Source organism: Kushneria marisflavi (genome assembly GCF_002157205.1).
In the GTDB taxonomy this organism is placed as follows: domain Bacteria; phylum Pseudomonadota; class Gammaproteobacteria; order Pseudomonadales; family Halomonadaceae; genus Kushneria; species Kushneria marisflavi.
Genome location: NZ_CP021358.1, coordinates 2,246,425 through 2,304,095, shown reverse-complemented (window position 1 = coordinate 2,304,095; position 57,671 = coordinate 2,246,425). Strand labels below are relative to the sequence as shown.

The following is a 57,671-nucleotide window of genomic DNA, read 5'->3' as shown; positions in this document are numbered from 1 at the left end:
CGAAAGACGCGGGGTGCGGCCATGCCGCACCCCGCGTTTTTTTGGTCCTGATCTGCCCTGCGCCTGCTTTTTTGGCGTTACTCTCCGCGCAGCCTGCCGCCCATCTCCTGGGCGAGATCAACCGCGAAGTTGTCCGTCATGCCGCCGATGAAATCGAGCATACGGCGATAGCTGTCATACAGCGGCCATTGAGTCTGCGGCGTATTTTCTCCGATCAGTGCCAGCACGCGCTGATGCTTGAAGCTGGACTGCCCGGTGAAATGCAGTTCGTGCGCCGCGCCGATAAAGGCTTCGAGCAGAATCCCCAGCGTGGTGTAGGCGCCGATTTCAAGCTTGGCCTTGCGCGCATTGCGAAAGATGCGGTCACGGGCAATTTTCTTGGCCTCGCTCACGCCCCAGCCCAGGTCCGGATGGCACAGATCCAGCAGATCATCCTCAAGGCTGCCTTCCAGCAGCGCCTGCTCGTGGGTCACAAAGGTCGCCGCCACTTCATTGACCGCCCGCTCCATGGCCGCCCCGCGCAGGGCCGCCACCCGCCGACGCTGGGAGACATTCTCGCGCGACATGCGGGTGTAGTCCTCGGGCTCGCCGCCGGCAATATGGGTCAACACGCCAGCGACTTCCTCATAGCGCAGAATCCCCATTTCGAGACCGTCCTCGAGATCAAGCAGCGCATAGCAGATGTCATCGGCCGCCTCGACCAGCCAGGCAAAGGGATGGCGACACCAGGCGTGATCACTCACTCGCTTGAGTCCAAGCAGACCGGCCACACGCTCAAGCTGGTGCCTTTCCGATTGATAGGCCCCGAACTTGCCGGCAAGCCCCGCCCGCTCCACCGTCCAGGGATACTTGAGCATCGCCCCGAGTGTCGGCGCAGTCAGACGCATGCCACCACGAAACTGGTTGTATTCGATCTGGGTGACGACCCGAAACCCCTGAGCGTTGCCTTCATAGGTCAGAAGGTCGGCCCGCTGGGTCGGAGTCAACGCTTCGAGAAAACCGGTGCCGTCGGCTTCGGCGCGCTTGAACCAGTCACGAATGGCATACTCGCCGGCGTGACCAAAGGGCGGGTTGCCAATGTCATGACTCAAACAGGCCGCCTGCACGATGACGCCCATATCGGCCGGCGTAATCCAGTCCGGCAGCCGGTCACTCAAGCGCTCGCCCACGATCATTCCCAGACTTCGCCCAACACAGCCGACTTCCAGCGAGTGGGTCAACCGGGTGTGGATATGATCGTTTTCGGTCAGCGGATGCACCTGCGTCTTGCGCCCCAGCCGGCGAAAGGAGCCTGAAAAGACGATACGATCAAAGTCCTTGTGGAAAGGACTGCGCCCGATTTCGCGCTCGCGCTCGGTGGTCTTGTCATCCAGACGCACGGGGGCCAGCAACTGCTCCCACTGCATTTGACTCATCTCGCCTCGCCCCCTGAGACCCGCGCAGGTTGCGCTGGCCGTTGGTTGATCATGCTGGACGCCTGTCGGCGCTTATTCGCTGACATCCATATAGCGACGCGCCCATTCGCGGTTCTCTTCAAGCGTTGAGTAACGCGTGGAGAGCTCGGAGGCGTTCAGCTGACCGTCGGCGATCTGGCGCTGCTCGCGCAGGCAGTCATAGGTGGCCTTGATGGCGGCAAAATAGGCGCCATGGCCGTTGACCACTACACGAACACCGGCACGGGCCAAACGCTCACGGTCGCGCAGTTCGGGGTTGTCGTAGGTCACCAGCATCAAGGGAATGTTCAGATGCTCGGCAATGCTTTCCAGATGATCGAAATCGCGAATGCCGACCATGCAGATACCATCAGCACCGGCACGCTCATAGGCCATGGCACGCGTGGTAGCGTCCTCCACGCTGAGCACGCCGGCGTTGGTACGGGCAAAGATCGACATGGCCGGATCGATTCTGGCCTCCAGGGCCGCACGAATCTTGCCCACGCCCTCTTCCAGCGGCACCAGGTCGGTGGACTTGCGCCCGTACTTGGCCGGCAGCAGCGTGTCTTCGATGGTCAGCGCCGCAACACCGGCACGTTCGAGCTCAACGATGGTGCGCATCACATTGAGCGCGTTGCCATAGCCATGATCGGCATCGGCAATGATCGGCAGACGCGCTACCCGACCGATACGAGTGGCCTGTTCCACGAACTCGCTCAATGTGATCAGGGCAAAATCTGGGGCGGCCAGTACCTGCAGCGAGGCGACCGAGCCGCCCAGAATGCCGACTTCAAAGCCGAGATCCGCCGCGATGCGGGCGGACATGGGATCAAAGGTCGAGGCGGTAAAGAAGCAGTCTTCGCGGGCAAGCAGGTCGCGAAACTGGTGGCGCAGATCGTGCTGGGAGGGGGTAGCCATGACAACTCCTGGACATCATAAAGCGGCGATGGGCCTGAACGACCCATCCCTGATGGCGACCTACTTTATACGTTTGTCCCATAACGCACCAACATGGCACCCCCTGAAACGTGGCGAAACAGGTCCGGGCTAGTCGGCGCTGTCGGCCAGCGCCGGCAGCAGGACCTTGAGCTTGCGGGTCAGGGTATTGCGTCCCCAGCCCAGCAGTTCAGCGGCCTCGCCCTTGCGCCCGCCGGTGTGCTTGAGGGCGGTTTCGATCAGGATGCGTTCGAAATCCGGCACGGCTTCTTCCAGCAGGTGTGTATGGCCGGCCGCCAGTGCGCGGTCGGCCCATTCGCGAAAGGCACTGCGCCAGTCGCCGGCCCCCTCACCGGGGCTTTCCAGGTCGCGCAGCTCCGGCGGCAGATCATCGATGAGCACTTCACGGCTGGAGGCCATGACGGTCAGCCAGCGGCAGGTGTTTTCCAGCTGACGGACGTTCCCCGGCCAGGGCAGATGCGAGAGATGCTGTTCGGCCGCCTCGGTGAGCACCTTGGGCTCGGCGGAAAGTTCGCGGGCCGCCTCGGCCAGAAAGTGGCGAGCCAGCCGCGGGATGTCTTCGCGCCGCTCGGAAAGCCGGGGCAGATGCACGCGTATCACATTGAGGCGGTGAAAGAGGTCTTCGCGAAAGCGCCCGTCCTCGACCAGCTTTTCCAGATGCTGGTGAGTCGCGGCGATAATGCGCACATCCACGCGCACCGGCACATGCCCGCCGACCCGGTAAAACTCGCCATCGGCCAGCACGCGCAACAGCCGCGTCTGGGTTTCGGCCGGCATGTCGCCGATCTCGTCGAGAAAGAGCGTGCCACCATCGGCCTGCTCGAAGCGTCCGCGCCTTTGGGCAGTGGCCCCGGTAAAGGCGCCCTTTTCGTGACCGAAAAGCTCCGACTCCATGAGATCGCGCGGAATGGCGGCCATGTTCAAGGCAATAAAGGGCTGATGCCCACGCGGGCTGTGCTGGTGCAGGGCGCGGGCCACCCGCTCCTTGCCGGTTCCGGATTCGCCGTTGATCATCACGGTGATGTGGGAATGCGACAGCCGTCCGATGGCGCGAAACACCTCCTGCATGGCGGGTGCTTCACCGATGATCTCGGCCTGAATGCCTTCGGGCACACGAGCCGGCGCCTGACGCTCGCGGGCGTGAGCCACGGCGCGGCGCACCAGTGAGAGCGCATCGTCGACATCAAAGGGCTTGGGCAGATACTCGAACGCACCGCCCTGATAGGAGGCCACGGCACTGTCGAGATCCGAGTGCGCGGTCATGATGATCACCGGCATGTCGGCGTGACGCTCGCGTACGCGCGCCATCAGATCGAGGCCATCGACGCCCGGCATGCGAATGTCGGTGAGCAGCACGTCAGGCGCCTGGCGATTGATGGCCTCCTCGGCCTGATCGGCCCGCTCAAAGCTTGAGACTTCGATATCGGGCTGAGCGAGCGTGCGCTCGAGTACCCAGCGGATGGCGCGATCATCATCCACGATATAGACGCGGGCCGTATCACTCATGGGTGTCTCCCTTCTCTTGTCGGTCTTGTTCGGGTTCGCTGAATCCTTCCAGCGGAATCAGAAGACGAAATTCGGTATGGCCGGGGCGGCTGTCACATTCGATCAGCCCCTGATGCTGGTGCAGGATCGACTGGGCGATGGACAGCCCCAGCCCGCTGCCTTCGGCACGGCCGGAGATCATCGGGTAGAACAGCGACTCTGCCAGTGTCTCGGGCACGCCCGGGCCGTTATCGATCACGCAGACCTCACACACCAGCCGGTGGCGCTCGGCGCCCAGGGTAAACTGCCGCCTTGCCCGGGTCCGCAGCGTGACCGTCGGCTGCTCGATGGCGTTTTCGTTGAGCGCCTGTACGGCGTTGCGCGTAACGTTGAGCACCGCCTGAATCAGCTGGCCGGCATCTCCCATGATCAATGGCAGGCTGGGGTCGTAATCGCGCACCAGCGCGATGGTGTCCGTCTCGGCCTGCAGCAGGGCACGCACCCGCTCGACCACCTCGTGCACATTGATGGGCTTTTGCTCGACTGGCCGATTGGGCCCCAGCATGCGATCGACCAGATCGCGAAGGCGGTCGGCCTCCTCGATGATGATGCGGGTGAACTCGGTCAGGCTTTCATCGGGCAGGTCACGTTCGAGCAGTTGCGCCGCCCCTCGGATACCGCCCAGCGGGTTCTTGACCTCATGGGCCAGACCCCGCGTCAGGACCTTGACCATCTCCTGGCGGGCAATCAGCGACTCCTCGCGAGAGATGCGCATCAGGCGGTCACGCGGCTCGAACTCCAGCAGCAGCTCGGTTTTCGACAGCGGCGTTGCGGTGTAGTCCACCGTAATGCGCTCCCCGCTTGCCATGACCAGCTGCGTTTCACGCTGGGTATAGGGGTGTTGAAGCCGCAACGCCTCGAGCAGCATGGCGGCGATACGGCCGTCTTCACCTTCCAGACATTCAAGAGAGGTGCCCTGCACCCGTGAAAGGCTCAGTCCCATCAGGGCTTCCGCAGCCGGATTAAGCCAGCGAACGCTCAATTGCGCGTCCAGCAGCACCACAGCCGTGGTGAGATGTTCCAGCAGGCGTTGATACATGAAGCCCTCGTTAACGTCGTTTCCCTTTGATAGTGCAAAAAGCGCGCCACATATGACGGATGCAGCATATATCGCACCACAAGGGAAAGCTCTGTTGCCGCGCAGGCACGAAAGTGGCACAGGGGCGATGAAGCTCGGAACATGATGCACCCTTATGGTGCATAAAGACCAGCTGTGGCTACCGTGGGGAAGCGGGATCGGACTCGGACGTTGAGGCGGCCAATATCTCGAGGGTCATGACCCCTGATCGCTGTCGAACGGCGCCGGCACTGTCGAGCACCTCGGCCACCAGCGCATGGCGACCAGCCTTGAGCCCCATGGCCATCAGTACATGGCTGAACAGCGGCGACTGGTGACGCCGGCCATCAATGGTCAGCTGCACCCGATCACCGGCGCGCAGCCGCGGAACGATGTCAAGGCGCAGGGGGATACCTCGACGAGCCTGTTCGACCGTTACGGGGGCCGAACGCGGCTTGAAAGCCACACGCTGATAGGGTGCAAAGCGGGCAGGTGTGGCAGGCGTTATCTGATGAGTGCTGGAGTCACTGGAAGGCGACAGCACGCGCGGTGCGCGTATTTCGGCCCGCGTACCGCCAGGACGGTCGCTCCAGACAACGTTGCCCTGGGCGTCCGTATGGCGATAGACCGCGGCACGCGCCTGCGACGCAACGTCTGCAAGCAGCGAACAAACCACTAGTGTCCACAGCAACAGGTAACAGGAACGACCCGGCACGGCAGTGATTCCACAGGATGGGAAGCCGTCATTATGGATGGGAAAACTCGATCTCGAGACGATAAAAAGCCCCGTTAAAACGGGGCTTTTCCTTTCAGATGCCTTAAAGGAGCATCTTTTCTCAAGCCATGAAGGCTGAACCTTAGAGGCTGTAGTACAGGTCGTATTCCATGGGGCTTGGCACCATGCGGACAGCCGTCACATCTTCCATCTTGAGTTCGATGTAGGCTTCGATCATCTCTTCGGTGAACACGCCACCTTCGGTCAGGAAGGCGTGGTCATCCTTGAGCGCTTGCAGGGCTTCTTCCAGGCTCGAGGCAACCGTAGGCACGTTGAGCGCTTCTTCAGCCGGCAGGTCATACAGGTTCTTGTCCAGCGCTTCACCCGGATGAATCTTGTTGCGTATACCGTCAATACCGGCCATCAGCAGCGCGGAGAAGGCCAGGTACGGGTTGGCCATCGGATCAGGGAAGCGAGTCTCGACACGCTTGCCCTTCGGGCTTGCCGTGTAGGGAATACGGATCGAAGCAGAGCGGTTGCGAGCACTGTAGGCCAGCATGACCGGCGCTTCAAAACCCGGAACCAGACGCTTGTAGGAGTTGGTCGACGGGTTGGTGAAGGCGTTCAGGGCACGGGCGTGCTTGATGACACCTCCGATGTAATACAGCGCAGTCTCGGACAGACCGGCGTATTCATCGCCTGCGAACATGTTTTCGCCGTCCTTCCAGAAGGACTGGTGAACGTGCATGCCGGAGCCGTTATCGCCAGCCATCGGCTTGGGCATGAAGGTCGCCGTCTTGCCATAGGCATGTGCCACGTTGTGGATCACATACTTCATGGTCTGAACTTCGTCGCACTTCTGCACCAGCGTGTTGAACTTCACACCGATTTCGTTCTGACCGGCGTTGGCCACTTCGTGGTGATGCACTTCAACGGTCTGGCCTACGGCTTCCAGCGTCGAGCACATGGCACTGCGGATGTCATGGAAGGAATCGACCGGGGGAACCGGGAAATAGCCGCCCTTGACGCGCGGACGGTGGCCCATGTTGCCACCTTCGAACTTGCCGTCAGTCTCCCATGCACCCTCTTCGGAAGAGATGCGGAAAAAGGAGTGATGCATGTCGTTCTTGAAGTGCACTTCATCAAAGATGAAGAACTCGGGCTCGGGGCCGAAAAAGGCGGTGTCGCCCAGACCGGTGCTGCTCAGGTAGGCTTCGGCGCGCTTGGCAATCGAGCGCGGATCACGCTCGTAGCCCTGCATGGTGGCCGGCTCGATGATGTCGCAGCGCAGCACGATCGTGGGGTCTTCGGTGAAGGGATCGATATAGCCCGTGCCGTCCTGGGGCATCAGGATCATGTCGGACTCGTTGATGCCCTTCCAGCCGCCGATGGAGGAGCCATCGAACATCTGTCCGGTTTCAAAGAACTCTTCATCGACCATACGCGCAGGAATGGTGACGTGCTGCTCCTTGCCCTTGGTATCGGTAAAGCGCAGATCGGCCCACTTGATGTCGTTCTCTTCAATCAGGGCAAGCGTTTTCTCTGACATGTGACTCCTCCAATAAAAGGGATACTGCTTGAAAACCGTTAACAGGACGCCATCACTTCGCCACCGTTGTATCACGCGCAAGCACAGTGCATGCAAGTCCCGATGTGTACCCAAATAATGCATGCAGCGTGCCAAAATGGCGCATACCAATCGATCTCGATTTAAAAATGCTTTCGATACAGCAACTTAAAATCATCATCGAATGGCATGAACTCCTACAGGAGAATAAGATTACGCTCAGAACCACCATGTCGTCGCTTTAAAGCGCACCATTAACGCTCAAGGCATGCTCTTTGTGCACCAAAAAAGCGCACAGCCTGAAAGCGATCTGTCGTCCACTTGTCATGACAAACCTGTTTCATTGCACTTCACAGCGCCTGCGCCACGATTCCAGCTATTCGACTGACGACTTAGCCTATACAATGCGGGGCCAAATTTATTGCACGCTGCTGACATGACCGTTGAAACAATGCACGGTCATGCTCCTACCCTGAACAGGCGCGTGTACACAAAGGTGAAAACGCGTTATGTCCGATACGCTTACTTCCGGCAATATCGAGAAGCTGAGAAATATTGCCATCATTGCTCACGTTGACCACGGCAAGACCACACTGGTCGACAAGCTGCTGGCACAATCCGGCACCCTGGACCGCAAGGCGGAAAACCAGGAACGCATCATGGACTCCAACGACCAGGAAAAGGAACGCGGGATTACCATCCTGGCCAAGAACACGGCCATTACTTGGCACGACTACCACATCAACATCGTCGACACCCCCGGGCACGCCGACTTTGGTGGTGAAGTCGAGCGCGTGATGTCGATGGTGGATTCCGTGCTGCTGCTGGTCGATGCCGTTGATGGCCCGATGCCGCAGACTCGCTTCGTGACCCAGAAGGCATTTGCCCAGGGCCTCAAGCCGATCGTCGTGGTCAACAAGATCGACCGTCCGGGCGCACGCCCTGACTGGGTCATCGATCAGATCTTCGATCTTTTCGACAACCTGGGCGCCACCGACGAGCAGCTCGACTTCCCGATCATCTACTGCTCGGCGCTCAACGGTATCGCCGGCATGGACCCGGAAGATCTGTCCGAAAACATGGACCCGATGTTCCAGGCCATCGTCGACATCGTTGAGCCGCCGACCGTTGAACTCGACGGTCCGTTCCAGATGCAGATTTCGGCACTGGACTACAACAGCTACGTGGGTGTTATCGGTCTGGGTCGCGTCAAGCGCGGCCGTGTCCGTCCCAACCAGCAGGTCAGCGTCATTTCCCGTCACGGCGTCACCCGCAAGGGCAAGATCGGTCAGGTCATGACCCACCTGGGTCTTGAACGTGTTCAGGCCGATGAAGTCAGCGCCGGTGACATCGTCTGCATTACCGGTATCGATGATCTGTCCATCTCTGACACGATCTGTGATCCGTCCAATGTCGAAGCGCTGCCGGCACTGACCGTTGATGAGCCGACCGTTTCGATGACCTTCCAGGTCAACGATTCACCGTTCGCCGGTCGTGACGGCAAGTACGTCACCAGCCGTAACATCAAGGACCGCCTGGATCAGGAACTGATCCACAACGTGGCCCTGCGTGTTGAACAGGGGGAGTCGGCCGAGAAGTTCAAGGTCTCCGGTCGTGGCGAACTTCACCTGTCAGTGCTGATCGAATCCATGCGTCGTGAAGGCTACGAACTGGCCGTAGGCCGTCCGGAAGTCATCATCCGCGAGATCGATGGCGTGAAGCAGGAACCCTACGAAGAGGTCATCATCGACTGTGAAGAGCAGCATCAGGGCTCTGTCATGGAAGAGCTGGGCTATCGCAAGGGCGAGCTGACCAACATGAACCCGGATGGCAAGGGTCGTGTGCGTCTGGACTTCATGATTCCCTCGCGTGGTCTGATCGGCTTCCGTTCGCAGTTTTTGACCATGACTTCCGGCACCGGCATCCTGACCAGCCGCTTTGATCACTACGGTCCGCTCAAGGAAGGCGCAGGCGTTGAGCGTCGTAACGGTGTACTGGTCTCGATGGTTGATGGCAAGGCACTGGCTTATGCCCTCTACACCCTCCAGGACCGCGGTAAGCTGATCATCGACCACGGCACCGAAGTCTATGAAGGCATGCTGATCGGTATCAATAACCGTTCCGACGACATGGTGGTCAACCCGACCAAGGGCAAGAAGCTCGATAACATGCGTGCCTCGGGTAACGATGAAAACATCGTGCTGACGCCGCCGATCCGCTTCACGCTGGAGCAGGCCATCGAGTTTCTGGACAGCGATGAACTGGTGGAAGTGACCCCCGGCTTCATCCGCATCCGCAAGAAGTACCTCAAGGAAACCGATCGCAAGCGCAACAAGAAGTAAGCCCTTGCGTTAACGTTGTAACGTTTCCTGACACAAAAACGGCCTGCATGTTCTGCAGGCCGTTTTTTATCTTCAGGATATTGTCGAGATGCCGGCATCATGTCAGATACGGTATAACAAAAGCAGAAACACAAAGGCCGCTGCCCTTGCGGGCAGCGGCATTTCGTCGTCTGTCTGCCTCCCGGGGGAAATCAGGCAGCGTTACGACCGGGCATGGACGAGAAGTCGGTAGACGGCTGTGTGTTGCTGCGAGCGGCAGACTTTGAAGTGCTGATCTGTACCGGTTGCAGGCGACGCGCTTCGCGATCCGAAGCCCGACCAGAAAGCATCATCGTGCCCAGTATGAACATGACCAGCAGGGCGTAACCCATTGCGCCAATGATTAACAGTGCCATGGTCCTATCTCCTTTCAACGCGGCGTTATATGCGACGCGTTTTTACAATGGAAGCCAATTGCACAGCCATGTTCCTGATGGTGATCGCCTGCTCTGGGGCGCTGTGCTCCAACAAACCGCTGATATCTATTACCTGATCGGTGCCCCCTGTCCTGAGGGTAGGTACCGCATAAGGCGTTTAATCAGTAACCCTGTAATGCTTAATGTATCAGAAGGTAACGCAAATTACACTGAGTAATTAGTATCAAGGAAATTGAAAAGAACTATCACTCTACGACTTTTCAATATCAATGATGATGACAACTCTCACCCTCACGAACCCTCCGCATCATCCTCCCGTGTCCAGGGCACTGTTTTATCGAACCATTTATCAAGCAGCGCCTCTACTGTCTCGTCGTGCCAGAAGGCCATCAGTGTGGCAGCGTCGGCGCTGTTCAATCCCGGCATCGCCTGCCAGTCAGCACTTTTCAATGAGCGCATGAATACAATGTGGTTCAAACTATCGGCTGACCGAAAGACGACTTTAGGTTGAGAGTCGTAAAAACGGGCATGAGCGGGCTCCAGTGCCATGAGCAATCGTTGCAGTGATTGCTGTGCAGCCTGATCGAAAGCGCTACGCCATCGAGCGGCGCGAATCTCGCCGACACCTCTCAACGAGCGCAATGTAGCGCGCGATACATCCCGCCAATCGAGCAAGGACGTCACCATTTCGGCATCAATTAATCGTTTCCAGGTGCCCTCACCGATTCCGTGCATATCGAGCCCGTTACGGCTGCTCAGATACGTCAGGCGAGCCAGAAACTGGGTGTGGCACCCCTCGGTCAACTCCAGACAGCTCAGCGCGTTGAACCTTTCGGGATCGGGTACCTTCAGCGGCACCCGCTGATCGTTACGTACCACGACCTCATCAAGCCGCGGAATGGTCAGCCCGGCCAGCGAAATCATGACCTGATCGCCCGGGCGGATATCGGCCTGTTGCCAGCGCCCCAGAGACCCGGCGCTGACCCGCCGAATCGTTCGGTCTCCAAGCATCACCGGTTCAAGCTCCAGCACCGGCGTAATGCGTCCGGTGCGCCCGATGCTGAAATCAACGTTGCGGACCTCGGCAAGCGTAGCGACCGCAGGGTATTTCCACGCCGCGCTCTCCTCGGGCGGGGTATTGCGCCAGACGTTGCCGGGTCTCTGGACATCACGCTTGATCACCACACCATCGCTGGCAAAGGGCAATGTGTTTCGATACCAGTAGTCTCGCCAGTGCGCCACGTCTTCAATGGTGCTGACCGGTTTACTCCAGCGCTGCGGGTCCATGAAGCCCCAGTCGGAAAGCAGCAGGTGTCGCTCGGCAAGCGTTGCCGGGCCGTTGGGTAGCGCCCAGGCAAAGAATCCAATCTGATTGCGCGTCTGCTCGTCCGGATTGTGACGCTGCATCAAACCGGCGACACGTGAGCGCGCCCCGGCCGTACCATCACGACGCTGCACATGATCGATACGCTTGAGATAGAGCTCTCCCTGAACGACCACCCGCTCGGGTGATACGCCTTCAAGATGTTCTGGAATGCCATCAATGCCGATAACACCGTCCAGCCAGTCCTGACCGGTCAGGCCGTTACCGCGACTGGTTGCCTCAACCAGCACACCGTGGTCATACAAAAGCGTCACCGCCACGCCGTCTACCTTGGGCTGAACCCATAGAGGCCCTGGCGGTAATGTCTTCATCCAGCGATGGACTGCCGCCCGATCCGGCAGCTTGTTCAACCCGGTCTGTGGGATGGCATGACGCTGCTCGCCGCCGTTCAGGGTAACCGTGGGTGAAGGCTGTCCCAGACAAAGGCGCCAGCGTGTCAGCCGTGTCTGAGCCTGATCATGAACACCGTCAGGCACCAGCCGCTCGCCACGCTGATAATAGGCTTCATCCCAGCGGGCAATCTGAGCGGCCAGCGTCTCAAGACGCCCCTCGATCTCCTCGGCCGATGGACACGTTCCTTCCTGCGCCAATACAGGCATTGCCAACCCCGCCAGGGTAAATATGCCTATCATCCATTGCTGCCATCTCATACGCCCTCACCATCAACATTCGACATCACTGATATGCCTATCGACAGGAAAGCGTCTTTCTGAAGACGAATGCATTCAGCGTAACGGGCGCAAACTGCTAAACTTTTTTCACCAACGAGGAGACATGCCATGAGCAACGCACGCGAAGTGACATGGGATCAGGACGGGGTCGATCATGTCGCTGATCATGAGGAACTGACCCAGTTCCTGCACAAAAAGCCCAGGGCCGGTGACATCATCACGGCGCGTTATATGGGTGCCAACGTACGCCTGAAAGTACTGGATCGTCAGGGGGAAGATACCTCGATTGCCGAAGTTCTGGGGCTGAGTACCGAAGACGAAACGCGCGTCGACAAGCATGAAGGCCTGCACAAGGGAGAATCGGTGCTGGTCCCCGACAAGGATCGCGCCTTCATCCGTTATAGCAATTAATGCTTTTACACGTTCTTTTTATGCCTTTATGGAACCAGGTTAGGACAACTCGTTGTTTGGTTCTGCGGCCTGAAGTCGTCATTATCTGATCATGACCTCATGTCGGGTCGGACCCGGGCCGCAGGCCCTTCTGCTGACACCGTTTTCATTAATGCCAAAGGAGTGACAAATGGCGCTGCAACTTGGCGATACTGCACCGGATTTCTCTCAGGACAGCACAGAGGGAGTCATCAATTTTCACGAGTGGCTGGGTGATAGCTGGGCGATTCTGTTTTCTCACCCCAAGGACTTCACACCGGTGTGCACCACCGAGCTGGGTGAGGTAGCGCGCCTGAAGTCCGAGTTCGACAAGCGCAATACCAAGGCCATTGGCCTATCGGTCGATCCGATTGAAGACCACCACGCCTGGAAGGGTGACATCGAAGAAACCCAGGGTTGCGGGCTCAACTTCCCGCTGCTGGCCGATGCCGATCGCAGTGTCAGCGAAAAGTACGGCATGATTCACCCCAATGCCAACGATACCCTGACGGTCCGTTCGGTCTTTGTCATCGACCCCAAAAAGAAGGTGCGTCTGACCCTGACCTATCCGGCCAGCGCCGGGCGTAACTTCCAGGAAATCCTGCGTGTGCTCGACAGCCTGCAGCTGACCGACAACGAAAAGGTCGCAACGCCGGTCAACTGGCGTCAGGGTGACGACGTCATCATCGTGCCGTCGCTGAGCAATGAAGAAGCCGCCAAGCTCTTCCCGCAGGGCTGGGACGAGAAAAAGCCCTACCTGCGCATGACAAAGCTCAACAAGTAAGACATGCCGGGGGCGGCCACCATGGCTCGCTCCCCGTCACGAAAAACGCCCGGCTATATGGCCGGGCGTTTTTTTGATCGCGGCGCGGAATTTACCCGCAACGGCGACAAACATGGGCGCCAGGGCATCTACGCCGTCAGCTTTTTGGCAAAGCCTGCCACATACTCGCCCTGGAAACGGGCAATTTTCAGCTCGCGCGCGGTCGGCTGGCGCGAACCGTCACCGCCGGCCAGCGTCGAGGCACCATAGGGCGTACCGCCACTGACCTCGGAAATATCAAACTGCTCCTCGACCCCGTAACCGATCGGCACGATCACCATCCCGTGATGGGCCAGCGTCGTCCAGCTCGAGGTGATGGTCATCTCCTCCCCGCCGCCGGTACCGGTGGAGGTAAAGACGCTCGCCAGCTTGCCGCGCAGGGCCCCCTTCGCCCACAGCCCGCCGGTCTGGTCCAGAAAGGTACGCATCTGGCCGGCCATGTTGCCATAGCGGGTCGGCGTGCCCAGGATGATCGCGTCATAGTCGGGAAGCTCCGACGGCTCGGCAATCGCTGCAGACTGATCCACCTTGCCGCCGGCCTGTCTGAAGGCTTCCTCATCCATGGTTTCAGGCACGCGCTTGATGGTCACCTCGGTGCCCGATATCGAGCGTGCACCTTCTGCCACCGCGTCGGCCATGGTTTCGATATGGCCATACATCGAGTAATACAGCACCAGTATCCGGGACATCGTTTCTGTCTCCTTGAGCAGGTCTCAGCATTTATCCACGTTGATGTAACCCCTGTCAGCCTGGTGCATCGAAGCGTCAACCGCTCGACTTTTTCCGGCATGGCAGTGGTCATCATGTCCATAGGCGCTTCCTGCGGCTCTGCCTTAAGCGCGCTTGAACGAACGACGTTGCGACCCGGACGTATCCTCGTATGCTGTTAGAAGGCAGCACGCTTCGGCTGCCCTGAACGCCCTTGCCTGCGGAAACCTGCCCATGTCCGAGTCCCACGATGCCCGACGCCCGCTGATCTGGCTGGTGGCGCTGATCCCGATAGCGCTGGCCCTGATCTTCTGGTGGTGGCTATCGCGCGAGCAGGCGCCCGAGCGAGTCGGCACGCCCTCCCCGGTGGCCGTTGGTCTTGCCGAGGTCATCGAACGCCCTCTGAGCGCCACTCTGAGTGCTGTGGGGGATGTCGAGGCCACGGACTCGATCGAGATTGCGTCTCTGGTCACCGAACGCATTACCGGACTGCACTTTGACAGCGGCGAGCGGGTCAAGCGCGGAGACCTTTTGATCCAGCTCGATGACCGCGCCGAACAGCAGGGCCTGCGGGCGGCACGGGTCATCGTCGAGCAGGAGCAGCGGGAGCTCGACCGCCTCGAGCCGCTGGTGCGTCAGGGCTCGATCGCCACCCAGCAGAGGGATGCCCAGCGTAACCGGCTGGAAAGTGCCCGAATCGAGGCGGCCCGCCTGACCGCCGCGCTGGAGGACCGCACCATTACCGCACCGGTCAGCGGCCTCATGGGGCTGAGTCACTTAAGCGTCGGTGAGCAGATCAGCGCCGACACGCCGCTGGTGACGCTGGACAGCATCGATCGGGTTCAGGTCGATTTCTCACTGCCCGAGCGCGAACTGCAGCGTGTCAGTGAGGGCATGGCGGTGATGGCACGATCGGTGGCCTGGCCCGGTCGAGTCTTTCACGGCGAAGTCATCACCATCGATCCGCGTCTGGATCGGGACACCCGAACGGTCATGGTCCGCGCGCGCTTTAACAATCCCGATCTCGCCCTGCGCCCGGGCATGCTGCTTGATATCGCCCTGCTTCTACCGCCTCAACGCCGCCTGGTCGTGCCGGAAAGCGCCATCATGGGCGAGCGTGATCGCCAATGGGTGTTTGTGGTCACCTCAGAAGCGGACCACTATCGCGCCCACCGGGTCGACATCAACGTGCTCGAACGCGGGCCCGGCTGGGCCGCCATAGAGACCATCACTGACCGGCGCACGCTGAAGCCGGGCGCTTCGGTGGCCATCAGCGGCCTGCGCGATATCGGCGAAGATCGTGATCTCACCCTCGATGAGACCGCCGCACGCGACACGCCCGCCCTGTTTGAACAGCCCGGGCAGGCCTCCGACGAGACCGTACCCGCCTCGGAGACATCCACCCCATGACCCTGACCGATCTGGCCGTCACGCGACCGGTAGGCACCGTGGTGGTCTCGATGCTGCTGGTACTCTTTGGCACGCTGGCCTTTCTGGAGCTGCCCATTCGGGAGTACCCCTCCATCGAGGAGCCGGAAGTCTCGGTCGAGATTGCCTGGCCTGGCGCCTCGGCGGCGGTAGTGGAATCCCGCGTCACCCAGACGATCGAAAACGTGGTGGCCGGCATTGAAGGCGTGGTCAGCGTCGAATCCGAAAGCAATGACGGGGAATCCGAGGTCACGCTGACCTTTGCAAGCAGCATCGATCTCGACACCGCCGCCAATGACGTGCGCGATCAGGTTTCCAGGGTGGCGGACAATCTACCGGAAGGAGCCGAAGCCCCTGAAATCAGCAAGGATCAGGGCGGCAGCGACACGCTCATGATCCTGTCAGTCAAGACTGACCGAATGAGCGCCATGGCACTGTCGGACTATGCCGACCGTCAGCTTCTGGATCGCTTCTCGACCATCGGCGGCGTCTCACGGGTGCGACTGTGGGGCTCGCAGCTGCCGGCCATGCGCGTGGACCTGGATCGCCACGCCATGACCGCCCATGACATCACCGTCGATGACATTACCAGTGCCCTGGCCCGGGAAAATGTCGAATATCCGGGGGGACGGGTCGAGTCCACCACCCGGGAGTTCACCGTGCGGCTGCTGCCGGGCTATGAAACGGCCGAATCATTCCAGGCGCTGCCACTGCGCCGTGGCGAGGGTACGCGCACCGTCACGCTGGGTGATGTGGCCACGGTCGCGCTGGGCCCGGATACACGGCGCGAAAGCTTTCAGGTCGACGGCGCGCCCACCGTCTCGATCGCCATCAGCCGCCAGAGCACCGCCAATACGCTGTCCATCTCGCGCGATGTGCGTGCCACGCTCGAGGCGCTTCGCAACGAGCTGCCCGAGGGTATGCACATCGACATCGTCTCCGATGACACCCTCTACATCTCGGCAGCACTCAAGGAGGTGCTGCTGACCCTGGTCATTGCGGTGTTGATGGTGGTCGGCGTGATCATTGTCTTTCTGGGGTCGTGGCGCGCGGCGCTGGTGGCCGCCACGGTCATCCCCATCTCGCTGCTGGCCTGCGGCATGCTTCTGCTGGGGCTGGGGTTCAGTCTCAACATGCTGACCCTGCTGGCGCTGGTACTCTCGGTCGGACTGGTGGTGGATGACGCCATCGTCATGATCGAAAACATTCAGCGCCATCTGGAAGAAGGCGATACAGCACTGGTGGCTGCCTTTCGCGGTGCCCGTCAGGTCGCCTTTGCCATCATCGCCACCAGTCTGGTGCTGATGGCGGTGTTTCTGCCCATCACGCTGATGAGCGGCCAGACCGGGCGCCTCTTTACCGAATTTGCCGTCACCATTGCCGCCGCCATTGCCTTTTCCACCCTGGTATCGCTGTCACTGACACCGGTCATGGCCTCATGGCTGCTGGCCGGGCGTCAGGGATCGTCCTCGGGGCGATTCATGGCCGGTGTGGCGGCACGATATCAGCGTCATCTCTCCCGGATGCTGCACCGCCCGGTACTGGTTGGCAGTGGTTTTGTGGGTATGGTGATCATCACCTGCGCCGTCATCACCACGCTACCCACCGAGTACGAGCCCTATGACGACCGCGGCGCGCTGCGTATCAACGTCCAGGCCGAGGAAGGGGTCAACTTCGAGGAGATGCATCGACGCATGCAGGTCATGGAGCAGCGGCTGGCCCCCATTCTCGAGGACACGTCGCTGGTCGATAACGCCTCGCTGCGCGTGCCGTCGCCCGGTAACAGCGAAGGCGCCGTCAACAACGGCCGCTGGATCATCAGCTTTACCCCCTGGCAGACACGCGATCAGAGTACCCGGGAGGTAGCTGCGCGCATCAATGAGACGCTCAAGGGCTTTTCCGAAGTCAGCGCGACAACGCTGCTGCCGCGCGGGCTGAGCTCGGGCAACGCCACACCGGTACAGTTCGTGGTCGGCGGGCCGGATTACGCCACTCTGGGCGCCTGGCGCGACCAGCTGATGGCCGCCTGGCAGGACTACCCCGGTCTCGAGGCGCTCGACAGCGACCTGATCGAGACCACCCCCCAGCTTCAGATTCGACTGGATCGCGAACGCGCCGCCCAGCTCGGCGTCAGCGCCGAGACGGTCGGTCAGACGCTTGAATCCTTTTTTGGCGAGCGCAGCCTGACCACGTTCGAGCGCGACGGCCAGTCCTATGACGTGATTTTGCAGGGCATGCGTGAACAGCGCCTGACGCCACAGGCGCTGGAAGAGATTCGAGTGCGTAGCGCCAGTGGCGCACTGGTGAGTCTTGCCAATCTTGTCCATCTGGAAGAGGTGGCCGTCTCACCGACGCTGAACCGTTATAATCGGATTCGCGCCGTCACCTTTTCGGCCAACGTCGCCGAGGGCTACAGCCTGTCGCAGGTGCTTGATCACATGAATGCCACGGTTGACCGGACCCTGCCGGAGCAGGCACGCATCGACTACAAGGGCGCCACTCAGGATTTCCTCGAGGCCGGACGCGATCTGCTGCTGGTGTTCACCGTGGCGATCGCGGTCACCTGGCTGGTACTGGCCGCACAGTTCGAGAACTTCATCAGCCCGCTGGTGGTGATGCTGACCGTACCGCTGGGGATGCTGGGCGCCGGTCTTGCGCTGTGGCTGCTGGGCGAAAGCCTCAACCTGTATGCCCAGATCGGGCTTTTGATGCTGATTGGCCTGTCGGCCAAGAACGGCATTTTGATCGTCGAGTTCGCCAATCAACTGCGTGATGAGGGTATGGCGCTGCGCGAGGCCATATTGCAGGCCTCACAGACGCGACTGCGCCCGATTCTGATGACATCACTGTCCACCATGGCCGGCGCCCTGCCGCTGGTGATGGCCGCCGGTGCCGGGGCGGCCAGTCGCTTTGGCCTGGGTATCACGCTGCTGGCCGGCTGCGCCAGCGCCACCCTTCTGACCCTGGGCGTGGTGCCCATCGCCTACTACTGGCTGGCCGGCCACCAGAAGCCGCCGGGGCATCGCCGCCGCCAGCTCAAGGCATCCCTTGAAGATCACATCCCGGAGACGCCGCCGGAGAGATGATCCGGCGGCCGGCGCTTGAAGGTCAGCACCAGCAGGTCCCGCGTGCCGACGCGCGAGGCGTCCTCGGCCACGATGGGGGTGACGCCGTGCAGCACCCGGGTGTCGTCGACCAGCGCCATGTCCAGGCCGTCCGCCAGCGTAAACGCGGCCAGCTCGCGACGGTCGAGGTCGTGAATGTGGGAGACCCCCTCGCGAACGTTGTTTCGGTGGATCATCACCATCGCCACGAAGTCCACGCCGTCACGGTGCAGCCCCTCCGGCGTGGGCAGGCCGGCATCGATGCCTCCCCCCACCTCGATTCGAAACTGGTGCATCTCGACATGCCAGTCGACGTCGGGCGCACAGTGTCCGAACACGCCAAGACAGAGTTCACAGAGGAAGGTAAAGGCGTGCGTCGCCAGTGCCCCATCTTCCACCGGCTCAAAATGGCGCTCGATACCGCCATTGAGTCGATTGAAATCGGTGGTCTGAAAGTGCGCCTGATGAGGCCTGCGACACAGTTCATGCCCCCCGGCAGCGGCACTGAAGACAGCGTGACGGCGGCGGCGGTAGCGCCCGCCATCGCCCATGAAGCGGTCCGGGGCCAGGTGGTTCCAGTAGCGCCCCAGCACGTCATGATCCGGCGTGCGGTGCTCGCTCATCGCGCACCAGTCGTGAAAGACCGGCACGATCTCGGCGGCTGGCGCCAACAGGTAGCCATCGCGCTCGAGCCGCTCGGCCAGCGACGTGAGAAGCGTTTCAAGGGGGGCATCATGCGTTGGCACATCACACATCAGGGTAACCACCGAGAATAAAACAGGAAGGTGGAGCCATCGCGTATCCCGTCAGACCCACCCTGACGGTACGCGAAACAGAGCGCTATTATGGCATCGTCGATCACTGCCGCCCATGACGTTGTGCTCACGGCGGCTGTCTGCCAACAAAAGGGCCTCCCCATGTCTGCATCTCCCCGCGCTCCCATCGCCATCACCATGGGCGACCCGGCCGGCGTCGGCCCGGAAATCATCGTCCGTTTGGCCTGCATGCCGCGCGAAGGCACCACGCCGCTACTGGTCATCGGCGATATCGAGCGCCTGCGCGCCACGACGGCGCGACTGGGCCTGGCCCTGACCCTTGTGCCCATCCAGCACCCGGGCGAACTGGACATGGATAAAACCACACCGGGACGGCTGGCCGTGCTACCGGCAGGTCCGCCGCTGCCGTCTGATCTGCCCCATGGACAGGTCGATGCCCGCGCCGGGGCCGCCGCCTATGCTTACGTCAGTCGCGCCATCGATTTCGCGCTCGACGGTTCGATCAGCGCCATCGTCACTGCCCCGCTCAACAAGGCCGCCATGGCCGCGGCCGGCATCCCCTACCCCGGACACACCGAGATTCTCGCCGACCGCGCCGGCACGCAGGACTTCGGCATGATGCTGGCCAACGACGAGCTGCGCGTGATGCTGGTATCGATCCATCTCTCCCTTCGTCAGGCCATCGACGCCGTCACTCCCGAGCGCGAACTGCGTGCCATCCGCCTTGCCGCCCGGGCGTGCCATGCCTACGGCATCGATCATCCTCGCATCGCCGTCGCCGGGCTTAACCCGCATGCCGGCGAAGGGGGTCTGTTCGGCGGGGAGGATGACGCCATCATTGCCCCGGCCATCGCCCGGGCCCGGGAAGAGGGCATCGACGCTTCCGGCCCCTGGCCGGGCGATACGGTCTTCATGAACGCCCGTCGCGGCCACTTTGATGCCGTCGTGGCGCAGTATCACGATCAGGGTCTGATCCCGGTGAAGTATTTAGGGGTCGATAACGGCGTGAACATCACGGTAGGGCTGCCCTTCGTGCGTACCAGCGTCGACCACGGCACCGCCTTCGATATTGCAGGCCAGGGCATTGCCGATCCATCGAGCCTTCTGTACGCCCTCAAACAGGCCGAGGCGATGGTGAGCGCGGGGGCCACAAATCGACCGGTCGGATGCAACATTGGCCAGCGGTAGTACACTGAAGGCATGACAACGCCGCTGCGAGTTTATCCGCGACGGCGCGCCACTCCTTCATGACGCGGAGCAGGACGATGCAACTCAGGCAAAGCAATATCGAAAGGCTGGCCGACGGCGAAACCTACGACACGCTGATCATTGGCGGCGGCATCAACGGTGCGGTCTGCGCCGCGGCACTGGCCGGGCGCGGCGTCAAGGTCGGTCTGGTGGAACAGGGCGACTTCGCCGGCATGACCAGCATGTGGTCGTCCAACCTTATCTGGGGCGGCATCAAATACATGGAGTCGCGGGACTTCAAGCTGGTGCGCGAACTGTGTGTCTCGCGTAACCATCTGATCAAGCACTATCCGTCGACCGTGCAGGAAATCCGCTTTCTCACCACGATCACCAGGGGCTTTCGCTGGCACCCCCTGATGCTGTGGGCGGGCACCTGGATCTATTGGCTGTTCGGCAACTGCTTTACCCGAGTGCCACGCCTGCCGGGCCTTGGCACCATTAACCGCGAAGAGCCGGTCATCAACACGACATCGGCCACCGGCTGTTTCGAGTACTCGGATGCCTTTTTGCACGACAACGATGCCCGCTTCGTGTGGAACTTCGTGCGCACCGCCATGAACAGCGGCTGTGTGGCGGCCAACTATGTCGAGGCCACCGGCTTCGAGCGTCAGGGCAAACTCTGGCACGTGGGCCTGAAAGACGTCATGAGTGGCCGTGAATGGACGGTCAAAACGAAGACGCTGGTCAACGCCTGCGGCCCGCTGGCCGATCGCACCAATGCCCTGGCACACAAAAAGACCGAACACAGTCATGTGCTGTCCAAGGGCATCCATCTCATCGTCGATCAAATCACGCCCAACAAGCGCGTGCTGGCGTTTTTCGATGAGGACGGACGACTGTTCTTTGCCATCCCCATGGGCACCCGGACCTGTATCGGCACGACCGACACCCGCACCGAAGATCCGCACGCGGCCATCACCGACGACGACATCAGGTTCGTGCTCGATAACATCAATGCGCGTTTGTCGCTCGAAAAGCCGCTGGACCGGGATGACATCATCGCCACCCGCTGCGGCGTGCGACCGCTGGCCGTACAGAACACCAGCGGAGGCGACCGCGACTTCCTGCAGCTCTCGCGCAAGCACGAGATCGATTCCGACATCGATCAGGGCTTTATCAGCATCTTTGGCGGCAAGCTCACCGACTGCATCAATGTCGGCGAAGAGATCGTTGACCTGGTCAGGACCATGGGCATCGACATCCGCTTTCCCGATTACCGCTGGTACGGCGAGCCGGTGGATGCGGTACGCGACGAGTTCTTCCACCAGGCGCGCCTGATGAAGCTCGACGATTACACCGATGCCAGCGCCTCCGAGCCGCTCTCGACCCGGTTGTGGCGGCGCTACGCGGCGCATGCGATCGGTATACTTGAGTACATTCGTGAGGACCCGCGCCAGGCAGAGATCCTCATCGAGGGCACCGAATATATCCGCGCCGAGGTGCGTCAGGCGGCGCGTCGCGAGATGATCACCAAACTCGAGGACTTCCTGCGACGGCGCTCCAAGATCAGCCTCGTCTCGCGTCAGGAGACCATTCGTCAGTCGGAAGGGCTGATGGAGGCGTGTGAGATCCTGTTTGGTGAAGACGCCCGGATGCGCTTTGATGAATACTTCCGTGATCACCCCGTGACCGACGGCATTTCCCGCGATCCGGGCGCCGGACCTCTGCCGGCCGATGGCGCCACCAACGATCCCGCCACCGAACGTGAAGCGGCTTCAACGCCCCAAAAGGAAGGCGATTTCGAAACGCTGAACTGGTAGTGCCCTCATGAAAACGCCGTCGGGGGAAACCCCGACGGCGTCATGCCTTCTTCTTCATGGGCAGACGTGACTAGAAGACAAACGCCAGCGCCAGATTGAAGACCAGGGCCACCACAAAGCCCAGCGGTGCAGCACGAAAGAGCAGTTTCGGAAAGAGCGCCGTACGGCTTTCTTCGCTGGGGCAGGAGCCCAGAATCAGGCTGCCGCCCGAGGAGAAGGGTGAAATGGAGGTCGCCTGTGCCCCTACCACAATGCTGATGAAAATGATCATCGGATCGATCGACAAAGTCTGCGCGATCGGCATCACGACCGGGAAAAGGGCCGGCGTGACGACGCCCAGGGTGCTGGCAAACAGCGACATCATGGCGGCAATCACCCCAAAGACCACCGGTACCAGTACGGGAGGAATGCTGCCGCTGATCCAGGAGGCCAGCAGATCGATCGTTCCGGCCTTCATGGCAATCGCAATCAGCATGCCGACCCCGCAAATCATGATCAGCGTGCCCCAGGGAATGCTGGCAATGGCCTTGCGCTCATCTCCAAGCTTGAGCAGCAGCGCGATCACGGCAAAGACACTCGCGACCAGACCGATGTCAATACGGGCATTGACGTAGTTGATCAGCGCATTATCCGGGGCGATCAGTGCCGCGATGGGCGGTGCGAGCACCACGGCCATCATGATCAGCGTCAGTAACAGCGTAATGCGCTGATCGCGATTGAGCGGCGCGGGCGCCTCCACGTGCGACATGGCATCGGCCATGGCCCGCTTGTTGCCGGCCAGAAACACGAACCCTGAAATCACGATCAGCGGAATCACGGCCGTGGAGAGGAAAATGCCGATCCCGTTGATGAAGGCCGTACTTTCCGGCACGCCCGAGGCGGTCATCAGGCCACGAAAGATGATGCCGCTCTGACTGGAAACGAAGTTGGCACCGGCCAGTGCCCCGTAGTTCACCGACATGCCGCCAATGATCAGGCTCAATCCGGTACGAGCACACAGCAGGATCGTGATCGGGGCCATGAAGGCCAGCACCGTGTAGTATCCCGCGCCCAGCGCCGAAATCAGGGTCGCCGCCCCAAAGATGGCATAGGGCAGCAGGTGAGGCACATTGCGACAGCGATACATCATGTGCTCGGCCAGCTTTTCAAGCGTGCCGTTGACGATGGCAAAGCTGTAGAACAGACAGACCGAGAAGATGATGAAAAAGAGTTTCAGCGGCCAGAGGTTGATCACTTCGGAGGGCTTCATGCCCATCACGAAGCTTCCAATCACATAGGCCATCGCAATGGCGAAAAGCCCGATATTGATACGCGTCAGATAGCCCAGCGCGATGGCGGCAACGATCGCCCCCACGATCAGCAGACTCAGCATTGGTGATTCTCCCGGACATCAATCATGAAAAGACGCGCCGGGTTATCGATCATGACCTTCCGACGCAGCGCAGGGTCAGGCATCAGCGTTTCCCCAAGGGCAAACTGGGACGCATAATCGGTCTGATGCTCAAAGCGGGTATGCGGCCAGTCACTGCCCCAGACCAGGCGCTCGGCATGACCTGCGCCATGACAGAGCGCATCGATGCTGGTACGGGCCTGATCGACGCTCAGCCCGCTGCGATAGGTGGCCGAAAGCTTGACCCATAGATTGCTTTCGCCCAGCAGGTCCAGAAACCAGCGATGCTCGCGGCGCGTGACATCAAGGGCTCCACCTTCCGGCAGGCCGAAATGATCAATCACGACGGCCACGTTCGAGGCCAGAATGGCTGGAACCACGGCGTCCAGATCCGCCAGCGTTCGCTGAATCTCGACAGACCAGCCCCGATGGGCCAGCCGGGTAAACAGGTGCTGCCAGTGGGCCGCGCTGTAGTCGTCCAGCGTTTTCCCGACCAGATTAAGTCGTATCCCCACAACGCCGGCTTCGCCCAGCACGTCGAGCGAGGCGTCATCGATGTCGGGCGCTACCACGGCCGTGCCACGCAGACGCTCGCCATGTTGGCGCAGCGCCGAGAGCATGTAACTATTGTCGGTTCCCAGAAAGCTTGGCTGTACCAGCACCCCATGAGAGAGCCCGCAGCGGTCCAGATGCGCCAGATACTGGCTGACATCGGCATCGTAGTCAGGGCTATAACGTCGCTGACTGGCCATGGGAAGATGCTGACTGAAGATATGGGCGTGCGTATCCACCCCGGTGATGGAAACGTCATGCTGATCGGTCATCTGAGCTCCCTGCATATCGGCATTCTGGGTACCTTGTCATGAAAAAATTGTTATCGTCGTATAGTCATATATATGAATCGAGACCTTATAGCGGCCCGATATCGCGGTCAATCGCGTCACGATGCGACATTGGTTCTATACATTTACCCACGCTTATTGATGACAGGTATTCATGAGTGACTGGAAAGAGGGATCGGACGCGCGTTTGCCGCTCTATCAGCGACTGCGCGAGGAAATCATGGACAGGATCGCCAGCGGTGAATGGCCCCCGGGCGGCACCATCCCCACCGAAGCGGAGCTGACACGCCGCTATGGCATTGCGGTAGGCACGGTCCGCCGGGCCATCGATACACTGGTCAATGAAGGCCTGCTGGAGCGCAGCCAGGGACGTGGCACCTTCGTCCGCCGACCGGACTTTGACGCCTCCTTCTTTCGCTTTTTTCGCCAGGTCAACGCCGAAGGTGAATCACGGGTGCCGAGCAGCCGGATTCTTTCCGCCACCCTCTCGACGCCGCCAGTCGAAGCCTCCAGAGCGCTGGGGCTTGCCGACAACGAGCCGTGTCTCTGTCTTGACCGGCTGCGTACCCTGGAAGATGACAGCCTGCTGACCGAGAAGATATGGCTGCCTGCCTCACGCTTTTCCGGGCTGCTTGAGGTGCCTCTTGAAGAGTTCGGCACGCTTTTATATCCCTTTTATGAGGCCCGCTTTGGCCAGCGGATCGGATCGGCACGCGAGACGCTGACCATCGCCTCAGCCGATGCATCCACGGCCGGTCGACTGGGCATCGCCCCCCGCGACCCCGTAGTGGTCATCGAACGCATCGCACTGGGTTATGATCGGACGCCGCTGGAATATCGCTGCTCGATGGGGGCAGCGGCCACTTTCCGCTATCAGATCGAGATCTCCTGAGTCATCCTCTACGGCGCCCATGGTCGGGGAACGCAACCCCGCCTGCGGGGTCGATTGAGAATGCGCAGCCCCTCGGGGCCTGTTTGAACGTTGTCGCTACCGCAGGATATCTATCGTGTTACGGTCGTTTTTTCCCAATCCGCCTGTTTTTTTCTCAAGCGTTCTGGTCTGGGCGCTGCTGTGTATCACGCTGTGGCAGCTGGGCGCCAGCGACTGGGGCGCCGTCATCGGGCTGCCGCCATTGAACGAGGGCGAGGATCTGCCCGTCAGCGTCGCGCGCTTCTGGGCGCCGTCAATGCTCTGGTTTTATCTCTACTACGCCTTGGGGGTGGGTATATTTGCCGCGGCATGGGCCATGTTCAGCCGTCACCGCTGGCAGCACTGGTCGATTCTGGTCAGTGCCCTGATCATCTTCATGACCTGGTTTTCGGTACAGACGAGCGTAGCCGTCAACGCCTGGTACGGGCCGTTCTGGGACATGATCCAGAACGCGCTGGGGGGTGACAGCGGCGTGACGGTGAGCGATATCTATACCGGCATGCTCAGCTTTGCCGGCATCGCCTTTGTGGCCGTTACGGTCGGGGTGCTCAACTATTTTGTGGTCAGCCACTACATCTTTCGATGGCGCTGGGCCATGAATGATTTCTACATGAAACACTGGTCAAAACTGCGCCATATCGAAGGCGCGGCCCAGCGTGTGCAGGAAGACACCATGCGCTTTTCCACCACGCTTGAGGGACTGGGAGTGAATCTGCTCAAGGCGGTAATGACCCTGATTGCCTTCATGCCGCTGCTGGTCACGATGTCGCAAAACATCACCGAGCTGCCGCTTATCGGCCACATTCCCAATGCGCTGGTATGGGCAGCGATCGCCTGGTCACTCTTTGGCACCGTGCTGCTGGCCGTGGTCGGCATTCGACTGCCGGGGCTCGAGTTTCGCAATCAGCGTGTCGAGGCGGCCTACCGAAAGGAGCTGGTCTACGGCGAGGATGACCCGGAGCGCGCAGAACCGGCCAGTGTGGCCACGCTGTTTGATCGGGTCAGACAGAACTATTTTCGTCTTTACTGGCACTACGCCTACTTCAACATTGCCCGCATCTTCTATCTGCAGGCCGACGTGGTATTCGGCTTTATTGTACTGGCCCCCTCGATCGTGGCCGGCAAGCTGACGCTGGGCCTGTTGCAGCAGATCCTCAACGTCTTTGGGCAGGTGCGCGACTCCTTCCAGTATCTGGTCAACTCCTGGTCAACCATCATCGAGCTGCTATCGATCATCAAGCGCCTGCGCACCTTTGAATCGGTCATTGATGACAACACCCCGCACAAAGAGGTGCTGCCCTCGGGCGAATAACACTCCGGTGAGAGAATGCCTTCCGGCCGCGTCTCTCCTGGATGCCTGCCGGGGCCCTGCCTGCCCCGGCGGGCCCTAGTCTCCTACGGCAAGGGGTTGAGCCTTTCATCCGGGCCACTATCGGGCACGTGCAGCGTGATCACGGTGCAGTGCGCCACATGAGACACCTTGTGCGACACGCTGCCGACCATCAGCCCCTTCATGTCGCTGAGACCGCGACTGCCCATCACGATGGCCTCCACCTCCAGCGTTTGAGCCATCTCCACAATGGTGCGATCCGGCCGCCCCTGCGGGTTATCCTCGACGTGAAAGTGCACGTCGGCGGATGGGTCGCCCACGGCCGCCCAGGTCTCTTTCAGCAGGGCCATGCCGTGCTCATGTCCCTTTTCCGGGGTGTAATCCACCGGCGTCGATCCCGTGGTCGCGCCCAGTTGATCAGTGGCCAGTGGCGGTTCGACGATATGCAAAAGATGCAGGGCGCCGCCTCTGGCCTGCTGCATCAGACAGGCGTGTTCAAGCGCCCGACGGGCACTGCGCGAACCATCCAGGGGTACCAGAATGCTCTGTGTCATGATCTATCTCCCTGCGCTGGCGGCTAACGCCCCCGCTCAGGGAGACAGCACCGTCAGACAGCACAACGAGTGATACGGCGGCGTCTGCTGCCGCAACGATACCGCCGCGCCCTTACCCTATAACATTAGCACCCCGCCACAGGGCGCTACACTTCGATCATGGTGCATACCGCTTCCCTGGTGGCGTCCATGATTCGCCGGGCTACCCCTTGCCGGCCTCAACGTGCCAGAGTGTCCGGATCACAATGACAATCCCGCCTTGAGAGACGTTTGCCATGTCGATTCATCTGCTGGTCGTGACGCGCCTGTCACGCCATCATCAGGCCCGCATCGAAGCCGCCGGTGTCCACCTTCATATGGCGGAAGACGCCGACACCCGCCGCGAAGTTCTCACCCATCATCGTGACGACATTCGCGCAGTCCTGACCATCGGCACCATCGGCTTCACTGCCGAGGAGATGGACGAACTGCCGAACCTGGGCCTGATCTGTGCCCAGGGGGTCGGTTTTGAAGGGATCGACGTATCGGCCGCCCGCGAGCGCGGCATTGCGGTAACGCACGGCCCCGGCACCAATGCCGAGACCGTCGCCGACCACACGCTCGGGCTGATACTGGCCTGTCTGCGCCGTATTCCCCAGGGCGATGCCGGCCTGCGCCAGGGCCAATGGCAGGAGATTCGCCGCAGCGCACCGGTCCTGCATGGCAAGACTCTGGGACTTCTGGGCATGGGCAACGTGGCTCGTGCCATCGCTCGGCGCGCCCATTACGGCTTTGACATGCCGATCATCTACTTCTCCCGCCAGCCGAAGGCCGATCTCGACTGGCCGCACACCTCGGACCCGCAGCATGTGGCAGCGCAGGCCGACGTGCTGGTCAGCGCCCTGCCCGGCGGTCCGGATACCCGCCATCTCATTGATGAGACCCTGCTTGAGGCCATGAAACCCGAGAGCATCGTGATCAACATTGGCCGCGGCAGTGTGGTGAACAGCGATGCCCTGGCCCGGGCCGTCATGGAGAAGCGTATTGCCGGCGCCGCTCTTGATGTCTTCGAGCACGAACCCGACGTGCCGCAGGCGCTGAAGGATGACTCTCGCATCATCATGACGCCGCACACTGCAGGCCTCTCCCCGGAAGCCCTCGATGCCACCGTGGAGCTGGTCATTCAGAACCTTCAGGCCTTTCACGAGGGCCGCACGCTGGTGACACCGGTGCCCGGCGCCTGATTTGTTTCACACATGAACCGACAGGAGCCCATCATGTGCGCTGATCATTCAGAAGATGTTCGTTCACAGAAACAGAAGATGCTCGCCGGCGAGCCCTATCTCGCCGATGACCCCGAACTGGCGCATGACTCAGCCGTTGCAAAGGCCGCCATGGCCGAGTTCACCAGAGGCTACGAGCACGATGTCGCCGCCGCCCACGCCGTGTTGAAGGGGCTTTTCAAGGTATTGGGCAACACAGCGCACATTCGCCCGCCGCTGTTTGTGGATTACGGCTTTAACATCAGCTTTGGCGAGGGCTCATTTGCCAACTTCGGGCTGGTGGCACTGGATGTGGCGCCCATTACCATCGGCCAGGACGTCCAGATCGGCCCCAACGTACAGCTGCTGGCGCCAACCCACCCACTCGATGCCGCCTCGAGACGCGCAAAGCTCGAAGCCGGTGCCCCGATCGTCATCGAAGACAACGTCTGGCTGGGTGGCGGTGCGATCGTGCTCGCAGGTATTACCATCGGCGAGAACAGCGTTATCGGTGCCGGTGCGGTGGTCACCCGGGACATTCCGGCCAACGTCGTGGCGGTTGGCAACCCGGCCCGCGTGATTCGGCAGCTGACGTAACGATGGCAGCCGTTCCGGCTGATCGTATCAGGCGCTTTTCGGAGTCGGGCCGTTTTCACCCTGACACCAGCCTGCCCGGATTGCCAGCATCGCAATCGCAGCCACAATGCCCAGCGTCACCAGCGCATACAGCCATGAATAACCGGCAATCAGTACCAGCGGTGAAAACGTCACCAGCATGATTTCGATGGGTGCACCGAAAATGTAGGCTAGTGCGAAATCATCCAGCGTTTTGCTTTTAAGCCTCGGGTCCACAATCTTGAGCAGCGCAATGCCCATCGCCACCGTGCCGGTAAACCAGCCCCAGCCAAACAGCCCCTTCTCGAACCAGTAATCGCGAAACAGCATGGGGGCCACGTAGCGAAAAAAGACATAGCTGAACACCAGCCCGAAAATCATCAACAGCAACAAAGGCAGAAAGTAAGCGGCCACAACGGCCAGATTGATCGAGGCGATCCCGAAGGCCACCAGCACATCGGTGGCCCCACTGCCGATACGATTGATTAACGGCGCACTCATGTACTGTCGAATGCCGAGCTTTCCCATGGCTGCATTGACGCCCAGCCCGACCAGAAAGGCCAGTGCAAAGGCCGGAGCCGAAAAATCAAACCAGGCAGCGATTTGTCCCTTGAGCCAGAAACTGACGCCGGCAACGCCTGCCACCAGCAGCAAATGAAACAGCAGCGGATCAATGGTCATGGAAGAGACGGTTTCGACCGTTTCACTTTCCTGACGTTCGCGTGGCACCAGCCCCGTGCGAAGCTCACCGGGCAGGGATTCGAAATCGCTGATAAAACTGGTGCGTCCCTTGCGTGCGCTGCGACGAATAATGGCAATACCGCCGAGAATCGAGCAGAGCACCCCGATGGTGGCCGATGTCATCGCAAGCGATGTGGCCTCCGACCAGCCATGTGCGGCAAACACTTCACCAATGGCCGCTGCAGTACCATGCCCGCCGACAAAACCAGCCGCCAGCAGCAGGCCAAACCCCTCCGGCATCGCCGACCAGAACGGCGCCAGAAATAGCAGGGCAAACAGGACACCTGCACCGTACATGCCAATCAGTGCCATGTTGCCAAACGACCACATGCTGCCTACACGCCCGGCCATGTTCTTGAGCGGCACCCGCTCGGCCGATAGCGCCAGCGAGCCAAAGATAAAGGCAATCAGTATGCCTGGATAGCTGCCAATGGCGTCAGAAAAACCCAGCCATCCCAGTCCATTCGGCCCCAGTAGCAATCCCAGCAGTCCGGCGGTGATACTGGCCGGTAGAAACAGCTTCTGTATCCACACTATCCTGGCCCGCAGCACCACCCCGGCCAGCAGCAGCAGTGACATCAGACCCACATCGCTCATGAACGTTTGTATCGAAAACGTCATATCGGACTCCTTTTGAGCATTGTTATTATCTTGGGTACTACCATATTGACGGAAACCGTCAGCTCGCCTTCTGCCAGCGCCCGAAGCGATAAGGGCTCGGGTCTACCAGCGGCGTGGCACCGGTCACCAGATCGGCCATCAGCTGCCCGGCACCCGGGCCGGTGCCGAAACCATGCCCGGAAAAGCCAGTGGCCAGATAAAGCCCGGGCATCGCATCAACCTGATCCATGACCGGCACGGCATCAGGGGTCACATCGATCATGCCGCCCCAGTGCTGCTGTATCTCGATGTGCTTGAAAAAGGGCAGGGCCTCGCCAATCTGTTGTCGTGCCTGTTGCAGTACTCGCTGTGAGGGAGTGGGGTCGAGGACCCGCTCGCGCTCGAAGGGAGATACATGGTCATCACGCCACCCTCGGCAATGGCGCGCCTCCTGCCACAGCCGGCGATCCAGTCGTAGCCGGAACTCCTCACGGCTGTCGCGCAACATGCCCCGAAAGTCCTTTAGAAACCGGAAGCTGTCCGGCACGACGGGGGCCAGAATGCCGCCCCGATTGGAGATGGTGTAACCACCATCGGCGCGCTTTCGAAAGGAGAATCCGCTGGTACCCAATGCCAGTTCCGGCCCGCCGGCCATGGGCCGGGTACGCATGACCGACCCAAGTACCTTGAGCTGCGGGAGTCGAATGCCCAGATGCCGACACATCAACGACGACCATGCCCCTCCGGCCAGAACAATCGTCTGGGTCTGCAGCGTACCCTTTTCGGTAATCACGCCATGTACTCGGCCAGCGCGGGTTTCGACACCCCGTACAGCGCAGCGCTGTATCACGTTGGCACCAGCGCGGATAGCATCGCGAGCGATGGCTGAGGTGGCAACATGAGGCTCGGCACGCCCGTCATCGGCGGTATAGAGCGCGCCGACAAAAGCCTCTGGACTGGCCTGGGGCATCAGCTGTGCAAGCTCTTTGCGCTCAATCATTCGAGAGCTGACACCGTAGTTTCGGGCACGCTCAAGCCATTGCTGCTGCTGAGCCATTTCAGCATCGTTGCGACAGGCATAAACGATGCCGGTACGCTTGAAGCCGATATCCTCTGACAGCCGGGCAGCCATCTCGGGCCAGCGCGCAAGGCTCGCCATGGCCAGCGGGATCTCGGCCTCAGCGCGCCCCATGGTGCGACACCAGCCCCAGTTGCGGGAGGATTGCTCACCGGCAATAACCCCCTTTTCCAACAGGGTCACACGCACTCCGGCCCGTGCCAGCGACCAGGCCGTACAGACACCGATGATACCGCCCCCGATAACGGCCACATCGGTGGCCTCGGGCAGGATATCGGTCGTCTCTACCGGCAGGATGTTGGGATACATGGCAGCCTTCCTGTTGTTGCTTTGACTGTCATGACATCTATCACTCCGGCTTACCGGACAACAACCAGAGCGTGAGAGATGGCTTTTGACGGGGGTGGTTTGCTCATATAGTGAGACAACAACATCCTTGTTCGGGAGGCATCATGTCGGGTCCAGCACACCTGCCCCCTGTCGAAGAACGTCCCGAGATCGCAGGCACCCAGACACTGGGACGCGCCATGCAGATTCTTCGCACGGTGGCCGCCCGGGGTGATGAGGGCGCCACCTTTGAAACGCTACAGGCAAGCACAGAACTGTCGCGCGCCACCCTTTACCGTTTGCTGGCCGGGCTTCGTCAGCAGGGGATGTTGCGCCAGCCATCGGGGCGCGGCGCCTGGTTTCTGGGCTATGAGCTCTTGTCGCTGGGCGCACAGGCCGGCAACGATAGCGGGCTGCGCGAGCTGGCCAGGCCTGCGCTTTTGCAGCTGGCCGCCGAATTCGGTGACAGTTTCTTTCTTCTGGTACCGGACGGGTATTTTGCGCTGTGTCTGGAGATGCAGGATGGCGAACGTCCGGTTCGCTGTTTCTCACAGGCGGTAGGCGGGCGCATTCTGATGGGCGTGGGTCAGGCCAGTATCGCCTTGCTGGCTGCCATGAAACGCGAACAGCGCGAACACATCCTGCAGCACAATGCGCCTCGCCTGAAACGTGAATATCACCTTGAACTCTCAAGGATTCGACGGCGCATCCACCAGGCGGCTCGCCAGGGACATGCCGTTAGTGCTGGCGGTATCGGCCTTGAGGGCTATACCGGCGTTGCCGTCGCGATCACGACACAGGCAGGTGAGTCTCCTGGAGCTCTGAGCTGCGCCACCGCCACCTCGAGCATGACCTGCCATTATCGCAAGTCACTGATCAAGGCGCTGCAGCAGCATGCCATCAACATCGGCACGCGTACCGGGCACCTGCGACGGCTGGAATGACCTGCCCTACACCGGCGGCATCAGCTCGTTCAGCCCCTTATAGGTCAGGGCGTCCAGGTGTTGCGTCGAGAGTCTGCCGGTGATCATGAAGTCAGCCGCCAGCGCGGCATTGGCGCCATACAGAAACTCGGCAATGGCCGAACCGGCGCTCAGGCGTCTGACGCCGAGTTCGCAAAGCGCCTCGATCTCCGGCAGATCAGGGCGATAGAGCAGGTTGACCGACAGCGGGGTCGAGCGACACAGCTCGCCGATGTCATCAGCATCAACCATGCCGGCGGCAAAGAGGCCGTCGGCCCCGGCACTGCTGTAAAAACCCGCCCGGGTCAGGGTCTCGGCGAGCTGCTGCTCGGGCGCGACCAGCCCCTTGAGATACACGTCAGTACGCGCGTTGATGAACAGATCCACGCCTTTGGCCTCTGCCACACGCCTTGCCGCCTCGATCTTGCGACAGAGTATTTCCGGGCTGGCATGACCGTCTTCCAGATTGATGCCGACGGCGCCGGCCGTCAGAACCGCTTCGACGACCGTTGCCACCTTGTCGGGATCGTCCGAGAAGCCGCCTTCGATGTCCACGCTCAGCGGTACGGTCAGCACCCGAGCCATGGCCTCAACGCTGGCGCTTAAAAGCTTGAGCGGCAGCTGGTTACCGTCTCGATAGCCCCATGACCAGGCCAGTGCCGCGCTGCTGGTGGCCACGGCTTTGGCGCCTCTGGCTTCCACGAGGCGGGCGCTACCGGCATCGGTCACATTGGCCAGCAGTAACAGTCCTTCATCATGCAGTGCCCGCAAGGTTTGATCGGTTTTTGCCACGCTGCTTCCTCGCTATTTTCAGTGTGAAGTGCTTACCAACAGAATACCGTCTTGATGCTGGCGACGTTGGCCTTCAGTCATTCTGACCCTTGTCAGTATCCATTCACGAGGATCTCGCCAAACCCCTCGGCCCTGACCTGCGCTTCAAACCCGGCCTCTACCGGCAGTGCGCCAGTTACATGGAAACGGCCAGCAGAGCTGTCACCCTGCGTCAGTGAGCCGTCCCCCAGCACAACCTCCAGCCGTCGGGCGACCGCGTCACCCGAATCGATCAGTTGAACGTGGCCGCCCAGCTGCGCCTGAATCGGATCTCGAAGCAGCGGATAGTGAGTGCAGCCCAGTACCAGCCGATCGAGTGAGCGCCATTCGGGGTCACGCAGGGCAGAGAGCTCAAGGGCCAGAGCCTTTTCATGGAGTGTGCCCTCAAGCCAGTACTGCTCGGCCAGTGCGGCCAGATTCGAAGCGCCGACCGTCAACACCCGGCAATGTCCGGCAAAGCGCTCGATCAGGGTCGCGACGTGGGCGCTTTTCACCGTGCCCGGGGTGGCCAGCACGCCGATGACACCGCTGCGGCTGGCCGTCGCGGCCGGTCGAATCGCCGGCACCACGCCGACCACCGGCACAGACAACTGCGCTCTTAATGAAGGCAAAACGACGGTCGAGGCGGTATTACAGGCGATCACTACCGCATCGACCGGACACACCGCCACAAAACGGGTGGCCAGCTCACACACCCGCGCAATCAGCGCGTCGGTCGCAAGATGGCCATAAGGGAAGGCCGCATAATCGGCGATATAGTGCTGTTTGAGACCCGGCAGGCGATGACGTATGGCACGCGCAATGGTCAGCCCACCAATGCCGGAATCCAGCAACAGCACGGCCCCGTTGACTCGCTGATTCACGGTTTTCGAATCCTCGAAGAAGTACACGAGCTGACGCCAGATATTTTGAACGAGCGCCTTGTCACGCCAGCCGTTTCGTGATGTTTGTCCTGCCATGATGCCGCAAGCGATGTCGATGAGCCGCATGACTCGAAGATGGCATATATAAGTCAAACCTGTTCGTCAAACGTCCCGGGCCGATCCATACTATATCCAACGATCTGCCCGGATTCGCGTCAACCGCGTGTCTTGCCCCACCGCCCTTGTTGACGGCCCACGCGCCCTTCCCTGATGCGCCTCCCCTCACCTCGTTCATGACACCGTGGATTGACGCCCTGCCTATCGCAATGCGCTCGCCCCGCGGTATGAAGTGATCATGCCTGATTCGGCTGGAAGCGCATCTCCGCGCCTGTCCGGCCGCTCTCTCGTCTCGTGACGAGAAGGAGAACGACGATGGAACGATGTTTTCCTGCTCTATGCTTCCTTGATGTGTGGTTCACGGCCTGCTCCGGCCCGGCAGGACAACGATGAGGCCCTGGCAGCGCTGGGCCCGACACTTTCAGGGCCACTCGCCGTGGCAGGACACCGCCCCGGTGCGGGAAGAACTCTTTGGTCCCGAGCGGCTTGAACAGCACGCCGAGAGTCTGGCTCGGGCACAGGCGATTACCGCGCACCCGCCCCGAGTGGTGGCCCTTCATCATCGTCTCGCCGACAACATCGCGGCACTCAAGATTATCCATCACCGCCTGAGCGTTGATGCCGCTCACCGCCACGATACCGTGCCCGCTGCTGAATGGCTGCTCGATCACTATAACCATGTCGAAAAACACGTCGGGGATATCCGGCGCGACCTGCCACCGGGCTATTACCGCCAGCTGCCCAAGCTTGAAGGCGGTCCCTTTGCCGGCTACCCGCGGGTGTTCGGGCTGGCCTGGGCCTATGTCGCGCACACCGACAGTCGCTTCGATTCACCGACCCTGATCCGCTTTCTCGATGCCTACCAGCGCGTCGAACCGCTGACCCTGGGCGAGCTCTGGGCGGTAGCGATCTCGTTGCGCCTGGTGCTGGTGGAAAACATCCGGCGTCTGGCCGACCAGATCATGGGGGCCCGCGATGCCCGCAACGCTGCCGATGCGCTGTGCGAACAGCTGATTCAGCTCGAGGTCGACAGCGCCCGCGCGCTGGCCGAGGCGCAGTCTTCAATCGACGATGCCTTCGCCGATCATTTTTATGCACAGCTGGCCAAACGTCTGCGCGATCAGGACCCGGAGCGCTCGCCGGCGCTTCACTGGCTGGAACGGCAGATGACCCGGCTGGGCACCAATACGCAAACGGTCGTGCACCAGGCACATCACCGTCAGGGCGCCGCCAACATCAGCGTGCGCAACGCGATCACCAGCCTGCGCCACATCGCCGATTTTGACTGGGCTACTCTGGTCGAGAACGTCAGCCTGGTGGATCGCTGCCTGCGCGAGCGCAGCCGTTTCGGCGAGATGGATTTCGCCACGCGCGACCGCTATCGCGATGCGATCGAGCAGCTCGCCCGGGGCGCCCACGTTGATGAGCTCACGGTCACACGTCATGCGCTCGAGGCCGCCAACGCGATCCCGATGGACGCAGTGGCCGATCCGCTCGACGTTCAGCGCACAGACCCCGGCTACTATCTGATCGACAAGGGCCGCCCCGAACTCGAAGGACGGCTGGGCTTTCGCGCCCCGACCGGCCTGCGTATTCGACGAATGGTCCTCGGGCTGGGGCTGAGGGGCTATTCCGGGGCCTGCTGGCTGCTGACCGCGGCCTTTTTGCTGCTGGCCTGGTGGGGGTTCGAATCGGCCGGACGGGTATCGGCCTGGACATGGGTATGGCTGGCGCTGATGGTGCTGCCGGCCAACGACATTGCGCTGTCACTGGTCAATCGCATGCTGGGCATGGGCGTGGGCGGCGAGGCCCTGCCAGGGCTGGCGCTGGAAAGCGGCGTGCCGGGCTCGATGAGAACGCTGGTGGTGATTCCGGCGATGCTCGGCGATGACGATGAACTTCATGAGCTCGTCGAGCGGCTGGAAGTGCACTATCTCTCCGGCAGGGCAGGCGATGTCACGTTTGCCCTGCTGCTTGATGGGCTCGATGCCGATCGCGAAACGCTGCCGGATGACGCCCGACGCCTGCACCTCACCGGTGACGCCATCGCCGTGCTCAACCAGCGCCACGGCCCCGGCCCGGCCGGCCCGCGCTTTGTACTGCTCTATCGGCGACGTCAGTACAATGCCCAGGAAGAACGCTACATGGGCTGGGAGCGCAAGCGCGGCAAGCTGACCGAGCTCAACCGGTTGCTGTGCGGCGCGCAGGACACCTCCTGGATGAGCGTTAACGATCAACCGCTGTGGGTACCGAAAGACGTTCGCTATGTGGTCACGCTCGACAGCGATACGCGTCTGCCCCGCGATACCGTCTCCCGGCTGGTGGGCAAGATGGCCCACCCGCTCAATCAGCCGGTGTTCGACATCGACGGCCGCGTGACCCACGGCCACGCCATTTTACAGCCGCGCATCACGCCGTCGCTGCCGGTGGGCCGGCAGGGCTCGCGCTATCAGCGGCTCTTTTCGGCCCCGGGCGGGCTCGATGTCTATAGTGCGGCGGTGTCGGATCTCTATCAGGACCTCTTTGGCGAGGGGTCGTTTGCCGGCAAGGGCATTTACGCCGTGGACGCCTTCGAGCGGGCGCTTGCCGGGCGCATTCCGGACAACAGCCTGCTCAGTCACGATCTGCTCGAGGGCATTCTGGCGCGCGCGGGGCTGGCCACGGATGTCGAAGTGGTCGAGGCAGAGCCCGAGCGCTACGACGTGGCCGCTCGCCGCCAGCACCGCTGGGTACGCGGCGACTGGCAGCTGCTGCCCTGGGTCGTCGGACGCCGTGCCGACCGGCGCGCCCTGGGCGCCGTTGGCTGCTGGAAGATCGTCGATAACCTGCGCCGCTCGCTGCTGGCACCGTGCCTGTTTGCGGCTTTCGCGGTGTGCGCCGCCTTCCGGGTACCAGTAGCCCTGATCGCCATCACGCTGACGCTGGGCGCGCTGATCATTCCGGCGCTGCTGCCGATCACCTTTGCCCTCAAGCCGCGCCACTACGACGGCGACTGGCGTCATCACCGGCGTACGCTGGCCCGGGATCTGACGCTGGAAAGCGGACGCTGTGCGCTGAACATCGTGCTGCTGGCCGATCAGGCCTGGCAGATGATGGATGCCATCGCCCGAACGCTCTATCGCGTCTACGTCTCGCGACGCCACCTGCTCGAATGGACCACTGCGGCCGCACTGGTAAAAGATCGCCATCCGGGTGCGGCCAGCTTCGCCCGCGCAATGTCCGGCGGCGCGCTGCTGGCGCTGGTCGTGGTGCTGGCACTGGCCCTGTTTGAAACGCCCGGCTGGGCGTTGCTGCTGCCGCTGCTGGCCGCGTGGCTTGCTGCCCCGCTGATGGCGCTGTGGACCAGCCGCGCCCCGCGCGACACCACCGACAATCTACAGCTCGACACGACGCAGGCCCGCACGCTGCGCCATATCGCCCGGCGCACCTGGCACTTCTTCGAGACCTTCGTCACACCAGCTTCTCACGCACTGCCGCCGGACAACTTCCAGTTCGACCCTCATCCGATCATCGCCGAGCGCACCTCGCCGACCAATATCGGACTCTACCTGCTCGCCTGTGTCGCGGCGCGCGACTTTGGCTGGATCGGTACCCGCGCGGCCGTGGCGCGTCTGGAGGCGACGCTGGCCACCCTCGATTCGATGGAACGCTGCCGGGGACATCTCTACAACTGGTATGACACGGCCACGACCCGACCGCTGGAGCCGCGCTATGTCTCGGCCGTCGACAGCGGCAACCTGGCCGGCCACCTGATCGCGCTGGCCAATGTCTGTGAGGCGTGGATCGATACTCCGCGTATCGCCGACCCGCACAGCGGCCTGATCGACACGCTCCACCTGCTGCATGAAGACACCGGGCTTAACGAGACCCTGTCGGCGGCGGCCAGGGCCACGCTTTGCAAGGAGATTGAGGCGCTGATCGAGCGGCTGGCGCGCGAATCAGAAAGCGACCGCGACGACGCCACGCTGGGGGATGGCGATCTCCGACACTGGCTGACCCGATGGCGCGTACAGATGGCAGGCATGGCTACTCGTGCCGAATACGCCCCTGACGTTCGCGATGACGAGGCCGGTGGCGTGAGCCTTGTCTCGGAAAATGACGATGAAGCCCAGGAGGCGCTGAGTCAGCGCACCCCGATGGCCGAGTGGCTGATGCGACTGGAGCGCTGTCTCGACGAGCACACCGAGGACCACGCCAATACCTCGGATGACGAGCTGCTGGCCCAGCGGCTGCTGACACTGGCCCAGCAAGCGCGCACCCTGACCCACGAGATGGATTTCACCTTTTTGCTGGTGCCCGAGCGCCGGCTCATGTCGATCGGCTATAACCCGCGCGAAGACCGTCTCGATGAAGGCTGCTATGACCTGCTGGCTTCTGAAGCGCGGCTGGCAAGTCTGGTGGGCATCGCCAAGGGCGATCTGCCTACTCGCCACTGGTTCCGACTGGGTCGCGCCGTCAGCCCCCAGCCCGACGGCGTGGTGCTGATGTCCTGGTCGGGGTCGATGTTCGAGTACCTGATGCCCTCACTGGTCATGCGCGCCCCGCGCGACAGCCTGCTTGAGCAGACCAACCGGTTGGTCGTGGCCTGTCAGCAGGATTACGCGCGCCAGCGCGGCGAGCCCTGGGGGATTTCCGAATCCGCCTATAACGCCCGCGATGCGAGTTTCAACTATCAATATTCCAACTTCGGCGTGCCCTCGCTCGGCCTCAAGCGCGGGCTGGCCGACAGCTTTGTGCTCGCCCCCTATGCCACGGCGCTGGCCGCCATGGTCGCGCCCAAAGCGGCGATCGAGAACTTTGAGCGGCTGCGCGAACTGGGCGCCGAAGGGCGCTATGGCTTTTTCGACGCCATCGATTTCACCCCCACCCGCCTGCCGCTGGACCGGCGCTTTGTGGTAGTGCGCAACGCCATGGCCCACCATCAGGGCATGACGATCGTGGCGATCGCCAACGTCCTGCTTGATGGCCGGCTTCGCACCCACTTTCGCGCCGAACCGATGATTCAGGCCAGCGAGCTGCTGCTGCACGAGCGCCTGCCCCGCGAGGTCTCGACGCTGCCCTCCCCCAACGACACCGACCATGTCATCGTGGTCGAGCAGCCCTCAGGCGACGACGCCGTACGCCGATTGACCGGCCGGCCGCCGTCACCCCCGGTCACGCATCTGCTCTCCAACGGCCACTATACGGTCATGCTCACTGCCGCCGGCGCCGGCTTCAGCCGCTGGGGAAAACTGGCCATCACGCGCTGGCGTGAGGACTCTACCCTGGATGACTGGGGCAGCTTCATCGCCCTGCGCGATCGGGACAGCGGCCGGTGCTGGCTGGCTGGCGGCGTCGGTGACCTCACCACCGCTTCCGAACCGGCAGACAGCTCGCGCGAGGTCGAATTCGCCGAGGATCACGCCCGTTTCATGCGCCATGACGGCACACTGACCACCACCCTCGAGGTGCTGGTGTCCGGTGAGGACAACGGCGAGGTTCGCCGGGTCACCGTCACCAACAATGGCGAGCGCGAGGTCACGATCGAGCTGATCTCCTATGCCGAGCTGGTACTGACCACGCCCAATCATGACGACGCTCACCCGGCCTTTGCGAAGATGTTCGTGGAAACCGACCTGATTTCCGAATATCAGGCGCTGACCGCCACCCGGCGCCATCGCGATCCCCATGAGGCGCCAATCTGGGCCGCCCACTTCATTCGAACCGACGATGCCGACAGCGACAGGCCAGCGCGCGGGCATCATGACGAGGCCCTCACCCGGCGATGCCCCGGGTTTGAGACCGATCGCGCGCAATTCATGGGACGCGGCCGCACGCTGGCCACCGCGGCAGCGCTGATGGATGCCCCGTTCGATGAAACGGACGCGATACCGAAGGGCCGAACCGGCGCCGTGCTTGACCCGATCTTCTCGCTGCGCCACACCGTGACCATCGCCCCGGGGCACGCCGCTCACGTCGATTTCTGGACCGTGGTGGCCGACAGCCGTGACAGCCTGGTCGCCCTGATTGACCGCCATCACGACGCTGGCGCCCTTGAGCGGGTCAAAACCCTTGCCTGGACGCAGGCTCAGGTGCAGCTGCGCCATCTGGACATCACGCTGGACGAGGCCGCCGACTTCCAGCGTCTGGCCGCACCGATTCTTTATCACGATGCCCGGTTCCGCGCCCCGGAGCCCACGCTGATTCGCGGGCTCTCGCGGCAGTCCGACCTGTGGGCCATGGGCATCTCGGGCGATCTGCCCATCGTGGTGCTGCACTTGGCCGATACCGAAGAAATCGCCTGGGTGGATACCCTGTTGCGCGCCCGCGAGTACTGGCGCGCCAGGGGGCTCGGTGTCGATCTGGTGATTCTCAACGAGCACGCCTACTCCTACCTGCAGGAGCTACAGGACGCCATCGACACCGCCATACGCACGCACGCCTCCCCGCAGGACAGCCATGAACCCTGGCTGGGCTCGGTCATCTCGCTGCGGGGCACGCAGCTGAGCCAGGCGGCGCGGGATCTGGTACTGGCCACGGCGCGCGTGGTGCTCCGGGCCCACAAGGGGCCGCTGCACCGACAGCTGACGGCACTGCTGGCCGGCGATGACGATCACCTGTTACCGCTCACCCTTGAGCTTTCGCAGACAGGCGTCACGCCCATCCAGCGTGAACCGGTGCCGCGCGATCTGGCCCATCCCGAAGAAGAGAGGCTCGACAGGTTTGATAAAGAGACGCTGGAATTTTTCAACGGCACCGGCGGCTTTGCCAGTGACGGGCGCGAGTACGTCTGCGTGCTCGATGACGGCGCCACCACGCCGCAACCCTGGATTAACGTGGTCGCCAACGAGGGCTTTGGCTTTCAGGTCTCCGCCGAGGGTGCGGGCTATGTGTGGGCAGACAATAGCCGCGACAACCAGCTCACGCCCTGGTCCAACGATGCAGTGGGAGATCCGCCCGGCGACGTGCTCTACATTCAGGATGCCGATACCGGTGCCATCGACACCGTCACCGCCGCGCCCTGGCGCCCCGGTCGGTCAGACACGCGATATGTGGCTCGTCATGGTTTCGGCGTCAGCCGCTTCGAACACGACACCCGCGCGCTTTCGATGACGCTGGTACAGTTCGTGCCGCTGGAAGACCCGGTCAGGATCTCGCAGCTCACCCTCACCAACCGCACCTCGAGCCCCAGGCGGCTGATCATCACCGGCTATGCCAGCTGGATCATGGGCAACCTGCGCGCCAAAAGTGCGCCCTGTCTGATCACCGAGCACGATCTCGCCACCGGCGCGCTGCTGGTCAAAAATCCCTGGAACATGGCCTTCCCCGACCGGGTCGGCTTCGTGGATCTCGATGCCCGCCAGAGCGGCTGGACAGCTGATCGACGCGAGTTTCTGGGCACGGGAACGCTGGCCGAGCCCGAGGCACTGCGCCGTCAAAAATCCTTGAGCGGCCGGGTCGGTGCCGGATGTGATCCCTGCACGGTGTTGCAGTGCACGCTCACATTAGCGCCGCACGAGACCGTCACGCTGGCCACCCTGCTGGGCCAGGCCAGTGATATCGAGACCGCTCGAACGCTGATCACGCGCTATCGACAGGCCGATCTGGTGGCAGAGCTGGCGTCTGTCGAGGCGTACTGGCGCACCTTCCATGACACGCTGCAGGTCAAAACACCCGATCGGGCGATGGATGTGATGCTCAACGGCTGGCTGACCTATCAGACGCTGGCGTGTCGTGTGGTGGCACGCTCGGCGTTTTATCAGGCCAGCGGCGCCTACGGCTTTCGTGATCAGCTGCAGGACGGCATGGCGCTCACCTTCGCTCTGCCCGAGCTTGCCCGCCATCACCTGCTGCGCGCCGCCGGACGACAGTTTCTGGAAGGCGACGTGCAGCACTGGTGGCTACCGCACTCGGGGCAAGGCGTACGTACCCGCATCGCCGATGACCGGGTGTGGCTGGCGTTTGCCACTGCCACCTACATACAGCGCACCGGTGACGAGGCCGTACTCGACGAGCCGGTAGGCTTTCTGGAGGCCCCGAAACTCGCCCCCGGTGCCCACGACGAGTTTACCCAGCCCTCAGACGCCGAAGAACAGGCCCCTCTGCTTGAGCACTGCGTACGAGCACTGGAGCAGACGCTGGAGCAGTTCGGCGAACACGGCCTGCCGCTGATCGGCACCGGCGACTGGAACGACGGCTTCAACCGGGTCGGTGAGGAAGGCCGCGGTGAAAGTGTCTGGCTGGGCTGGCTGCTGCTACGCACGCTGGCCCTGTTTGACCCGCTGATCACGCCCCGCGACCCGGCGCGCGCCGAGCGCTGGCGACACCGGGCCGAAGCACTGCGCGAGGCGCTGGAAACCCAGGCCTGGGACGGCGCCTGGTATCGCCGCGCCACCTTTGATAGCGGCGAGTGGATGGGCTCAAGTGCCAATGAAGAGTGCCGGATCGATGCCATTGCCCAGTCCTGGTCGGTGCTGTCCGGCGGTGCCGACCCGGCACGGCAACAACAGGCGATGGACAGCGTCTTCAAGCATCTGATTCGTGAAGACGACGGCCTGGCGCTACTGTTCACCCCGCCGTTTGATCAAAGCGATCAGGAGCCCGGCTACATCAAGGGCTACCCGCCGGGACTTCGCGAAAACGGCGGCCAGTACACCCACGCCGCCACCTGGTCGATTCTTGCCTTTTCAAGGCTTGGCCAGGCCGACCGCGCGCATCAGCTCTTTTCGATGCTCAATCCGATCAACCACGCGCTGACCGATGAGGCCGTCCAGCGCTACCGCGTCGAGCCCTACGTGATCGCCGCAGATGTCTACTCACAACCGCCGCATACTGGCCGCGGCGGTTGGACCTGGTACACCGGATCCAGCGGCTGGCTCTATCAGGCCGGCGTGCAGGGCATTCTCGGCATTCGCCGTGAAGGGCGCGAACTGATCGTGAACCCATGCATCCCCGATGACTGGCCCGGGTATTCAGCCACCGTGGAGCTTGAGGGCAACCACGTGACGATTCGCGTTGAACGGGTTGAGGATGGAGAGGCGGTGGGGATCACGCTGGATGGGGGGCGGCTGGAGATCATTGGTGAAGCAAGGGTGGCGCTGGATGGGCGGACGCATGAGGTGGTGGTAAGCCTGAGTGGAGAGTGAGTCCTTCTAAAGGGAGACATGTTCCGTTGAAGGATGCCATCTTTCCATCGCTGAACCCGTGTGGGCGAAGGACGCGATCCGATGACTTCGATCATGTCCCCGGTTCAGCGACACATCGCCGCGCTTCCCCATTTCCCCCAGGTCATTGATACTGTAGGCCTCGTGATGAACACGAGGCCCATACAATAGGCGCCGGCCGGTCATGACCTGCCGTACGCCAGACAACACAATGGGAACATTGCCATGACCTCTGTCACCCGAGCGTCTCCGCTCGATCTTCTGCGCCTGCATTTCCTGGTCGTCGTCCTCTCGCTGATTGCCGAGTGGATCGGCATCATCAAGATTCCGCTGGGCGTTGGTACGCTGTTATTGCTGCCGCTGTTTTATGCCTTTTTGCTGGCCATTGCCCTTAACCCGCATCTTTCCAGCCGGTTTCATGCGCTGGTGCCGCCACGCCTGAGCGATGCGGCTTCACCTCTGATCCTGATTGCGATCATGCCGTTCATTGCCCGCTTTGGGTCTACCATCGGGCCATCGATCGATCAGATCATCAGTGCCGGGCCAGCGCTGATCCTTCAGGAGCTGGGCAATCTGGGGACCATGCTGATCGCCCTGCCGTTTGCCGTGCTGGTGCTGAAAATGGGCCGTGAGTCGATCGGGGCGACCTATTCGATTGCGCGGGAACCCAACATCGCGATCATCTCGGACCGCTACGGGCTCAAGGGGCCGGAAGGCATCGGCGTGATGGGGGTCTATGTGGTCGGGACCATGTTCGGCACCCTCTGGTTTGCGCTGATGGCCGGTTTTCTCGGCTCCAACGGCTGGTTTGATCCGCGGGCGCTGGCCATGGCCTGTGGGGTGGGCAGCGGCAGCATGGTGGCCGCCTGTTCGGGCGCGCTGGCCGAAGCCGTGCCCGCGATGCGCGAGGAACTGCTGGCCTTTGCCGGTGCCAGCAACCTGCTGACCTATGCCACCGGGCTTTACGTCTCGCTATTTATTGCCCTGCCGGTCGCGGAGTGGCTCTATAAACGCCTGAGCCCCAAACGCCGCGCCGCTGCCGGCGTTGATGCCCGGACGTTTGATGCCGACAGTGCCACGGAGACCGCGGCAGAAACGCGTCCCGAGCAGCAGATCAAACAGACCGCGATCGCCCTTGCGGCCGTGTGCGCGGTGGGCTGGATCACCAACGTGGTCAACGCCGGGACCCTCTGGGGTGCCCTGCCCGGGATGATCATCCTTTATGTCATGAGCCTGCTCGGGCTGGTGATTACTCGAGTCGTACCCTTCTACCTGCCGGCGATCGCCTGGATTTCACTGGTCAGCATCCTCATGACCCTGCCGTTTTTCCCCGGTAATGCCTGGCTGGTGGCACAGCTGTCGCAGGTCAACTTTTTGGCCATCGTCACCCCGGTACTTGCCTACGCCGGGTTTGCGCTGTCGAAGCAGGAGTTCAGCATGTTCCGCCGTACCGGCTGGAAACTGGTGATCGTGTCACTGCTGGTGTTTACCGGCACCTATCTCGGCTCGGCCGTGGTCGCCCAGCTGCTGCTCTGACCCGCAACGGTGTGGCGGCCCCCCTGGCGGGGCGCCACATTGACGCTTATACCTGTCATCACACGGAGAAAGGCATGTCCATGAAGATCGTCGTCATTGGCCTGGGGCAAATGGGGGGCAACATGGCGCTCACGCTCAAGCGTGCCGGCTTTGAGGTGACCGGTATTGATCCCAATGATCAGACACGACAGCTCCTGAGCGATCAGGGCCTGATCGTTTCCAGTGATACCGCCTTGCCGGCAGCCGATATCTATCTGCTGTCACTGCCCACCGCCGATCATGTGCGCACGGTGATCGAAACCAATTCCGGGCTTCTCGAGCACGCCGCCCGCGGCAGCGTAGTGATGGATACCTCGACCAGTGATCCGGTGGTCAGCCGTGAGCTGGCGCAGAAGATCGTAAACGCCGGCCTTGAATGGCTGGACGCCCCGGTCAGCGGCGGTCCGAAAGGCGCCGCCACCGGTCAGATGGGCATGCTGCTGGGCGGTGAGTCAGCCACCATTGAGCGGGTCACCCCCGTACTCGAGGCCCTCTCGGCACGCTATACCCATGTTGGCCCGGCCGGCAGCGGTCATGTGGTGAAACTGGCCAACAACTACCTGTGTGCGACCCACCTGATCGCCACCGGCGAGGCTGTCGCCATGGCCGCCCGAGCCGGCGTTGACCCGGCGGCCTGCCTGGCCGGGCTCAACAGCGGCTCGGGGCGCAGCGCCGTCAGTGAGGTCAACTTCCCCGAGTGGATTTTGTCCGAGCGTTTCGATTCGGGCTTTACCACCGGGCTGATGCGCAAGGACCTGCGTCTGGCCCGTGACGCCGCCGAGCAGCTGGAGACCCCGAGGGCGCTGCTGAATCACGTGGTCGAGCGCTGGCACGAAGCGCGCGACATCGAGGATCAGGACGACTTCAACCGCATCGCCGATGCCCTTCTCGCCACCGCCCGCAAGTAACAGGAACGCTGTCATGTCGACCATGTCTGAACTGGATCAACGCGCCCGAACACGTCTTGAGACCCTGCTCGATCACTTTGGGCTGGGCCACATCGGCGCGCCGGCCACCAACTGGATCGATGGCGAGGCCGTCATCGGCCAGGGCGAGCCGATCACGCTGCGCAACCCGGTCACCGGCCAGGTACTGGTGAGCTATCCCGATGCCGGTGCGGCGCTGGTGTCGCGTGCCGTCAGTGCCGGCGCCCGGGCGCAAATGGAATGGATGGCCCTGACCGCCAGTGCCCGCGGCCGGCACATGAATGCGGCTATCCGGGCACTGGCGGGAGAAGAGGAGCAGCTTGCACAGCTGGAGAGCGTGGTGGCCGGCAAACCGATCAGCGACTGTCGCGGCGAGGTCGGCAAGGTGCGCGAGATGTTCGAGTACTACGCCGGCTGGTGTGACAAGCAGCATGGCGAAGTGATCCCGGTACCCACCTCGCATCTCAACTATGTGCGCCACGTGCCCTATGGCGTGGTGGGTCAGATCACGCCCTGGAACGCGCCGATGTTCACCTGCGCCTGGCAGCTGGCGCCTGCCATTGCGGCCGGCAATGCCGCGGTGCTCAAGCCTTCGGAGCTGACGCCCTTCACGTCGGTCGTGATCGCGAAACTGCTGGAAGGCGGCGGCCTGCCAAAGGGGCTGATCAATATCGTCAACGGCGTGGGACCCACCACCGGCGCGGCCCTGACCGATCATGACGGCATTTCGAAACTGGTCTTTGTCGGTTCTCCGGAAAGCGGCCGCCTGATCGCCCGGGCCGGTGCCCGGCGGCTGGTGCCCAGTGTGCTGGAACTGGGTGGCAAATCCGCCAACATCATATTCAACGATGCCCGCCTTGATGACGCCATCGCCGGCGCTCAGGCCGCCATCTTCGCCGCCGCCGGGCAGAGCTGCGTGGCGGGGTCACGGCTTCTGATCCAGCGCGATATTTTCGAGGAAGTCGTTGAACGCCTGGGGCGCGCTGCTGCACGGATTGCTGTCGGCCTGCCGGAAGAGGACGCCACTCGCATGGGACCGCTTCAAAATTCGCGACAGTTCGAGCGCGTCACCAACATGATCGATACGGCCGTCAAGGCCGGCGCCCGGCTGGTGACCGGCGGTCACCGCCCGCACGGGCTGCCCGAAGGCGCCAGTGGCTACTTTCTGGCCCCAGTGGTGCTTGCCGATGTAACGCCCGACATGGCGATCGCCTGTGAAGAGGTCTTCGGCCCGGTGGTCGTTGCCATGCCCTTTGATGACGAAGCCGAGGCCGTGCAACTGGCCAATGCCACCCGCTTCGGGCTGGCCGGCGCGGTCTGGACGCAGGACGTCGCCCGCGCCCACCGCGTCGCCGGCAAGCTGCGTGCCGGTACGGTCTGGATCAACAGCTACAAGGCGATCAACGTGATGTCGCCGTTTGGCGGCTTCGGCGACAGCGGCTTTGGCCGCTCCAGTGGCCTGGAAGGCCTCAAGGAGTACACCCTGCCCCAGAGCATCTGGGTGGAAACCGGCGAGCAGGCAAGCGTGGCGATGGGGTACGGCAACGGCGTGGGGTGAGTCTTTCCTGCGAAGATGTTACATGATCCAAAAGCCCACCGAACGGTGGGTTTTTTTATGCCGCCATGCCTCAAGACCACACTAACCGCTTATTTGGTGCCCCCGAGGCTTGAATGACGACAGCACGACATTCTTTATCGCGTCACCACCACCAGACCGATCAGCAGCAGGCTTCCACCGGAGAGAAAATTGATTGTCAGGGGCTCGCCGAGCAGGAGCGCCCCGAACAGCACGCCAAAAATCGGGGATAGAAACGAGAAGACCCCCAGTTGCGAGGCAAAGTAGCGCCGCAGCAGCGCGAACCACAAAAGCAGTGCGGCAAAGGAGATGACCAGCGTCTGGAAGGTCAGACTGGCGATCGCCGCGCCGGTAAACTGAATGCGCCCGACATCACCCAGCAGCACCGTGGCAGGCAGCAACAGCAGACCCGCGACAGTCAGCTGATAGCACAATGACTGGACCGGCGGCGCCTCGGAAAGCGATGAGCGGCGGATCACCAGCGTCGTGGCCGCCCAGGCAAGACCGGCCAGCAGCCCCAGCAGGTCGCCCCATAGAATGTCACCGGCATTGTCGATATCGGTATCCGGCGCCATGGCCAGCACCATACCGCCAAAGGCCAGGGCAATACCGATCCACTGGCGTCGCGTCAGCTGTTCGCCCGGCACCCACAGGTGCAGCCCCACGGCCGCAAAAACGGGGGCCGTGTAGAGAAACACCGACATGTGAGAGGCCAGCGTATGGTTGAGCCCCCAGGCCACAAACAAGAACTCCGCGGCAAATCCCAGCCCCACCAGAATCCCCGGGCCGAGCTGCGCGCGCATATCGCGCAGCCTGATGCCCTGCCACCAGGCCAGCGCCGCTACCAGCACAGCCGCAAGCGATGAGCGCAGGGCTACCTGCGCCAGCGGTGAGATGTCTGCCGCCACCATCTTGATGGCCACCTGCTGAGCGCCCAGCACGATGCAGAACAGCACCATCAGGGCACTGGCCTGCAGGTCCAGCCGCCGGCGGATCGACCTGCTGTCTGTCGATAGAGTAGACGTTGCCTGTCCGGTGTTCTGCATAGGGCCTCCTGTCGGTTACAGGCCTCAGTGGAGCATTTGCCGGTCTCACCGCCAAACGATTAATCTGGAGGCCAAGGCTCAGGAAAACTCATCCATGAAGATCGAACGTCTTCCCCTCAATGCACTGCGCGCATTCGCCGAGGCGGCCCGCACGCAGAGCTTCAAGCACGCTGCCAATAGGCTGGGGGTGACGCCCGGTGCGGTCAGCCGTCAGATCAAACAACTCGAAGACCGGCTCGGCGTTACGTTTTTTTGAGAGACATGCCAACGGGGTACAGCTCAACGAGATCGGGCGGCAACTGGCCCGGAACATCGACAGCGGCCTTGAGCACATCGCGGCGGGTGTCGCGACCGCGCGGGAGAGTGCACGACAGACTCCGATGCTGACGCTCAGCGCACCGCCCACTTTCCTGCAGCTGTGGCTGCTGCCACGGCTGGCCACATTTGAGGCTCACATTGGCGGTCTCGATATTTCGCTGGAGTCCAGTGACACCCTGATCGTCCCCACTTGGCGAGGCAACGGGGCGCGTCTGGCGATACGCTATGGCCGCGGCCCCTGGTCGGACGTGACGAGTTACCGGCTGTTGGGCGATGAGCTGTTCCCCGTCTGTGCTCCCGCACTGCTCAAACAGCACGGTCAGCCCATGAAGCCCGCCGACCTGGCCCGTCACACCCTGCTGGAAGTGGCCTGGAACTCTCCACAGAGCGCCACCGTCCCGGGCTGGCAGACATGGCTCGAGACAGTCGGCGTCGCCAATCAGGTGTCGCCGCCGCAAAGGCGCTATTCGCTGTCCGGGCTGGCCGTGGACCAGGCCATTGCCGGGCGGGGCCTCATGCTGGCCAGTCTCCCCCTGGTGATGGACCGGCTGGCCAGCGGCGTACTGATTCGCCCCTTCGGCGAACAGCATGCCCTCGCCTCCCCCATGACCTACGACCTGCTGACCCCGGCGATCGGTGAAGCGTCGCCTGCCGTGGCACGTTTTGTCGACTGGCTGTTGCAAGAAGCCACCGTCTTCGACGGTGAGGCGAACAAGGCCCACTGAGCCCAGCACCTCTATTGGCCGGGCCGCATGGTTGTTGATCAAATAAAAAGCCCACCGTTGGGTGGGCTTTAGAGTAAAAACCGGTCGGCCATTCAATTTTTACAACCATTCTTGTCGCAGGTAATTCTACTGCCTGAAGACACCCAATGATCTGAATGGTCTTTCGTGTCAAAACCGCAGCCGGTTTTCCCGCCTTTATTGCCTTTATGAACAACACCGGTCGGTATGTGCTTGACGGCCATAAGCGCTCCTTTGATTAGACAAATTAACAGTAGCTTGATTGCAAATATCAACAACGCAACTTTTGCCTAATTCGTCATGAGCCAAACCATCAAGAAAACATTAACCACGACTGATGCACAGAACCAAAAAGCCCACCGTTGGGTGGGCTTTGTCATCATGCGTCTCGAGCGTCTTTCAGAGCGCGGGGCGATGCAGCCGGGCATTGAACAGCGGCCCGCGTGTCATGCCGGCGCGCCATTTGGCGAGCGCCAGCACGCCCAGATCGATCAGCGGTTCCAGAATCACCACGCTCATGTAGGCCACCCCGAACGTACTGACATTGATGAGGCTCTGCGCCGAAAGCCCCTCGCCGTAGAAGGCCCAGAAGCCGACCCAGAGCACGATGCCGCCCTGATAGGCGGTGGAAAGCGCCAGCGCCTGTCGATAGGTCACCTCAACGTAGGGCGTATCGCGCGGAATCAGGCGTCTGGCCAGCACGCTGATGCCCCACAGCGGCACGATCAGTGTGGTCACGTTCATACCGTATTGCGGCAGGTCGAACGGCGCGAAGAAAAGCCCCTGAATCAAAAGCCCCAGCGCCAGGCCGATCGCCGTCGGGCCGGCGCCAAACAGTAACAGCAGGGTCGAGCCCAGAATCAGATGGACCTCCGACACGCCCACGGCGTGGTGAGGCAACATCTCGAAAAAGCAGAAGACACACAGCGTGGCCACAAGACTGCGACCGATCAGCGCCGTGAAGCCATCGCGGCCTACCAGCGTGTGCCGTGCCAGACGCGCGGTCAGCCCGAAGGCACCGGCCGCGGTGGCGTAACTCAACAGGATTTTGGCGCCCGTGACGACGCCCGGTTCGATATGCATGCGATTGATCCTTGCTGCACCCACCGTGCAGGGATGAGATGAATGGAAGTCGACATGGCAGGTCTCCTGGCTTGCGCGTCATCACCCTTGCCTCGCCTTCCCGGCAGTGGCCAGTGGCGTGTGAGGCGGGCTCATCGCTTACAGTTGCGGGGGCAGCCGTGGCTTGTCCACGTTCCCTTTTCATTTGAAACGGCAGGGCCGCTTCAACACCATGTCACCTGCATTCTATGCCCGGCGGGCTCGGGGAAAGCAACGCCTTTTTAAAGCGATGTCTGATAAAGGGGCAGTGCCCGGACGCCAGCGCTTGATCGCCGCTCCTGCTGATCAGGCACCGCTGTCCATCGCGATAACGCGCCCTGATGCGCCCTCCAGCACACCATCGCGGATCACAGCGATGACCAGACAGGCCTCACGCCCGCTGGCGCCCACAAGGCGTGCCCCCCGCGCATTCCATCCGCCGCTTCTGCCGCAGGTCTGCCAGCCACCAGTGTCGGAGATATGGTTGGAAAACAGCACAGGCATTCCGTGACGCCGGGCAATGCCGGCGAGGCATTGGGCATCCGCCTCATATCCACCGTCTGAAATCAACACACTGGCTAAATAGACCGCCGCCTTCTGAGCGGCAACGGCATCACTGTGAATGGTGTGGGCAAAATCGGCGCAAATCGCCAACGCGATGCGCACGCCGTTGACGGTGAAGAGACAGGCTTCATCACCCGGCGAGCAGTACGCCTCCTCCCCATCGTGCAGATGCTGCTTGGCGTAAAACGTACGCGCCCCATCGGGAAAGCAGATGACTGCCCCGATGCGGGGCTTGCCGCCGTCGTTGATCAGCGGACAACCTGCAATCACAGCCATATTGTTCTCGACCGCGGCAGCAGACAGGGTTTTGAACACCTCGGCATCGGAAGCCATGGCAAGCGCTTCCAGCAGATCGGGCTCGTAACCAATCAGCGAGAGCTCGGGAAAGACGATGACATCGGCGCCGTCCTGAGCCGCACGCTCGACGTAACGCAGATGCGTGGTCAGATTGTCCGCCACGGCACCGCGGATAACCGGTGACTGCGCCAAAGCGACAACGACATTGCCTGCATTTTTAGAGGGCATATCCACTCACATCCTGTTCACAAGGGCCGGAATACAGGACATGAAACCTCACGGGCACTGCAAAAGAGAAGCCATGGCTTTCAGGATCTATTGAAACGGAGGCATCAGTAGCTGGTGGCGTGTCATGAGCAGACGGAACGGTTTATCCACTATTGATAGAAAATTATCGTTTTAAGGGCCAAGAATACGCGTGACCAAGAAGCAGGAATATAAAACGTCGTCGTTCCGGCGAGGGATAAAGAAGGATCGCTTTCGGCCAGAAGAGGGCGTTAGGAGAGCTCTCGTATGACGCCTAAGCTCAGCGACATATCGTCAAGTCACGTCCGGAACAAAGAATTACCAGACACTCTCTTCATAATCATTCTGGAGCACTATACGCTTACCGCTTTCTCAAGAGCTTCCCAATGAAGGGGGTCTTTTTCCCTAATTGCAGAGAGCAAATCGTTGACCGCATGCTCCAAGTCAAAAATAAGCTCATTATTCCCGGCAAGTCGATCAACGCTATTCGCGTGGCTGAAGTAATGAAAAACTTTCAAAATGCGCTTGGCTTTCTCGTTTCCAAACAAACTTTCTGCTCTTTGATCAACGGTTTCCTTGGAAACCCCAGGCATTCGAGAGTAAGTATAAAGCTCCACAAAGCGACGCACTGCATTAGGAAGAAGCATTAAAATTTCGTGATCTGTCTTATCAGGAGCTTCATGAAAACGATAAACCACCTCAAAAAGAAAATGATATTCCGATGCATATCTAGAGAGAGATATGGGCATATTCTCTAACCTAGAGCCTTGGGGTTTGACTCGCTTAATCAAATACAGGGGCGCTTTTCTTTGGTTATCCGGCTTAACTTCGCGAAGCAAATTTAAAAATTCAAAATTATGCGTAGAAACAAACAGCTGCTTACACTTTGTAGTCCATTCTAGATTACCATTGTTCTCAACTTGATGAAAAAAGAATTCGCGAATAGCAGCTGTAACCTGAAAGATGTGGTTAGAATCTAGACTTGAAATCGGGTCATCGATATAGACGATCGTTTTCTTGAATTTCTCCGACTTGAGTTCTTTGAGCTTGGTCAGAAAGTAGGAGAAAGCAATTGCTGTCTTTTCCCCATCGCTTAGATTTTTAGCCGGCATCCCGTTTTTACGGACAAGTTGAAACCGTTCCTGTACACCTTCAGGCACCACGTTAATCTGCACGGCTTCTTCCCCCAGCATGGAAGCTAGCCTTTTATTGATTTCTTCACGTCCAAGTTGTGCGAGGCTAATTTCTGCTTTGAGTTTATTCGCCTCCTTTTGAACTCTTCCAGCAAGGCGATTTAATCGCCCTTCCTTGATTTTTAGTCGTTCTAATTTGGCGTCACGGCCAACCTTTGCTTGCTCATTAAAAAACTCTTGGACCAGATGAAGTCTGGCTCGCTTGATCGCCTCTTTTTTAACCTTGGTAAAGTTAGATGCAATCTGGTTGTTATCGTCTATAACCTGATTGACTGTATTGACATTATCGATAATAATTTGGCCGATATTTTCAGGCAAGTCAGTAGGTTCATGGATCTTGAAAGGATTGCCAATCTTTTTCTGAACATCTGCCATAAGCGTGTCCACCAACATATTGAAGGCTTCAATCGCCTCAGATAGCGGAGATATTGCCTCGCGGAATTTATCGCGAAAATGTGGGTTGAACTCAGCTTCCTTGGGCATGGTGACCGATATCTTGGCCGCTTTAATGCGGTTATGAAGCTCTTCTACCTTGCGCTTATGGTCAGCTAGATCTTTGGAGAAGTGGGCTTGCAGGTCGTCCAGTCTGTGTTTGCTGATATCACCACCACAGAACTCACATTTGTCTTTTTCTGAGTGCAGCGAAAGCCCTTTCTCAATCCATCCCTCGATAAGGGGGTTTTCTTCTAGATGCTTAATTGTGCTGGCTAAGTTAGGAGTCAAAGCTAGCAAAGCCACCGCCTCGCCATGCAATGATTCAATAGACAGGGACACAGCAATTTTCGGAACCGTGATAGGTTTTTCGCTTTCTGGGGTTAAAGAAAGTTTGAGATCGCCGCGAAGTTGGTCATCATCCTGAAGTTGTGAGTCTTCAAGGGTCGAGATCGTAGAGATATCTCGACCAAGATGTGTTGCTGTGTAGGCCTCAACTAAGCCAAGAGTCTTTTTTATACTGGCTGCTGTGGCCGTCTTGGCTGTAGAAAAATCTGATTCGATCTTTCCCGTTTCCTTTGTAATCTCTCTGACTTTCTCTTGTATTCTTTTATACAGATCTTCGCAATGATCAAGCTTCCTCTGTGCCTCTTCGGACTCTTTGCCTAGGAGTAGGATTGGCTTGAAGCTTTGCCCAGTAAAATTCAGGTTGTCACGAACAAAGTCTGAGTTAAAGACTCTAATAGTCTGATTCGATTGCGTAAAATTTTTTTCCGTTATCGACTCCTCATCAGTATCGATGGTGAATGAGGAGCCAGAGATATCAGGATTCAGCGCCTTATTTTCTAGCTGAGCAAAAAGTCGTGAAAGCGTAGTCTTTCCGGAGTAGTTCCATCCATAGATGAGGTTCTTTACTCCAAACTAGTTAATCCCCGCTGGCTTAGTGTAATCTCCATACACCCCTAGCCCCTTAATCTTTGAGATTCCCTTAATCACTCCCTTCCCCTTTTGTCATCATTTTTACTAAGCGCATTAGGTGCCAGTCAAGTGTCAAGGTTGATAGGAGAAATGCTCATAAGTACTAAGGCCGGAGAAACCCTTAATAACCCGCTGAATGCTGACGATAGGTCAAAAATGCAAAAGCGTGGCTCAGTTATTTCCATCAACACCGTGGAACGACCCCTCCCTTAACCGGCAGGGCTGCTTTGGGTCGATAGCAGACACTTGATTTAAAGTTCGATGCCATGCATTCGCATTGAATACAAAGCTACAAATCGTCCGATATTCACTATGATCTAACCCCGCATACCTTTAAACCATGTATATGCAGCATCAAACATGACGGGATGTGTTTGGCGGCAGTCCATAACCTCAAAAAGACCATACTAATACATGTCAACGCAATGTCACTTATCTTTACATTAGCTATTGGTCGATGCATGCCGAGCGCCGATCTATAGCTGATCGTCAAAAAGCGGTAGGGGCACGGAATTGAAGCCGTCCCTTGAAGAGATGGCTTCGAAGGGTCAGGGAAAAGACGTGAGAGCATTGGGCGAGTGACTGGCGATCATGAGTGCCACAAACCAGAAGTCGACGCTCAATGCAGGCAAATACGAATGAAACGGGTGAGAGCGCTATCGAATATTTAAATCATGGCGTGGGCGTTGGATATCCTGCCCGTTGATGATGATAACGGCTCTGGCCATTACGGCGGACTGACCAGACGGAAGGTATGCATCCTTAATAGTGATATCGAAGCTGCGCAATCATCAGCGCGTCGTCTGTCACTTTATAAACAATTCGATGCTCGTCGTTGATTCGCCGGGACCAATACCTTGAAAAGCCGTGCCCAAGCTGCTCCGGTTTACCTACACCTTCAAATGGCTGGCACTGGATTTCCCTGATCAGTTTGTTGATGCGCCCGAGCACCTTCTTGTCGGTTGTCTGCCAGTACAGGTCATCCTCCCAGGCCTTCTCGGAAAACAGGCGCTTCACTCAAGAAGCGCCTTTTCCTGACCGTCGCCCTGCTCCAGCTCGGCCATGGATTCCAGCAGGCGTCGGGCGTTTTTGGGTGAGCGCAGAAGATAGGCGGTTTCCTGCAGCGCCTCGTAGTCTTCCAGCGAGAGCATGACCACCGAAGGCGCCCTGCTGCGCGTGATGACGATGGGCGCGTGGTCTTCACACACCTGTTCCATGGTTTTGGACAGCTGGCTTCTGGCAGCGGTGTAGCTGATGGCATCCATGATGTTTTCTCCTGTACAGGATTTTGTACCGTACAGATTCTTGTACGTACCAATAAAGCGCGCAGTGGCTTTTCACTGCTGCCGGTCGTGCAGGCATTTTCGAGAGACTGACGGTAATGGAAACACCACGCCGGTCGTCGCCCAGCAGGCAATGACCAGTGCCCGCCAGCCGTAAAAGTGCATCGCACTATGCGGTGTTGAAGCCTCAAACGCGGGCGAAGACATGGCCAGCCGATGCGCATGATAGTTCGCCAGCACTTCGTGGGCGGCCTCAATATCCCGCGGGGCAACCTGCACTTTCACGCCGCCCAGCGCGGTCTCCCACATCCACTGCATCGTCATCAGATGCTCGTCGATGATGAAGGCCGTAACACCGCGGGATTCAAGCAGCCCCTTGAGCAAATGGGCTTCATGGGGAAAGGTGACACGGGCAAGCGTCACGAGCGGACCGGTGGACATGACAGAACTCCACGAGCATGGCGGTCACCCCAGTGTAGCGCGGTCACTTTAGTGGATACGAATTAAACGGCCGACAGAATTGTCAGCCGTGTATGCCATGGCAAGGAGGTTAGAACGAGTACGTCAGCGTCGCCGTGGCGCTGCGCGGCGCCCCATAGACGCCATAGGTACCGAGATAGCCATAGTACTCCTTGTCGAACAGGTTCTTGATGTTGGCCTGTAGCGACAGATCAGGCGTGAACTGATAACGCCCGAACAGATCCACTATTGCGAAACTGCCCTCCTGAACACGCGTGGTGCCTCCGTCCGGGTTGGCGATATCGCTGAAGGTGCGATTCTGCCAGTTCACACCGCCGCCAACGGTCAGCTTCTCCCATTGCGGAACGCGATAGCTCGAGAAAAGCTTGATCTGTGTCCGCGGCTGGTTGGTATTGACGCCACCTTCATCGTTTTTCGCAGTGTAGCGAGTGATGCCCAGCGTTGTGTCGAGACGCTCAGTCACGGCGCCGTTGAGTTCAAAATCAAATCCTTCGCTGACAACCCCTCTGGCAGCCGTATAGGCCTGGTCTCCGGTGCCCGGTACGGTGGTATTACCATCGGCCTGGGCGACGTTGTCCTGCTCTAGGCGGAATATGGAGAAGGACGCTGTCAGACGGTCGTCATACCAGCCTGCCTTGAGACCGGTCTCGTAGTTCTTGCCGGTAATGGGATCAAGATAGGCACCACTGCTGTCGCGATAGTCCTGCGGCATGAAGATTTCGGTGTAGCTGGCAAAGGCCGACCAGGTATCGTTGATGTCGTACACCAGCCCGCCATAGGGAATGACTTCTTCATGATGTCGAGAGGATTGCAGGCCATCGTTTTGCCAGTCGGTATAGCGGGCGCCGAGAATCAGGGTCAGGGGGTCCGTCAACGACAGTCGGGTCGCCGTGTAAAAGGCACGCTGTCGGGTCACGTCGTCTACCTGGGTGCCCATTTCCCCCCACTCGGGCTCCTCGATGCGACCATCAAAGCGGTGAATGTC

The 57,671-nt window shown here is 60.7% G+C and carries 43 protein-coding genes and 1 riboswitch (1 of these 44 running past the window's edge); of the genes, 18 read left to right on the top strand and 25 right to left on the bottom strand.

Annotated features, from left to right (window positions below):
- Nucleotides 1-77: 77 nt before the first annotated feature.
- The 6 genes from B9H00_RS10445 to glnA all read right to left on the bottom strand — a co-directional run bounded on the left by B9H00_RS10445 (nt 78) and on the right by glnA (nt 7,256).
- On the bottom strand, nt 78-1,415 hold the full coding sequence (locus B9H00_RS10445; RefSeq protein WP_086900607.1) for a deoxyguanosinetriphosphate triphosphohydrolase: 1,338 nt from the start codon (nt 1,413-1,415) through the stop codon (nt 78-80).
- A 72-nt stretch (nt 1,416-1,487) separates the two neighbouring features.
- The gene (locus B9H00_RS10440; protein ID WP_086900606.1) at nt 1,488-2,351 is read right to left on the bottom strand and encodes an isocitrate lyase/PEP mutase family protein; all 864 of its coding nucleotides are present in this window, start codon (nt 2,349-2,351) and stop codon (nt 1,488-1,490) included.
- Between the two features lie 129 nt (nt 2,352-2,480).
- Nucleotides 2,481-3,896, bottom strand: coding sequence for a nitrogen regulation protein NR(I) (gene ntrC, locus B9H00_RS10435; RefSeq protein WP_086900605.1), 1,416 nt, complete (start codon nt 3,894-3,896; stop codon nt 2,481-2,483).
- On the bottom strand, nt 3,889-4,974 hold the full coding sequence (gene glnL, locus B9H00_RS10430; protein ID WP_086900604.1) for a nitrogen regulation protein NR(II): 1,086 nt from the start codon (nt 4,972-4,974) through the stop codon (nt 3,889-3,891). The genes ntrC and glnL overlap by 8 nt, the downstream gene beginning before the upstream one ends.
- Nucleotides 4,975-5,152: 178 nt before the next feature.
- On the bottom strand, nt 5,153-5,707 hold the full coding sequence (locus B9H00_RS10425) for a DUF4124 domain-containing protein (RefSeq protein ID WP_157663211.1): 555 nt from the start codon (nt 5,705-5,707) through the stop codon (nt 5,153-5,155).
- 142 nt (nt 5,708-5,849) lie between these two features.
- Nucleotides 5,850-7,256 carry a glutamate--ammonia ligase gene (glnA, locus tag B9H00_RS10420; protein WP_086900602.1) on the bottom strand — a complete coding sequence of 469 codons (1,407 nt, stop codon included), beginning with the start codon at nt 7,254-7,256 and terminating at the stop codon, nt 5,850-5,852.
- Between the two features lie 527 nt (nt 7,257-7,783).
- Here glnA and typA point away from each other — a divergent pair.
- A complete protein-coding gene (typA, locus tag B9H00_RS10415; protein WP_086900601.1) occupies nt 7,784-9,616 on the top strand; it encodes a translational GTPase TypA in 1,833 nt (610 codons plus the stop codon).
- 191 nt (nt 9,617-9,807) lie between these two features.
- On the opposite strand, the gene B9H00_RS10410 is transcribed toward typA, so the two are convergent.
- On the bottom strand, nt 9,808-10,011 hold the full coding sequence (locus B9H00_RS10410) for a hypothetical protein (RefSeq protein WP_086900600.1): 204 nt from the start codon (nt 10,009-10,011) through the stop codon (nt 9,808-9,810).
- Between the two features lie 312 nt (nt 10,012-10,323).
- Nucleotides 10,324-12,048 carry an NAD-dependent DNA ligase LigB gene (ligB, locus tag B9H00_RS10405; protein WP_157663210.1) on the bottom strand — a complete coding sequence of 575 codons (1,725 nt, stop codon included), beginning with the start codon at nt 12,046-12,048 and terminating at the stop codon, nt 10,324-10,326.
- A gap of 147 nt (nt 12,049-12,195) precedes the next feature.
- On the opposite strand from ligB, the gene B9H00_RS10400 reads away from it, so the two are divergent.
- Both B9H00_RS10400 and B9H00_RS10395 read left to right on the top strand, forming a co-directional pair.
- Complete coding sequence (locus B9H00_RS10400) at nt 12,196-12,498, top strand: hypothetical protein (protein ID WP_086900598.1); 303 nt, start codon at nt 12,196-12,198, stop codon at nt 12,496-12,498.
- 169 nt (nt 12,499-12,667) lie between these two features.
- The gene (locus B9H00_RS10395) at nt 12,668-13,300 is read left to right on the top strand and encodes a peroxiredoxin (RefSeq protein WP_086620980.1); all 633 of its coding nucleotides are present in this window, start codon (nt 12,668-12,670) and stop codon (nt 13,298-13,300) included.
- Between the two features lie 128 nt (nt 13,301-13,428).
- On the opposite strand, the gene wrbA is transcribed toward B9H00_RS10395, so the two are convergent.
- On the bottom strand, nt 13,429-14,028 hold the full coding sequence (wrbA, locus tag B9H00_RS10390) for an NAD(P)H:quinone oxidoreductase (protein WP_086900597.1): 600 nt from the start codon (nt 14,026-14,028) through the stop codon (nt 13,429-13,431).
- 253 nt (nt 14,029-14,281) lie between these two features.
- Here wrbA and B9H00_RS10385 point away from each other — a divergent pair, with 253 nt between their 5' ends.
- Both B9H00_RS10385 and B9H00_RS10380 read left to right on the top strand, forming a co-directional pair.
- Nucleotides 14,282-15,457, top strand: coding sequence for an efflux RND transporter periplasmic adaptor subunit (locus tag B9H00_RS10385; RefSeq protein ID WP_086900596.1), 1,176 nt, complete (start codon nt 14,282-14,284; stop codon nt 15,455-15,457).
- Nucleotides 15,454-18,561 carry an efflux RND transporter permease subunit gene (locus B9H00_RS10380; protein ID WP_086900595.1) on the top strand — a complete coding sequence of 1,036 codons (3,108 nt, stop codon included), beginning with the start codon at nt 15,454-15,456 and terminating at the stop codon, nt 18,559-18,561. The genes B9H00_RS10385 and B9H00_RS10380 overlap by 4 nt, the downstream gene beginning before the upstream one ends.
- Here B9H00_RS10380 and B9H00_RS10375 read toward each other — a convergent pair.
- On the bottom strand, nt 18,531-19,325 hold the full coding sequence (locus B9H00_RS10375) for a 2OG-Fe dioxygenase family protein (RefSeq protein WP_211329629.1): 795 nt from the start codon (nt 19,323-19,325) through the stop codon (nt 18,531-18,533). The genes B9H00_RS10380 and B9H00_RS10375 overlap by 31 nt on opposite strands.
- Nucleotides 19,326-19,496: 171 nt before the next feature.
- Here B9H00_RS10375 and pdxA point away from each other — a divergent pair, with 171 nt between their 5' ends.
- A complete protein-coding gene (gene pdxA / locus B9H00_RS10370) occupies nt 19,497-20,543 on the top strand; it encodes a 4-hydroxythreonine-4-phosphate dehydrogenase PdxA (RefSeq protein ID WP_086900594.1) in 1,047 nt (348 codons plus the stop codon).
- Between the two features lie 77 nt (nt 20,544-20,620).
- A complete protein-coding gene (locus B9H00_RS10365; RefSeq protein WP_086900593.1) occupies nt 20,621-22,363 on the top strand; it encodes a glycerol-3-phosphate dehydrogenase/oxidase in 1,743 nt (580 codons plus the stop codon).
- 70 nt (nt 22,364-22,433) lie between these two features.
- On the opposite strand, the gene B9H00_RS10360 is transcribed toward B9H00_RS10365, so the two are convergent.
- Entirely contained in the window at nt 22,434-23,735 is a 1,302-nt protein-coding gene (locus tag B9H00_RS10360) for an SLC13 family permease (protein ID WP_086900592.1), read from the bottom strand.
- The gene (locus tag B9H00_RS10355; protein WP_086901824.1) at nt 23,729-24,577 is read right to left on the bottom strand and encodes an amidohydrolase family protein; all 849 of its coding nucleotides are present in this window, start codon (nt 24,575-24,577) and stop codon (nt 23,729-23,731) included. The genes B9H00_RS10360 and B9H00_RS10355 overlap by 7 nt, the downstream gene beginning before the upstream one ends.
- A 172-nt stretch (nt 24,578-24,749) precedes the next feature.
- Here B9H00_RS10355 and B9H00_RS10350 point away from each other — a divergent pair, with 172 nt between their 5' ends.
- Nucleotides 24,750-25,487: a GntR family transcriptional regulator gene (locus B9H00_RS10350; protein WP_086900591.1), complete on the top strand. Its 738-nt coding sequence runs from the start codon at nt 24,750-24,752 to the stop codon at nt 25,485-25,487.
- 115 nt (nt 25,488-25,602) lie between these two features.
- The gene (gene sbmA, locus B9H00_RS10345; protein ID WP_086900590.1) at nt 25,603-26,838 is read left to right on the top strand and encodes a peptide antibiotic transporter SbmA; all 1,236 of its coding nucleotides are present in this window, start codon (nt 25,603-25,605) and stop codon (nt 26,836-26,838) included.
- Nucleotides 26,839-26,921: 83 nt separating this feature from the next.
- On the opposite strand, the gene B9H00_RS10340 is transcribed toward sbmA, so the two are convergent.
- Nucleotides 26,922-27,410: a universal stress protein gene (locus B9H00_RS10340; RefSeq protein ID WP_086900589.1), complete on the bottom strand. Its 489-nt coding sequence runs from the start codon at nt 27,408-27,410 to the stop codon at nt 26,922-26,924.
- A gap of 275 nt (nt 27,411-27,685) precedes the next feature.
- Between B9H00_RS10340 and B9H00_RS10335 the strand changes: the two genes are divergently transcribed.
- Complete coding sequence (locus tag B9H00_RS10335; protein WP_086900588.1) at nt 27,686-28,633, top strand: 2-hydroxyacid dehydrogenase; 948 nt, start codon at nt 27,686-27,688, stop codon at nt 28,631-28,633.
- Between the two features lie 33 nt (nt 28,634-28,666).
- Entirely contained in the window at nt 28,667-29,248 is a 582-nt protein-coding gene (locus tag B9H00_RS17155; protein ID WP_086900587.1) for a sugar O-acetyltransferase, read from the top strand.
- Nucleotides 29,249-29,275: 27 nt separating this feature from the next.
- On the opposite strand, the gene B9H00_RS10325 is transcribed toward B9H00_RS17155, so the two are convergent.
- Nucleotides 29,276-30,628 carry a sodium/glutamate symporter gene (locus B9H00_RS10325; RefSeq protein ID WP_174678723.1) on the bottom strand — a complete coding sequence of 451 codons (1,353 nt, stop codon included), beginning with the start codon at nt 30,626-30,628 and terminating at the stop codon, nt 29,276-29,278.
- A 58-nt stretch (nt 30,629-30,686) separates the two neighbouring features.
- Nucleotides 30,687-31,994, bottom strand: a complete 1,308-nt coding sequence (locus tag B9H00_RS10320) for an NAD(P)/FAD-dependent oxidoreductase (protein ID WP_086900586.1) — start codon at nt 31,992-31,994, stop codon at nt 30,687-30,689.
- 143 nt (nt 31,995-32,137) lie between these two features.
- Here B9H00_RS10320 and B9H00_RS10315 point away from each other — a divergent pair, with 143 nt between their 5' ends.
- The gene (locus tag B9H00_RS10315; protein WP_086900585.1) at nt 32,138-32,956 is read left to right on the top strand and encodes an IclR family transcriptional regulator; all 819 of its coding nucleotides are present in this window, start codon (nt 32,138-32,140) and stop codon (nt 32,954-32,956) included.
- Between the two features lie 6 nt (nt 32,957-32,962).
- Here the strand turns inward: B9H00_RS10315 and B9H00_RS10310 are convergent, their stop codons facing one another.
- Together B9H00_RS10310 and murI are read right to left on the bottom strand one after the other, a co-directional pair.
- Nucleotides 32,963-33,766: an isocitrate lyase/PEP mutase family protein gene (locus tag B9H00_RS10310; RefSeq protein WP_086900584.1), complete on the bottom strand. Its 804-nt coding sequence runs from the start codon at nt 33,764-33,766 to the stop codon at nt 32,963-32,965.
- 92 nt (nt 33,767-33,858) lie between these two features.
- Entirely contained in the window at nt 33,859-34,764 is a 906-nt protein-coding gene (gene murI / locus B9H00_RS10305) for a glutamate racemase (protein WP_157663209.1), read from the bottom strand.
- 410 nt (nt 34,765-35,174) lie between these two features.
- Between murI and B9H00_RS10300 the strand changes: the two genes are divergently transcribed.
- From B9H00_RS10300 to B9H00_RS10285, 4 genes are all read left to right on the top strand, one after another.
- A complete protein-coding gene (locus tag B9H00_RS10300) occupies nt 35,175-43,910 on the top strand; it encodes a GH36-type glycosyl hydrolase domain-containing protein (protein ID WP_086900582.1) in 8,736 nt (2,911 codons plus the stop codon).
- Between the two features lie 243 nt (nt 43,911-44,153).
- Nucleotides 44,154-45,464 carry a DUF3100 domain-containing protein gene (locus tag B9H00_RS10295; RefSeq protein ID WP_086900581.1) on the top strand — a complete coding sequence of 437 codons (1,311 nt, stop codon included), beginning with the start codon at nt 44,154-44,156 and terminating at the stop codon, nt 45,462-45,464.
- Between the two features lie 74 nt (nt 45,465-45,538).
- A complete protein-coding gene (locus B9H00_RS10290) occupies nt 45,539-46,411 on the top strand; it encodes an NAD(P)-dependent oxidoreductase (protein ID WP_236944252.1) in 873 nt (290 codons plus the stop codon).
- A 22-nt stretch (nt 46,412-46,433) separates the two neighbouring features.
- Nucleotides 46,434-47,987 carry an aldehyde dehydrogenase family protein gene (locus B9H00_RS10285; RefSeq protein WP_086901822.1) on the top strand — a complete coding sequence of 518 codons (1,554 nt, stop codon included), beginning with the start codon at nt 46,434-46,436 and terminating at the stop codon, nt 47,985-47,987.
- Between the two features lie 134 nt (nt 47,988-48,121).
- On the opposite strand, the gene B9H00_RS10280 is transcribed toward B9H00_RS10285, so the two are convergent.
- Nucleotides 48,122-49,051, bottom strand: a complete 930-nt coding sequence (locus B9H00_RS10280) for a DMT family transporter (protein WP_086900580.1) — start codon at nt 49,049-49,051, stop codon at nt 48,122-48,124.
- 94 nt (nt 49,052-49,145) lie between these two features.
- Here B9H00_RS10280 and B9H00_RS17150 point away from each other — a divergent pair, with 94 nt between their 5' ends.
- Together B9H00_RS17150 and B9H00_RS10275 are read left to right on the top strand one after the other, a co-directional pair.
- Nucleotides 49,146-49,307, top strand: a complete 162-nt coding sequence (locus B9H00_RS17150; RefSeq protein ID WP_211329628.1) for a LysR family transcriptional regulator — start codon at nt 49,146-49,148, stop codon at nt 49,305-49,307.
- 124 nt (nt 49,308-49,431) lie between these two features.
- Complete coding sequence (locus B9H00_RS10275; RefSeq protein WP_211329627.1) at nt 49,432-50,094, top strand: LysR substrate-binding domain-containing protein; 663 nt, start codon at nt 49,432-49,434, stop codon at nt 50,092-50,094.
- Between the two features lie 417 nt (nt 50,095-50,511).
- Here the strand turns inward: B9H00_RS10275 and B9H00_RS10265 are convergent, their stop codons facing one another.
- The 7 genes from B9H00_RS10265 to fhuE form a co-directional block, all read right to left on the bottom strand.
- Nucleotides 50,512-51,195 carry an energy-coupling factor ABC transporter permease gene (locus tag B9H00_RS10265; protein WP_086900579.1) on the bottom strand — a complete coding sequence of 228 codons (684 nt, stop codon included), beginning with the start codon at nt 51,193-51,195 and terminating at the stop codon, nt 50,512-50,514.
- A gap of 39 nt (nt 51,196-51,234) precedes the next feature.
- Nucleotides 51,235-51,424, bottom strand: a riboswitch (cobalamin riboswitch).
- A 95-nt stretch (nt 51,425-51,519) separates the two neighbouring features.
- Nucleotides 51,520-52,302, bottom strand: a complete 783-nt coding sequence (locus tag B9H00_RS10260; protein ID WP_086900578.1) for a carbon-nitrogen hydrolase family protein — start codon at nt 52,300-52,302, stop codon at nt 51,520-51,522.
- Between the two features lie 371 nt (nt 52,303-52,673).
- Nucleotides 52,674-54,848 carry an AAA family ATPase gene (locus B9H00_RS10255; protein ID WP_211329636.1) on the bottom strand — a complete coding sequence of 725 codons (2,175 nt, stop codon included), beginning with the start codon at nt 54,846-54,848 and terminating at the stop codon, nt 52,674-52,676.
- Nucleotides 54,849-55,685: 837 nt separating this feature from the next.
- Nucleotides 55,686-55,940 carry a Txe/YoeB family addiction module toxin gene (locus B9H00_RS10250; RefSeq protein WP_086900577.1) on the bottom strand — a complete coding sequence of 85 codons (255 nt, stop codon included), beginning with the start codon at nt 55,938-55,940 and terminating at the stop codon, nt 55,686-55,688.
- Nucleotides 55,937-56,188 (bottom strand): type II toxin-antitoxin system Phd/YefM family antitoxin, encoded by a 252-nt coding sequence (locus B9H00_RS10245; RefSeq protein ID WP_086900576.1) that lies wholly within the window; start codon nt 56,186-56,188, stop codon nt 55,937-55,939. The genes B9H00_RS10250 and B9H00_RS10245 overlap by 4 nt, the downstream gene beginning before the upstream one ends.
- 72 nt (nt 56,189-56,260) lie before the next feature.
- Nucleotides 56,261-56,647: a putative signal transducing protein gene (locus B9H00_RS10240; RefSeq protein WP_086900575.1), complete on the bottom strand. Its 387-nt coding sequence runs from the start codon at nt 56,645-56,647 to the stop codon at nt 56,261-56,263.
- A 109-nt stretch (nt 56,648-56,756) separates the two neighbouring features.
- Nucleotides 56,757-57,671: the 3' end of a ferric-rhodotorulic acid/ferric-coprogen receptor FhuE gene (gene fhuE, locus B9H00_RS10235; RefSeq protein ID WP_147376573.1), read on the bottom strand. It continues 1,203 nt past the right edge of the window; 915 of the gene's 2,118 nt are visible here — the last part of the coding sequence; its start codon lies beyond the right edge, outside the window; its stop codon occupies nt 56,757-56,759.

What these genes read in the sequence shown, in the direction of transcription:
- B9H00_RS10445 (WP_086900607.1), bottom strand. Translation starts at nt 1,415, where the DNA reads ATGAGTCAAATGCAGTGGGAGCAGTTGCTGGCCCCCGTGCGTCTGGAT.
- B9H00_RS10440 (WP_086900606.1), bottom strand. Translation starts at nt 2,351, where the DNA reads ATGGCTACCCCCTCCCAGCACGATCTGCGCCACCAGTTTCGCGACCTG.
- ntrC (WP_086900605.1), bottom strand. Translation starts at nt 3,896, where the DNA reads ATGAGTGATACGGCCCGCGTCTATATCGTGGATGATGATCGCGCCATC.
- glnL (WP_086900604.1), bottom strand. Translation starts at nt 4,974, where the DNA reads ATGTATCAACGCCTGCTGGAACATCTCACCACGGCTGTGGTGCTGCTG.
- glnA (WP_086900602.1), bottom strand. Translation starts at nt 7,256, where the DNA reads ATGTCAGAGAAAACGCTTGCCCTGATTGAAGAGAACGACATCAAGTGG.
- typA (WP_086900601.1), top strand. Translation starts at nt 7,784, where the DNA reads ATGTCCGATACGCTTACTTCCGGCAATATCGAGAAGCTGAGAAATATT.
- B9H00_RS10410 (WP_086900600.1), bottom strand. Translation starts at nt 10,011, where the DNA reads ATGGCACTGTTAATCATTGGCGCAATGGGTTACGCCCTGCTGGTCATG.
- ligB (WP_157663210.1), bottom strand. Translation starts at nt 12,048, where the DNA reads ATGATAGGCATATTTACCCTGGCGGGGTTGGCAATGCCTGTATTGGCG.
- B9H00_RS10400 (WP_086900598.1), top strand. Translation starts at nt 12,196, where the DNA reads ATGAGCAACGCACGCGAAGTGACATGGGATCAGGACGGGGTCGATCAT.
- B9H00_RS10395 (WP_086620980.1), top strand. Translation starts at nt 12,668, where the DNA reads ATGGCGCTGCAACTTGGCGATACTGCACCGGATTTCTCTCAGGACAGC.
- wrbA (WP_086900597.1), bottom strand. Translation starts at nt 14,028, where the DNA reads ATGTCCCGGATACTGGTGCTGTATTACTCGATGTATGGCCATATCGAA.
- B9H00_RS10385 (WP_086900596.1), top strand. Translation starts at nt 14,282, where the DNA reads ATGTCCGAGTCCCACGATGCCCGACGCCCGCTGATCTGGCTGGTGGCG.
- B9H00_RS10380 (WP_086900595.1), top strand. Translation starts at nt 15,454, where the DNA reads ATGACCCTGACCGATCTGGCCGTCACGCGACCGGTAGGCACCGTGGTG.
- pdxA (WP_086900594.1), top strand. Translation starts at nt 19,497, where the DNA reads ATGTCTGCATCTCCCCGCGCTCCCATCGCCATCACCATGGGCGACCCG.
- B9H00_RS10365 (WP_086900593.1), top strand. Translation starts at nt 20,621, where the DNA reads ATGCAACTCAGGCAAAGCAATATCGAAAGGCTGGCCGACGGCGAAACC.
- B9H00_RS10360 (WP_086900592.1), bottom strand. Translation starts at nt 23,735, where the DNA reads ATGCTGAGTCTGCTGATCGTGGGGGCGATCGTTGCCGCCATCGCGCTG.
- B9H00_RS10355 (WP_086901824.1), bottom strand. Translation starts at nt 24,577, where the DNA reads ATGACCGATCAGCATGACGTTTCCATCACCGGGGTGGATACGCACGCC.
- B9H00_RS10350 (WP_086900591.1), top strand. Translation starts at nt 24,750, where the DNA reads ATGAGTGACTGGAAAGAGGGATCGGACGCGCGTTTGCCGCTCTATCAG.
- B9H00_RS10340 (WP_086900589.1), bottom strand. Translation starts at nt 27,410, where the DNA reads ATGACACAGAGCATTCTGGTACCCCTGGATGGTTCGCGCAGTGCCCGT.
- B9H00_RS10335 (WP_086900588.1), top strand. Translation starts at nt 27,686, where the DNA reads ATGTCGATTCATCTGCTGGTCGTGACGCGCCTGTCACGCCATCATCAG.
- B9H00_RS17155 (WP_086900587.1), top strand. Translation starts at nt 28,667, where the DNA reads ATGTGCGCTGATCATTCAGAAGATGTTCGTTCACAGAAACAGAAGATG.
- B9H00_RS10325 (WP_174678723.1), bottom strand. Translation starts at nt 30,628, where the DNA reads ATGACGTTTTCGATACAAACGTTCATGAGCGATGTGGGTCTGATGTCA.
- B9H00_RS10320 (WP_086900586.1), bottom strand. Translation starts at nt 31,994, where the DNA reads ATGTATCCCAACATCCTGCCGGTAGAGACGACCGATATCCTGCCCGAG.
- B9H00_RS10315 (WP_086900585.1), top strand. Translation starts at nt 32,138, where the DNA reads ATGTCGGGTCCAGCACACCTGCCCCCTGTCGAAGAACGTCCCGAGATC.
- murI (WP_157663209.1), bottom strand. Translation starts at nt 34,764, where the DNA reads ATGGCAGGACAAACATCACGAAACGGCTGGCGTGACAAGGCGCTCGTT.
- B9H00_RS10300 (WP_086900582.1), top strand. Translation starts at nt 35,175, where the DNA reads ATGAGGCCCTGGCAGCGCTGGGCCCGACACTTTCAGGGCCACTCGCCG.
- B9H00_RS10295 (WP_086900581.1), top strand. Translation starts at nt 44,154, where the DNA reads ATGACCTCTGTCACCCGAGCGTCTCCGCTCGATCTTCTGCGCCTGCAT.
- B9H00_RS10290 (WP_236944252.1), top strand. Translation starts at nt 45,539, where the DNA reads ATGTCCATGAAGATCGTCGTCATTGGCCTGGGGCAAATGGGGGGCAAC.
- B9H00_RS10285 (WP_086901822.1), top strand. Translation starts at nt 46,434, where the DNA reads ATGTCTGAACTGGATCAACGCGCCCGAACACGTCTTGAGACCCTGCTC.
- B9H00_RS10280 (WP_086900580.1), bottom strand. Translation starts at nt 49,051, where the DNA reads ATGCAGAACACCGGACAGGCAACGTCTACTCTATCGACAGACAGCAGG.
- B9H00_RS17150 (WP_211329628.1), top strand. Translation starts at nt 49,146, where the DNA reads ATGAAGATCGAACGTCTTCCCCTCAATGCACTGCGCGCATTCGCCGAG.
- B9H00_RS10275 (WP_211329627.1), top strand. Translation starts at nt 49,432, where the DNA reads ATGCTGACGCTCAGCGCACCGCCCACTTTCCTGCAGCTGTGGCTGCTG.
- B9H00_RS10265 (WP_086900579.1), bottom strand. Translation starts at nt 51,195, where the DNA reads ATGCATATCGAACCGGGCGTCGTCACGGGCGCCAAAATCCTGTTGAGT.
- B9H00_RS10260 (WP_086900578.1), bottom strand. Translation starts at nt 52,302, where the DNA reads ATGCCCTCTAAAAATGCAGGCAATGTCGTTGTCGCTTTGGCGCAGTCA.
- B9H00_RS10245 (WP_086900576.1), bottom strand. Translation starts at nt 56,188, where the DNA reads ATGGATGCCATCAGCTACACCGCTGCCAGAAGCCAGCTGTCCAAAACC.
- B9H00_RS10240 (WP_086900575.1), bottom strand. Translation starts at nt 56,647, where the DNA reads ATGTCCACCGGTCCGCTCGTGACGCTTGCCCGTGTCACCTTTCCCCAT.